The sequence below is a fragment of the Cupriavidus necator A5-1 genome (assembly GCF_000744095.1).
GTDB lineage: Bacteria > Pseudomonadota > Gammaproteobacteria > Burkholderiales > Burkholderiaceae > Cupriavidus > Cupriavidus necator_A.
In genome coordinates this window covers 2,390,695-2,448,365 of sequence record NZ_JQLI01000008.1, presented here as the reverse complement: position 1 = coordinate 2,448,365, position 57,671 = coordinate 2,390,695, and the positions used below count along the sequence as shown (strand labels likewise).

Sequence of the window (57,671 nt, the reverse complement as noted above, 5' to 3'; positions counted from 1 at the left end):
ATACCTTTCCAGCGTTGCAGCGTTCCTGGCCTCGCTGCGATAGAGTTCGGCACCTTCCAGCAGCACTCGCCTGATGCCGTAGAACTGCGGGCTGTGCGGGTCTTCCGGAGTTTCGCACTTGGCGTGGTGCTTGCGATGGATCGCCACCCACTCCCTGGTCACCATGCCGGTGGTCAGCCACAGCCAGAAGCGCAGGAAGTGGCTGACAATGGGATGCAGATCAAGGGCGCGGTGGGCCTGGTGACGGTGCAGGAAGATGGTGACCGACGCGATGGTGATGTGGGTCAAGCCCAGCGTCACAAGTGCGTAACCCCACCAGGGGAGACTAAGCAGGCCAAGGTGCATCGCCGGCTCCTTCGCAAGATCAGAGTGCGTAAAAAAACAGATATGCCCAATAGCAAGGCGTGTCGGTACGCTGGTGGACACGCGCGACTACGCCGCAAGGCTGAAAAAGATCACGGCACTTGATTCCGGCGCGGCAAAGGCACGTAACGACATTGCGACGCCTTAGCGTCTACCGCGCCGTCCAGCGCGCGGAGTGGTCGAAACCCGCTTTGAATCAAGAAAACGGCGCATACTGGGGTTGGCACCACCGTGCGAACACCTGTAGTCAAGGAGCTGTAGTCAAGGAACTGTAGTCAAGGAGCGCCCGACACCACTGGATCGTAGGAGTACACCATGGCACTGAATTTCCCCAATCCCAGCCGTAGCTACGATGCGGCGCGGCACTGTGTATGTTTCTGGGGCTACGACAACGCCCGCGAAGTCGCATTCCAGGTTTCTGACAATATCCTTTTTTCCCTGAGTCAGGAGATGGCTTTCGAAGAGGCTTCCCTTCTGGCCACATTCGACCTCCATCGCGAACGGATATTGCTGCTGGCACAGGATATATACACGCCGGGCGCGCGCAATACCTACACCATTTCGTAGTGGCGGCGGCTGGCAGGCAGAACGGCGTGCCAGGTGCCCCAACCTTTGCACTTCAAGGCGCCGACAGATCAGGCAGCAAGCGATCGAACTCTCGCTTCACGACGGCGTAACACTCGCATACTCGTTCTTCCAAGCCAATCCGGTCGAGTACAGCAATATGCCCATGGCTGTAGCGGATCAGGCCCGCGGCCTGGAGCTTCAAGGCGGCCTCGGTCACGCCGGAGCGCCGCACCCCCAGCATGTTGGCAATGAGTTCCTGCGTCATCGTCAACTCGTTGGAGGGCAGCCGGTCGATGCTCAGCAGCAGCCATCGGCATAGTTGCTGGTCGATGGAGTGATGGCGATTGCATACAGCGGTTTGCGCCATCTGCGTAATGAGCGCCTGCGTATAGCGGAGCAACAGGCGCTGCAGAGATCCGCCCCGTACGAACTCCTGCTTCAGGATCGTTGCGCTCAGGCGGTATCCATGCCCGGCGCTTTGCACGATGGCGCGGCTCGGGGTCGTTTCGCCCCCCATGAAGATCGCAATCCCAACCATCCCCTCATTGCCCACGATTGCGATCTCGGCGGACGCGCCGTCTTCCATCACGTACAGCAGCGAAATGATCGAATTGGTCGGGAAGTAGACGTAGCCTTGTTGATCTCCTGACTCATACACCACATGGCCCAGCGGTAGCTCCACCAGCGTCAGGTGGGGTGCGAGGCGCTCCCAGTCGACGGCTGGCAGCGCGGCGAGAAGGTGATTGGACTTCGGATCGTGCGTGACACTCATGACTGCATCTCACCGGTCAGACAGCTTGATATCAGTGAAGTCGACCTTGCCCAGGTCTGGAGTCTGACCACGGGACGGTAGAGGATCACTTGCCTTTCCAAATATAGGTCGGCCGGTCGACTAGGCAAATGCCGGGAAAGCGTGCGCCGAAGTCACGCGCACGTCATCGGATTCGCACGCTCGGGTTCCGCCCTGCCCGCTCGGGAAATCTGACTGCAATGGAATAAATGCCCCGATCCGTACGCCTGCGGACGGCATTCCTCCGCACCCTGGCTCATATTTCACAGCGGTGCGCCTCCTTCAAGCGTCGTGAAATAAGGCCGTGGCTGACGAAAGTTCCCGCGGCAACAATGGTGCCACGGCGTTTTTTTGCTTCCCGAACCGAGGAATGTCCCGTCCATGAACCTGAACCTCTCATTCCTGCTGCACGCATCTGGCGCGCCCTCCGTGCTGCCACCATGGGACAGCATGGCGCCGGTACGAGAGGAGTTGTTCGGCATCGAACGGCTGGAGCAGCACGCGCAAAGCCTCGCCGCCGCCCAGCCGGTGACCGCATCGCCGCCACGCGTGCCATCCCTGCGCAGCCGGCTCAGCGACAATGCGACTGTCCTGCTGGCCGCCTATCGGGCGAGCGCTGCCGAGGTGGAAGGCGGCGCCGAGGTGGCGCCGGCGGCGGAATGGCTACTCGACAACTATCACATCGTCGAGGAGCAGATCCGCGAGATCCGGGACGACCTGTCCCCCGGCTACTATCGCCAGTTGCCCAAGCTCGCCGACGGGCCATTCGCTGGCTATCCGCGCGTTTTCGGGGTGGCCTGGGCCTTTGTCGCCCACACTGACAGCTACCTCGACCCCGACATCCTGCGCCGCTTTATCGCCGCCTATCAGCGCGTCCAGCCGCTGACGATCGGTGAGTTGTGGGCGGTTGCGATCACGCTGCGCATTGTCCTGGTCGAGAACCTGCGCAGGCTCACCGGGCAGATCACCGCCGGCCGGGTTGCCCGCGCCGATGCGGATGCGCTGGCCGTGCGGCTGCTGGCCACAGGGGGCGCCCGCACGGCACTCGAAACCGATATTGCCGCACGCCCCGCTGCGCCGCTGTCCGAGTTGTTCGCCGCGCAACTCGCCAGGCGCCTGCGCGACCAGGACCCGAGAACCATGCCGGCACTGGGCTGGCTTGAGAAGCGCCTCGGGCTGCAGGGCACTTCGGTCGATGAGGTGGTGCTGCACGCGCAGCAGCGGCAAGGCGCCTCCAACGTGACGGTGCGCAACATCATCACGAGCATGCGGCTGATGTCCGATATCGACTGGGCCGAGTGGTTCGAGAGCGTCAGCCTGGTCGACGCGCGGCTGCGCGCGGGCAGCGCCTTTGCCGGGATGGATTTCCCGACCCGCAACCTGTACCGCAACGCAATCGAGGAACTCGCGCGCGGTGCCTCGTGCCCGGAACTCAGGGTTGCCGATCTGGCGCTCAGCGCCACGCCAATGCCGGCGTCCTCAGCGGGTGAGGTGGACGATAGGGTCGACGCGACCGAGGCCGGTCACCAAGCCGATCCGGGCTATCACCTGATCGGCCCCGGCCGCTGCGCGCTCGAACGAGCCATCGGGTTTCGCGCCCCGCCCCGCCTGTGGATCAGCCGCTTCAGCAAGCAACTGGGCATCGGCGGCTACGTCGGCGCACTCCTGCTCGCCACGGCCGGCCTGCTGGCGTTCGCGCTATGGATCTTGCCGGCTGCCAGCCTGGCGCCCGGCTGGCTTGTCCTGCTGGGCCTGATCTGGATCGTACCGGCCAGCGAGGTCGCTGCAACGCTGGTCAACCGCGCGCTTGCCGGGCGACTGGGTGCGACGATCCTGCCCGGCCTGGAGCTCAAGGCGGGCGTTCCGCCCTCCCTGCGCACGCTGGTGGTCGTGCCAACCCTGCTGACCGGCGAGGCCGACCTGAGCGAGCAGATCGAGCGGCTGGAGGTGCATCACCTCGCCGGCGCAGGCGGCGACCTGAGCTTTGCCTTGCTGACCGATGGCGTCGACGCGGACCAGGAGGTGCTGCCTGCCGACGCCCACCTGCTTGCCGTCGCCAGCGCGGCGATCGCCCGGCTGAACCAACGCCATGGCCCGGGTCCGGCCGGCGACCGCTTTCTGCTGCTTCACCGCCGGCGCCTCTTCAATGCCGCGCAAGGCCGGTGGATGGGATGGGAGCGCAAACGCGGCAAGCTGCTCGAGCTGAACCGGCTGCTGCGCGGCGCGACCGACACGAGCTACGTCGCCGTCGATGGTCAGGCGCCGCAGGTGCCGGCCGGCGTGCGCTACGTCATCACGCTCGACGCCGACACGCGGCTGCCACGCGACGCCGCGCTGCGGCTGATCGGCAAGATGGCCCATCCGCTGAACCGGCCACGGTTCGATGCGGCCCGGCAGCGCGTCGTGGGCGGCTACGGCATTCTCCAGCCGCGTGTCACGCCTTCGCTGCCGATCGGCCGTGAGGGGTCGCTCTTCCAGCGGATTTTCTCCGGGCCGGGCGGCATCGACCCCTACGCGGCGGCCGCCTCCGACGTCTACCAGGATCTCTTTGGCGAGGGATCTTTTACGGGCAAGGGCATCTATGATGTCGATGCTTTTGAAGCCGCGCTCAGCGGCCGGGTCCCGGAGAACGCGCTGCTCAGCCATGACCTGTTCGAAGGGGTGTTCGCCCGTGCCGGGCTGGCCTCCGACGTCGAGGTGGTGGAGGAGTTTCCTCCGCGCTACGACGTGGCGGCCAGGCGACAGCATCGGTGGACGCGCGGCGACTGGCAACTGCTAGGCTGGATCTTCGGGCACCACAAAGGCATACACGCGGTACCGGCCATCGGCCGCTGGAAGATGCTGGACAACCTGCGCCGCTCGCTGCTCGCGCCCTTGTTGCTCCTGAGTCTGGTGCTGTGCTGGTTCTTGCCCTGGCCCGCGGCGCCGCTGGCGACTGTCCTGCCGCTGGCTGCCATTGCCATTCCGGCCGTCCTGCCGGGCATCTTGTCCGGTCTGCGGCACCGCAGCGGCATGCGCCTGCGCAACCATGTGCAGGCGCTGCTCGCAGACCTGCGGCTAGCCGCCACCCAGACCTTGCTGGGGCTGGCCTTCGTGCCCGACCAGGCCTGGCGCACGGGTGACGCCATCGCCAGGACGCTGGCGCGGCTGGTTTACACGCATCGCCATCTGCTCGACTGGACCACGGCCGCGCAGTCCGCCACGCGCCCGCGGCTGGACCTGGCCGGCTTTTACCGGCTGATGGCCGGCGGCACGCTGCTCGCGCTGTCGATGGCCGCCGCCGGCGTGGGGCTGCTGCCATCGTCTTTGCCGCTCGTGCTGCCCTTCGCCCTGCTATGGCTGACGGCGCCAGCCCTTGCCCTGTGGACCAGCCGTGCGCCGGCCGTTGCGCGCCGGCTCGCCCTGCCGGCGGCCGACGCGCTTGCGCTGCGCCTCACCGCGCGCCGCACCTGGCGCTTCTTCGAGACCTTCGTCACGCCGGCGGACAACATGCTGCCGCCCGACAACTTCCAGGAGACGCCCAGGCCCGTAGTGGCGCACCGGACCTCTCCGACCAATATCGGGCTCTACCTGCTGTCGGCCATCGCCGCGCGCGACTTCGGCTGGGCCGGGACCACCGAAACGGTCGAGCGCATGGAAGCGGCGTTCGCAGCGATGCGCAAGCTGCCGCGCTACCGGGGCCACTTCCACAACTGGTATGAGACGCTGGGCCTGCAGGCGCTGCATCCCGCTTATGTTTCGTCGGTCGACAGCGGCAACCTCGCCGCGCACCTGATCGTGGTCGCCAACGCTTGCGAAGAATGGACGACCTCCCCTGCGCCAGATCCCTGCCACGGACTGGCGGACACTGCGCGTCTGGCAAGCGAGGCCCTGGCTGCACTGCCCCTCGCACACAGCGCCTCGGGACGGCAACTCGGCGGACTACTGGCCGAGATTGACACCATGCTCGCTGGCTCACTCGACATGGCGGCAGGGACGCGGGCACCGGCGCTCTGGGGACTTACGGAGAAGGTTGTCACGCTGGCGCATGACATCGAGCCCGCCGCCGCCGATGACACTGTTGCCGACCTGGCCTTCTGGGCCAGCGCGCTGCAGCGCACCGTCACCGAGCATGAGCGCGACCAGCTGCAGCAGGCTGAAGCGCCGCAGGCGTTGGCCGCCAGGCTGACGGCGCTCGCCCACACTGCGCGCGAACTGGCGCTGGCGATGGACTTTGCCTTCCTGCTCGATCCGGCGCGCAAGCTGCTGTCGATCGGCTATTCGCTTGCCGACAACCGGCCCGATGTCAGTTGCTACGACCTGCTCGCCTCCGAAGCGCGGCTCGCCAGCCTGTTCGCCATTGCCAAGGGCGATGTGTCGACCCCGCACTGGTTCCGGCTGGGACGCATGGCGACACCACTTGGCAAGGGCTCGGCACTGATTTCGTGGTCGGGCTCGATGTTCGAGTACCTGATGCCGTCGCTGGTGATGCGCGCCCCCGCGGGCAGCCTGCTCGAGCAGACCGCGCGCCTGGTGGTTGCGCGTCAGCAGGGCTATGGGCAGTCGCTGGGGATTCCCTGGGGCGTATCCGAATCGGCGTACAACGCCCGCGACAGGGAGTTCACCTACCAGTACTCGAACTTCGGCGTCCCCGGCCTGGGGCTCAAGCGGGGCCTGTCCGAGAACGCGGTGATCGCCCCCTATGCCACTGGGCTGGCGGCCATGGTCGATCCGCAGGCCGCACGCGACAACTACCGGCGCCTGGCCGAACTCGGCGCCCTTGGACGCTACGGGTTCTACGAGGCGCTGGACTACACACGCGCACGCCTGGCCGAGGGCGAGACGGTCGCCATCGTGCGCAGCTTCATGGCGCACCACCAGGGCATGACCATCGTTGCCATCGCCAACGCCCTCGACGACGGCCGCATGCGCGGGCGCTTCCATCGCGAGCCGATGATCCAGGCCTGCGAACTGCTGCTGCAGGAACGCATGCCGCGCAACGTCGCCGTGGCGCACCCCCGCGCCGAGGAAGTGAAGGTCTCGGCGGCCGCGGTACAGCCGCAGGACGCTGCGGTGCGGCGGTTCACGGCGCCGGCAACTGCCAACCCCGTCACCCATCTGCTGTCCAACGGACGCTATACCGTGATGCTGACCACCACGGGAATGGGCTACAGCCGCTGGCGGGACCTGGCCGTGACACGGTGGCGGGAAGATGCAACCCGCGACGATTCGGGCTCCTTCATCTTCCTGCGCGATACGCAAAGCGGCACCACCTGGTCTGCCAGCGCGCAGATGGCGGCCGATGGCGAGCGCGCCGGCGAAGTGGTGTTCGCCGAAGATTGCGCCGAGTTCGTCCGGCACGACGGCAGCCTGACAACTATCCTGGAAGTCCTGGTTTCCGGCGAGGACGACGGCGAGGTCCGCCGCGTATCGCTGGTCAACAACGGGCGCCGCCCACGCGAGATCGAGCTCACTTCCTATGCCGAAGTCGTGCTTGCCGCGCGCGCGTCCTACGACGCGCATCCGGCCTTCTCCAGGATGTTCATCCAGACCGCACACCTGCCCGAGTCCGGCGCGCTGACCGCGACACGCCGCCTGCGCTCGCCCGAGGAGCCGCCGGTGTGGGCTGCCCATTTCAGCGTGGTGGAAGGCGACCTTGTCGCCGATCCCCAGTACGAGTCAGACCGCGCGCGCTTCCTGAAAGACGGCCGCACGCCCGCCGCGTGCGCAGTCGTCTCAGCCGGACTGCCGCTCTCGAACACGGTCGGTACGGTCCTCGACCCGATCTTCTCGCTCAGGCAGCGCGTGCGGATTGCGCCCGGGGGCAGCGCGCGGGTGGCCTTCTGGACCGTCGTTGCGTCGTCGCGCGCCGGTCTGCTGGACCTGATCGACAAGCACCAGGACCGCAACGCCTTCGACCGGGCCAAGACCCTGGCCTGGACGCAAGCCCAGGTCGAGCTTCGCCACCTTGACGTCGACGCGGCCGAAGCGGCCGACTTCCAGCGCCTCGCGGCCCCGCTGCTCTACGCCGATGCCCGCTTCAGGGCACCGCCCGACGCCATCCTGCGCGGCGCGGGTCCGCAGTCGGGACTGTGGCCGCTGGCGATTTCCGGCGACTTGCCGGTTGTCCTCCTGCGCATCGACGAGATCGAGGACATCGTCCAGGTGCGCCAGTTGCTGCGCGCCCACGAATACTGGCGCATGAAGGGGCTTGGCGTCGATCTGGTCATCGTCAACGAGCGCGCCTCGTCCTATATCCAGGACCTGCAGATGGCGATCGAAACCACGGTTCGCAGCAGCCATTCGCAAAGCCAGACGGGCGAGGAAGCGGTGCGCGGATCGGTCTATACCTTGCGTGCCGACATGATGACTCCCGAAGCCCGCGCCCTGCTCCAGTCGGTCGCGCGCGTCGCGCTGATTGCCCGACGCGGTTCCATCGCGGACCAGCTCGCCCGCCTGCCCGGCGTGGCGGCCCCGCTTGCCGTACCGGCGCGGCGCCGCCAGCGCGCACCGCCGTCACTGCCCTCGGTGCCGGCGCAGCCCGGGCTCGAGTTCTTCAACGGCCTGGGTGGCTTCGATCAGGACGGCAGGGAATATGTCGTGGTGCAGAACGCGGAGCGGTCGACCCCTGCCCCATGGATCAATGTGATCGCGAATCCCGGCTTTGGCTTCCACGCGTCGGCCAGCGGCAGCGGCTGCACCTGGGCGGAGAACAGCCGCGACAACCAGTTGACGCCCTGGTCCAATGACGCTGTCGCGGACCCGTGCGGCGAGGCAATCTATATCCGCGACGAGGACAGTCTCCAGATCTGGAGTGCCACCGCGCTGCCGATCCGGGACCAAGGCACCTACACCGCACGCCATGGCCACGGCTACAGTTGCTTCGCGCATGAGGCCGACGGGATCGCGCTGTCGCTGCTGCAGTACGTTGCGCTGGACGATCCGATCAAGATTTCGCGCCTGACGCTGCGCAATCTCTCCGGCACCCCGCGCCGGCTTTCCGTGACGGCCTATACGGAATGGGTGCTTGGCACCTCCCGGGGGGCTTCGGCGCCATTTATCACGACGGCGCCGGACCAGGCCACCGGCGCCATCCTGGTCCGCAACCCGTGGAGCACGGCGTTTGCGGGTCGCGTGGCTTTTGCCGATCTGGGCGGCAGGCAGTCTGCCTGGACCGCCGATCGTACCGAGTTCCTCGGCCGGAATGGCGGCACGGACGCGCCCGCAGTGCTGCTCGGCAAGGCACCCTTGTCCGGCACGACCGGGGCCGGCCTCGACCCCTGCACGGCCTTGCAGTGCAAGGTCGAGCTGCCACCCGGCGAAACCGTCGAAGTGGTGTCGTTCATCGGACAATGCGCTTCCGCCGACGAGGCCAGCGCGCTGATTGCGCGCTATCGCCAGGCAGATCTCGACGCCACACTGGCGACCGTGACCCGGCACTGGCAGCGCCTGCTTGGCGCGGTACAGGTCAGCACACCGGACCGCGCCATGGACATCATGCTCAACGGCTGGCTTCTCTATCAGACGCTAGCCTGCCGCATCTGGGCGCGCGCGGCCTTCTACCAGGCAAGCGGGGCCTATGGATTCCGCGACCAGTTGCAGGACCATATGGCGCTCACCCTTGCCAGTCCCGACGCCACGCGGCGGCATCTGCTGCGCGCCGCCGGGCGGCAGTTTGTCGAAGGCGACGTCCAGCACTGGTGGTTGCCGCATTCCGGGCAAGGCGTGCGAACCAGGATTTCCGACGACCGCGTGTGGCTGGCGTTCGCTACCGCCAGCTATATCGCCAGCTCGGATGACACCGACGTGCTGGACGAGATGGTGCCGTTCCTGGAAGGCCAGCTGCTGGGCCCCACCGAGGCCGACGCCTTCTTCCAGCCAATGGTCTCGGATGTATCGGCCTCGCTGTTTGAACACTGCGCGCGCGGGATCGACGGCTGCATCGCGCATACCGGCGAGCACGGGCTGCCGCTGATCGGCGGCGGCGACTGGAACGATGGCATGAACCTCGTCGGCGCCGGCGGCAAGGGCGAAAGCGTCTGGCTGGGCTGGCTGCTGGCAAGCACCCTCGCCATGTTTGCACCGTTGGCGCAGACCCGCGATGCCGGGCGCGCCAACCGCTGGCGCGCGCATGCGGCCTTGCTGCGCGACGCGCTGGAGCGAGCGGCCTGGGACGGCGACTGGTATTGCCGCGCGACCTTCGACAACGGCACCTGGCTCGGCTCGAAAGAGCGCGAGGAATGCCGTATCGACGCCATCGCGCAGTCATGGGCCGTGCTGTCGGGCGCGGCCGATCCCACCCGTGCCCGTGCCGCGATGGCGTCGGTGGAAAAGTACCTGGTGCGCCGCGCAGACGGGCTGGCATTGCTGTTCACCCCACCCTTCGACAAAGGCGCCCTCGACCCTGGCTACATCAAGGGCTATCCGCCCGGCCTGCGCGAGAACGGCGGGCAATACAGCCATGCCGCGATGTGGGCAGTCCTCGCATTTGCCAGGCTGGGCGCGGCCGACAAGGCCGTCGAACTGTTCTCCCTGCTCAACCCCATCAACCAGGCGCTGACACCTGTAGCGGTCGAGCGCTACAAGGTCGAGCCCTATGTGGTGGCAGGCGACGTGTACTCGGTGGAGCCCCACATCGGCCGCGGCGGCTGGACCTGGTACACGGGTGCCGCGGGATTGATGTATCGCGCCGGGGTGGAGGGTATCCTGGGGATCCGGATCGAGGGAGGCCGGCTGGTCGTTGCCCCTTGTATTCCTGCCTCGTGGCCAGGCTTCAAGGCCACAGTGAACGTGGCGTCTACCCGCTATGAGATCAACGTGGAAACGTCATTGCACCGCGCCAGCGGTGTCTCGCAGGCGATCCTTGACGGCGTCAGCATCCCCTGTAAGGACGGCCAGGCCAGCGTCCCGCTTGATGGGGGCGAGCACACGCTGCTGGTCCTGGTCTAGCCCCCCCGTATCCGGGCAATCAATCCGTACCGGCGCCCCGTCACGCGTACGGCACCGGACTGACGCGAGATCCCATCCGAACTACGCTCTGAGCAGGACACACCAATGACGAGGAATACATCATGAACAAGGATCAAGTGAAGGGCCGGATCACTGAGGCCGCCGGGAAAGTCAGGGAAGCCTTTGGCAAGATGACTGGAAACAGGCAAACGCAAGTGGCGGGAACCCTGAAGAAGGATATTGGCAAGACGCAGGCAGCGTATGGCGACGTCAAGGCGGATATCGAGAAGGCGGAATAAAACGATACGGAGAGAGAGCGAGCACCCGAGCCGGCGCAGCGCCGGCGGGATGGGAAAGGCGACCAGTCGGCTGGCCGCCTTCTCCCGCTTCGGCTTTCGCTCGTTACATGCCGGCGGCAGGAGACACCCATGCTGGACACGACGCTGAATCAATTCCCTCCCATGGAGCAGGAGGCTTTCCGCGAGACCTGCCTGCGCAATGGCGTTGCACCCGACGGATTTACCGTGACCGCAGTTGAAGACGCGGCAGGCGGCCGCACCGTCTCGGTAGGCTTCGGGAGGGAAATCCGCCAATACAACGGAAACCTGGGGGCGCAATGGACTGTCGATTTCGAGGACGACCTGAGATCGCGCGTCTTCGGCTGATGCTGTTGCCGAGGCAGGTAGCACGGCATTCCTCACGGACAGAAATCCTTATCGCCGCGCGCAGCATGGTCCCCTGCATCGGCACGCTTTTCGCTGCCTCCGTACGCTGTCGTACCGCATTCCCACACGCTTTGGCGTACGCTGAATTATTTGCAGAAGCCTGCAGCCGCTGGCAGGAAGACCGCCGGAGCACGCCAATCTCATGGAGTCATCGTGACCATCATCACCAGCGCCGGTCCTCTCATATCGCTGATCGCTGGCATCCTGATTCTTGTCATGCCGCGGCTGCTCAACTACATCGTCGCCATTTACCTTATCGTTATCGGCCTGTTGGGACTGTTTGGCGGACATCTGCGCTGAGCGGCCGCGGTGGCCTGCCTCGTTCCGGATGTCCTTCAGGAGACAATTCCGCAGTCCGGATTTTCTCCCCGTGGCGCCCTCATCTCCGTATAAGGCCGCCCGGTTTAGTCCTCGCCGCCCCCAATAAAAACTGACGTTGCGGTACGGATCCACCTTCTGGGCATCTGTACGCCCGGCCAGTCGAGATACATCATGCGCACCCTGCTCTGTCTTCGCTTCAAGAATGCCGATTCCGCCCGGAAGGGCTGGGAAAAACTGCTTCCCCTTCTGCGCGCGCCGGCCTATGTGACCGGCCCCTGGTTCCTTGGCCGGAGCCTGCGGCCGGTCGAGGGCTTTCCGGGCGCCGACACCACGCACACCACCTTCCGGCATGAAGGTTCGATCGCCGGCTATGCCGCCTTTGCGATACTTGGCCTGGTGCTGGCAGGCTATTACGGCGACCATTCCGCCCCCCTGAGTGGCCTTTTCACCTATGGCCTTGGCTTCGTGGCCTTCGGCGTTTGCGGCTGGCTCCTTGGTGCGTTGTTCGGCGCCACGTTTGCTCGACAGCGGCTGGCGCGGGCGGCTGCGCTCTTGTCGCAGGGCGAACTCATCATGATCGTCGGATGCAAATCCTCCGAGAAGGAAGCGATCAAGACACTGCTATACGATCTGGGCGGGGTCGGCATTGACGAGTACGGCGACTTCTTGCCGCATCTGCGCTTTGGCAAAGGACATGCGATAGCCGGTCACCAACCAGTCTCGCTTATATCCCGTTAGTTGATCACGTGTGCCATGGGATTCCGGCAGGACCAAAGCGAGTACTTCGCTTTGTAAAGTACCGGCTTACGGTCAATTCCCACACGAATGATAAAGGCGTAAATCGCCTGTTCCGGGAACAGTCTTCCCAAGAGTTCCCGGACAGCCATCTAATTACGCACCGTCGGTGAATCCGTCGCGGTTGGTGATTCGCGCCCCATCGGAAAACACATCTCGCCTGTCCGTGACCGCAGCGCCATCGGTGTAGACGTCAAACTTTGTAGCTTTCCCTCCATCGGTATACGGGTCACGCGGCCCCATCGTTCCGGCATAAGCCCCCGCGGCGACAAGTGCGGTACCCAAGACAGCAGACAATATGAGTTTCTTCAGCATCGTTCCACCTCCTATTAGGTGGTTTTTTTTCCCCGGCAAGTTTGAGTTCAAGTATAGGTTGGCTTGGATGGCGTTTTTGCATTGCACAAATTTATATTTGGAACGCTCGGCCCGATGCTAGCGCCAGCTTTACAAACGTGCCGATAACGAGCCATTGGCCTCAGTTTGAAACTGCCTCAAGCGAATCAGGTCCGCCGACGCCCCCATATGGGGGTATCCGGCGCATCACATCCGAATGAAAATTGAAAGGTCGTGAGTTGACCCCCTCTCGGCATTTCCCGTAGCCCGCCTTGTGCGGGCTTTTTTTGTCGGACGGCACCCGATAGCGCGCTCCAGGCGCCTAAGCTTTTTTACGTGCGTACGTACCCCATTCCCCAGGGACCATCATGGCCACGCCAAGCCACGCGAAGACGTCGAATTCATCGCGGATGGCGGAAAGCTCGACCGGGCGATTCTCGTCTTGCAAGGTGGCGGCGCGCTGGGTGCGTACCAGGCAACTGCGCAGGTTTCGTCGAAGCCGGCTTGATGCCTGACTGGATTGCACGTGTATCGTGCTCACGCCCGTTCCCATTCCGATCCAGACGCCGGGTTTCGCCGGCCAGAAGGAGAGTGCGCCATGAGCAACGAAGCAGAGAAGAACCGGCTCGACGAAGCGCAGGCGGGCCGTGCGGCCTGGAAAAAATGGGGGCCCTACCTCAGCGAGCGGCAATGGGGGACGGTGCGCGAGGACTACAGCGACAACGGCGACGCCTGGAACTACTTCACCCATGACCAGGCCCGCTCGCGCGCCTACCGGTGGGGCGAGGACGGCCTCGGCGGTATCAGCGACGACCACCAGGTATTGTGCTTCGCCCTAGCCCTGTGGAATGGGCGCGATCCGATCCTGAAGGAGCGCGCCTTTGGTCTGGCCAACGGCGAAGGCAATCATGGCGAGGACGTGAAAGAGTACTACTTCTATCTCGATTCCACGCCGACGCACTCGTACATGAAGTATTTGTACAAGTATCCGCAGACCGCCTATCCATACAATGACCTCGTCCAGACCAACCGCGGCCGCGGCAAGCATGAGGCCGAGTACGAGTTGCTGGACACCGGCGTGTTTGACGGCAACCGGTATTTTGACGTCTTTGTCGAATACGCTAAGGCGGCGCCTGAAGACGTGCTGGTGCGAATCGGTGTCTTCAACCGCGGCCCGGACGCGGCGCCGCTGCACGTGTTGCCGACCCTGTGGTTCCGCAATACGTGGTCGCAGCCGGGGGGCGGATCGAAGCCGCTCCTCGAACGCGTCGATTCCCCCGGGCAAGCGGCGGTCCGCGCCCGTCACAGCGACCCGTTGTTTCTGGAATCGCTGGGCGAGTATTACCTCTACTGCGACGCCGACGTGCCGCTGCTCTTCACCGAGAATGAAACCAACAACACCCGGCTGTTCGGCACGGGCAACGCGTCGCCCTACGCGAAGGACGGTATCCACAACTTCATCGTGCACGGCGATGCCGCGGCGGTGAACCCCGCGCAGCAGGGAACCAAGGCGGCGCCCCAGTATCAGCTCAACCTCGGCGGTGGGGAGTCGCAAGTCGTGCGGTTACGGTTGACGACCCGGGCGCCGGGCGCGGCATCCGCGCCCTTCAATGATTTCGACGCCGTGTTCGCCGCCAGGCTGGAGGAGGCCGATGCCTTCTACGCGTCGATGACACCGCTCGCGATTCGCGACAACCCAGACCGGGTGAGCGTCATGCGCCAGGCGCTGGCCGGCATGCTCTGGACCAAGCAGTACTTCTACTATGACCTCGGCGTCTGGCTCGACGAGCACGGCGCGGGTGGCCGGTTGCCGAAACTGGAGCGCAGGCGGGTACGCAACAGCGAATGGGCGCACATGTTCAACGACGACATCATCTCGATGCCGGACAAATGGGAGTATCCCTGGTACGCCGCGTGGGACCTGGCGTTTCACATGATTCCGCTGAGCATGGTCGACCCCGACTTCGCCAAGCAACAGCTCGACCTGATGCTGCGCAACGACTATCTGCACCCCAATGGCCAGCTCCCCGCTTACGAGTGGAACTTCGGCGATGTCAATCCGCCCGTGCATGCCTGGGCGACGATGCAGCTCTACGTCCTCGACAAGGAGCGTCACGGTGGCAGGGGCGACATCGAGTTCCTCAAGTACGCCTTCTCCAAACTGCTGGTCAACTTCACCTGGTGGGTCAACCGCAAGGACCGCACGGGTGCCAATGTCTTCGAGGGCGGCTTTCTCGGGCTCGACAATATCGGCGTGTTCGACCGCTCGTCGCCGCTGCCCACGGGCGGTTACCTGGACCAGGCCGACGGTACCGCGTGGATGGTGTTCTTCAGCCAGCAGATGCTGCGCATCGCGGTTGAGCTTGCGTTGCAGGAGCCGCTCTACGAGGAGTTCGTCGAGAAATTCTTCCAGCACACGGTGTTCATTGCCGGCGCGCTGGACAGCGTCGGCGAGCGGAAAGACGAAATGTGGGATGAAGAGGATGGCTTCTTCTACGATGTGCTGCGTTTCCCGGACGGCAGCGCCACGCGCCTCAAGGTCCGCTCCATCGTCGGGCTGCTGCCACTGGCCGCGGTGGCGGTGTTCGAAGAAGATATCCTCGCCAGGCTGCCGAAGTTCCGCGAGCGTGCCAGGCTGTTCCTGGGGCGCCACCCCGAGCTCGCCGCCAACATGCATCTGCCCCAGCAGCCCGGCATAGCCAACCGGCGCATGCTGTCAATCGTTGGCGAGCAGAAGCTGCGTCGTATTCTGGCGCGCATGCTGGACGAAGATGAGTTCTTCGGCCCGCATGGCATCCGCGCGCTGTCGCGCTTCCACCTCGAGCACCCTTACGTCTTTCGCCACGCGGGCCAGGAGTATCGCGTGGCCTACGTGCCGGGCGATTCCGACAGTGGCATGTTCGGCGGCAATTCCAACTGGCGCGGGCCGGTGTGGATGCCGATCAATTACCTGCTCTACACCTCGCTGATACGCCTGTATGCCTATTTCGGCGAGGACTTCAAGGTCGAGTGTCCGACCGGGTCTGGCCAGATGATGACGCTGCTCGAAGTGGCGCAGGAATTGGGCGAGCGCCTGAGCCGGATCTTCCTGCGCGACGGAGACGGCCGCAGGCCCATATATGGCGCGGCGCACAAGTTCCGCGACGACCCGCACTGGCGCGACCTGGTGCTGTTCTACGAGTATTTCCACGGCGACACCGGTGCCGGGATCGGCGCGAGCCACCAGACCGGCTGGACCGGCTGCGTCGCGCGCATCATCCAGGCGAATGCCGTGCTGTCCAAGGACATCCTGCTCACGCCGGGCGCGGAGGTGGGGGTCTTGCGCGCGCTGAGATCCGCTCACAAGGGCCCGGAGTCTGCAATCCCCGGCAATTCTGTCAATCCCGAGAAGGCCAGCCAGGGGGGGTGACGGCTGTGCTGACACCTCGCTATCCGGCGCTTTACCAGCTCAACACGCGGGTCCGGTTGACCGAGCTGTCGCTATCGCTCGGCCATGCGGCCACGCTGGATGACATCGCCGACACCGAACTGGACCATCTGGTGGTGATGGGTTTCGACTGGCTCTGGTTGCTGAGCGTCTGGCAGACGGGACCTGCCGCGCAGCGCATCTCGCGCAGCAACGCAGCGTGGCGGCGCGAGTTCGAGCAAACGCTGCCCGACCTGCGCGAGGACGATATCGCTGGTTCCGGCTTTGCAATCACGCGTTACAGCGTGCACAGCGACCTCGGTGGCGACGAAGCGCTGGCGCGCCTGCGCACGCGCGCGCGACAGCGCGGTCTGCGCCTGATGCTCGATTTCGTGCCGAACCACATGGCCCCGGATCATGCGTGGACCGACGAGCACCCGGACTATTTCGTCCATGGCAGCGAGGAGGATCTGGTGCGTTCGCCCCGCAACTATTGCCGCGTGGCAACGAAGAACGGACCGCTGCTGCTTGCCTACGGCAGGGATCCATACTTCGACGGCTGGCCCGACACGCTGCAGCTCAACTACGGCAATCCGCAATTGCAGCAAGCGATGATTGGGGAACTAGAGCGCATTGCTGACCAGTGCGACGGCGTGCGCTGCGACATGGCCATGCTCGTATTGCCCGAGGTGTTCGAGCGCACCTGGGGCATCCGGCCCGACCTGTTCTGGCCGAAGGCGACGGGGACGGTGCGGCGCCAGCATCCCGGCTTCCTGTTCATGGCTGAAGTCTACTGGGATATGGAATGGACGCTGCAGCAGCAGGGCTTCGACTACACCTATGACAAGCGCTTGTACGACCGCTTGCGCGAACAGCGCGCCCGCCCCGTGCGCGAGCATCTGGGCGCGGACATGGCCTATCAGGACAAGCTGGCGCGCTTTCTGGAGAATCACGACGAGCCGCGCGCCGCATCAACCTTTGCACCCGAAGTCCATGCGGCTGCCGCGGTGCTGACCTTCCTCTCGCCGGGCTTGCGGTTCTTCCACCAGGGACAGCTCGCGGGCCGGCGCACACGTATCTCACCGCATCTGGTCCGCGCTCCGGACGAAGCGGTGGACGGAGCGCTCGCGCAATTCTATGCCCGGTTGCTTGCCGTGTTGCGCCAACCGCTGCTTCGCGATGGCAATTGGTCCTTGCTGGAATGCGTTCCGGTCTGGGGCGAGAACAAAACATCGGACAACTTCATTGCGTTCCGTTGGGTACGGGCTCCTCACGAGTGGATGTTCGTGGCCGTGAACTACTCGCCGCAGCAGAGCCAATGCTTCATGCGAACGCCCTTCACGGAACTGGGGGGGCGGACCGTACGGCTCCAGGACCGGCTCGGCCCGGCTGTCTATGATCGACCGGGCGATGACCTGCGCGCCCGTGGCCTTTTCCTGGACATGCCACCCTGGGGCTTTCATGTTTTTGACGTGCAGGGGATTGATTGACAGGGACTGTCGGCCGCTCATGCTGGCTCAGGTTTCGAATTATTTTTTCTAATGGGATTGTGAGATATCGTCGCTGTAAAAAAGCCCGCACGCGCCCTACCATGCTCAAAACCAAAGAGCGAACGCTGCAGCGGTTCCATGCGCTGGTCTGGCCGGGCGACGATGAGAATTCCCAATAGATCGCCTGTACCGCGGGTGTCTCGCCTCCATGCTTTCGTCATGATGGTAGGAGACACCATGCTATTTCTCGTCATCAGTACCCCCCGTCCGGAGCGTCCTTCCACGCTGGTCGACTCGCGCAGCCACTACTGGGAATGGATGCGTCCCCTGCTCGATGCCGGACTGGCCCGCTCGGTGCATGCGCGGGTCGGGCGCGGCGCCGTCGCGCTGTTCGACGTCGACTCGAACACCACCCTGCACCGCTTGATGAACGAATGGGCGGACATCATTCCGGCCCATTTCGACGTCTATCCCTTGCTGGACGAGGAGTCGGCGAAGGCCTTCCTGGCGACCCAGGATCGGGGGCGGCCATGATGCCGCCACGCCGGCGCAGCCTGCCTGGGCCAGGCCGGGCGGTGCTGGCCCTGGCCATCGCGGCTTGTGCCTTCGGCGTGCGTGCCGAGTCCTTTCCCAGCAAGCCAGTGCGCATGATCGTGGCCTTCCCCGCCGGGGGCGGCACGGATATCGTGGCGCGCCTGATCGCGGAGCGGCTGACCAACCTTTGGGGCCAGCAGGTCATCGTCGACAACCGCGGCGGTGCCGGCGGCGTGATCGGTACCGAGATGGCGGCCCGGGCGACGCCTGATGGCTACACGATCTTCCTGGCGACGCTCGGCAATCTATCGATCAATCCGCACTTGTATGCAATGAACGTGGATCCGCTCAAGGATTTCGCGCCGATCTCGAATGTGGTGCAGGTGAATTTCGTGCTGGTGGCAAACCCCGGCTTGCCCGCGAAGAACGTGAAGGAGTTGATCGCGCTGGCCAGGAACAAGCCTGACCAGATCACCTTTTCCTCCTCAGGCGTGGGTGGCGCGCCGCATCTGGCCGGCGAACTCTTCAACGACATGGCCGGCGTAAAGCTGGCGCACATTCCTTACAAGGGCAGCGGCCCCAGCTTCAACGACCTGCTCGGCAAACAGGTGTCGGTGACCTTCGACAGCCTGGTCCAGGCTCTGCCGTACGTAAAGGCTGGCAAGCTGCATGCGCTGGGGGTGTTGGCCGCCAGGCGCTCCCCTTTGCTGCCCGACGTCCCTACGTTGTCCGAGGCCGGGGTGCCAGGATACGACTTCGCCAACTGGTTCGGTCTGGTTGCGCCGGACGGCACGCCACCCGAGCGGATCCGGAAATTGAGCGCCGATGTGCACCAGGTGCTCGACCAGCCAGCCGTGCGCAAGCAATTGGCCAGCATGGGCGCGGTTCCCGCCGCCACCACGCCGGAGCAGTTCGGTGAACTGATCCAGGCCGAAAGCCGCAAATGGGGCAAGATCATCAAGGAGCAAGACATACGGGCACCTTAGCCCGCGCCAGCAGCCAGTTACGGAAGCAAGCGATCTTGCCGTCGTCGGCGCGCGCCGCGGGGCAGACCAGGTGGTAGCCGCGCGGGCGCCGCAACACCAGCGGATGCGGCGCCACCAGCCTGCCCTGCGCCAGGTCGTTCTCCAGGTAGCGGAGTTGGCCGAGCGCTACCCCCAGGCCTTCGGTGGCGCATTGATAGATGACGCTGAGATCCTCGTAGTACATGTCGCCCACCGCCAGACCCCGTTCCGCGCCGGCCGCGCGGATCCAGTCGGGCCAGTGTTGCGGCCGCCGATTGGAGTGCAGCAGCGGCAGTTCCAGCAGCGCCTCGGTGGTGCACGGACTGGGTAGCCGGGCGGCGAGTTCGGGCGCCATGATGGGCGTGAGTTCGTCGCTGAACAGCAGGTCGTTGCGCAGCCCTTCCCAGGGCCCATCGCCGTAGACGATGCCCACATCGGCATTGTCGCGCTTGAAGTCCACGCCTTCGACGCTGGAGGTCAGCTTCACGTTGATGTCAGGATGGTCGGACTGGAAGGCGGGCAGCAGCGGAATGAGCCAGCGCACGAACAGCGTGGTGTGTCCGCGCACGGTAAGTACCTGCTTGGCGCCCGTGGAGACCAGCTCCTGGGTGGCCCGCACGATCTCCGCAAACGCGCCACCGAGCGCCGCGGCATAGAGTTCGCCTCCCCGGGTCAGGCGCAGGCGCCGCGAGCCCCGTTCGAACAGCTCGAAACCGAGCCAGCTTTCCAGTGCCTTGATCTGGTGGCTGACCGCGCCCTGCGTGATGTGCAGTTCCTGCGCGGCGCTGGTGAAGCTGAGGTGCCGCGCCGCGCTTTCGAACACGCGCAGCGGATTGAGGGGAGGAAGTTGCGGGTTCATGACAGGTTTGTGCAGGGATGTCCGGCGATGCCGGAAAAGGCAGAGGCATTAGCTTTATCGATGCGATGGTGAAATTTTCTCGATGGCCTTCAAAGCGAAGACTCCATATCATCGTTGCAAACATGGCACTGGCGCACGTTCCAGGGAAGCGCAGCCGAGGTTGCAATTATTAGTTTTTATTATGCCAGCATAGGGGCGTACGGATGAATATGCGATATGGGACCAATTTTCCCTCGTTGAAGGATGAGGTGGACGAAGGGGAATGGCAGGCGCGGAAAGAACTGGCGGCGTGCTATCGGCTGATGGACCGCCACGGCATGACCGACATGATCTACAACCACATCACGGCACGGATCCCCGGCCGGGAAGGCAAGCTGCTGATCAATCTGTACGGGCTGCTGTACAAGGAGATCACGGCATCCAACCTGGTCGAGATCGACTTCGACGGCACCGTGTGCCGCAAGCCGGACACCGACTACGGCATCAACAAGTCCGGCTACGTGATCCACGGCTGTATCCACCGCGCGCGTCCTGACGTGCATTGCGTCATCCATACGCATACGCGCGCCGGCATGGCGGTGTCGGCCATGCGCTGCGGCCTGCTGCCCATTACGCAGACCGCCTCGCGGTTCCACGGTCATCTCGGCTATCACGAGTTCGAAGGGCCCGCGGTGGACCTGGCCGAGCAGGCGCGGCTCGTGGCCGATCTGGGTCCGCACAATGCCATGATCCTGCGTAACCACGGCCTGCTCGTGTGCGGGGGCTCGGTGCCGCAGGCATTCAACCTGATGTATCAGCTGGAAATGGCGTGCCGAGCCCAGGTAGACGCGATGGCGGCCGGCCTGGACCAGGTGATGGTGCCCGCCGACGAGATCCTGGACGGCGCGGCACACCTCTACCAGCCCGGCACGCGCCGGCCTTACGGCGAACTCGAGTGGCACGCCATGCTGCGCTTGCTGGACGCCGAGCCGGGCGGCTATCCGTCCTATGCAAGCTGACGCATTCGCCGCCCTCCCCTTGCCAATTCCGGAGACTTTCTCATGACTGATGTCGTCGCCAGGCCCACCGCGGGCATATGCGATTGCCACGTGCACGTGATCGGCCCTGCGTCAGCCTACCGCTTCGACGCCGCACGCACGTATACGCCCGCGGATGCGCCGCTCGACGCCCTGTTCGCGCTGCACCGCAGCCTGGGAATCGACCGTACCGTCATCGTCCAGCCCAGTCTGTACGGTGCGGACAATGCTTGCCTGCTGGACGCGCTGGCGCAGCTCGGCGGCGCGGGCCGCGGCGTGGCGGTCATCGACGAGACCACGTCCGGCGATGTCCTGACCGCCATGCACCGCGCGGGTGTGCGCGGTGTGCGCGTCAACCTGGAGACTGCCGGCGAGCATGATGCCGAGGTGGCGCGGCGCAGGTTGATGAGCGCGGCGACGCGCGTGGCGCCGCTGGGGTGGCATGTGCAAACCTACACCAGCCTCGCCACCTTGTCGGCGCTTTCCGACGTATTGTCCGACTTGCCCGCGACGCTGGTCATCGATCATTTCGGCCGCGCGCAGGCAGAGCTGGGGCCGTCGCAAGCCGGCTTCGACACCTTGCTCGCGGCGGTCGCGTCCGGGCGCGCATACGTGAAGCTGTCGGCCGCCTACCGCATCTCGCGGGCGCCCGACTACGCCGATGTGGCCGCGCTCGCGCGTGCCCTGATCGACGCCAATCCCGATCGCGTGCTGTGGGGCACCGACTGGCCGCACCCCGGGTCGGCCGCAGGCCGACCGCTGTCCGTCGCCGGCATCACGCCGTTTCGGGACGAGGACAACGCACGGGCGCTGCTGCGCTGCCTCGAATGGGCCGGGACCACGGAGCGCGCCCACAAGCTCCTGGTGGACAACCCGGCGCGGCTATATGGATTCTGAAGTTTGACCGCGGATGCATCAGACCTCCCGGATATGCGCGAAGCAGCGCTATCGCGCAACACGATAAGCAGGAGACAAAGATCATGAACAAAATCCCCCGCGTGCTGGCGGCCCTGGCCGTCGGCGTCGCCTCTGCGGCCAGCCCGGCCCAGGCGAGCGAGCCCTATCCGGCCAAACCAATACGCATCGTGGTACCCCTGGCACCGGGCGGTACCGTCGACCTGGTTTCCCGACTGATTGCCAAGGGCCTGTCCGAAGACCTGGGGCAGCCGGTCCTTGTAGAAAACAAGCCCAGCGCCAGCGGCCTGATCGGCACGCGCGAGGTCGCGCACGCCCAGCCCGACGGCTACACCCTGCTGGCGGTCGCCAATACCTTCGCATCGGCTCCGGCCTTCGTGCCGGATGCGCGCTACGACCCGATCAAGGACTTCACGCCGGTGACGCAGATCTGCCAGATCCCCATGGTGCTGGTCGCGCATCCTTCCGTGCCCCAGCGCACCGTCAAGCAGCTGATCGACTGGGCCAGGGCCCATCCCGGCCAAGTCTCGTTCGCATCGTCCGGCATCGGTTCCACCGGCTATATCGCGGCCGAGCTTTTCAGTCGGCAGGCGGGTATCAAGATGCTGAGCGTTTCGTACAAGGGCAATGGGCAGGCGCTGATGGACGTGGTGGGCGGTCAGGTGATGACGATGTTCGACCAGGTCAGCACGTCGGGGCGGTACGTGCAGGCGAAAAAGCTGCGCGCGCTGGCGGTCACGACGCCCACGCGCTCTGCCCTGCTCCCCGATGTCCCGACGGTTGCAGAGTCCGGCCTGCCGGGGTTTGAGGATGCGACCTTCAACGCGATCCTGGCGCCGGCCGGCACGCCTGCGCCGATCGTGGCCCGCCTGCACGCAGCCATCGCCAAGGTGCTGGCGCGACCAGCGGTGCGCGATCAATTGGCGGCGCAGGGCATCGAGGTCAAGCCGAGCGAGTCGCCGCAGGCCTTCGGCGACTACCTGCGAGCAGCGGTCAACAAGTATCGCGCAATCGCTCAGGCCGAGCCCGCCGGAGGCTGACCGCTGCGGGGCGCGGAGCAATGATTCCTGCGGTTCGAAGCGGCGTCACGACGTCCAGTCCTGCACCGGGTTGCAGGCCAGGTAACGCACCGGCTGCGCAATGCCCAGTCGCAGGCGGGCCGCTTCGATCGGTTCATGCAGCAACTTTTCATAATCCTCACCGAGCAGCCACGCCGCGCGTCGGCCTAGCCGGTAGCCCTCCAGTACCGCCCGCGCGAAGCCCAGGCTGCGGGATACGCGCAGGCTTTTCATGGAGGCCGATACTGCGATAAAGGCCCACCCCTTGCCGCCGGTTTGCGCATAGCTGAATGCCACCAGCGCGGCTTCGCCCAGGCTCTCGTCAGCCCGGTACCCGGTGAGTACATGCCAGATATCGTGGATGTCGCGCGTACGCCGGCCGAACCACATATAGGCGTCTTCGACGATCGGTTCCTGATTGAGGTTCGATATCTCGGCCAGCCCGTCTGCGCTGTAGCCGGTCTTTTCGAGGAACTCGCGGTAGGCCGCACCCACCGTTCCCGGCGCGAAGCGGGACACATAGTCCGGATCGGCGAAACGCTCTGCCAGTTCAATGCGCTGATACACCATGCGCCGGCCGTCCGGCGTGCTCAGCAGCCGGCTGAAATTTCGCGGCATGGACGGGCCGTTGAGCGCTCGCATGATGCGGAACACCTGCTCCGTGTCATTGCTGTCTGCCAGCAGTTTGCGAATCGCCTTGAACGCTGTCAGCACATCCTGCTTGTACGGACTAGAACCGATTGAAGTCGCCATGGGGTGGGCTCCGGTAACAAACTTGCGGGGGTCAGGCGGATGCGAGCTCGGACGCCTGTGGCGCGGCGTTTCGCACGAATTTGACGCAGGTGTCGACGGCGGTCACTGGCAGCATATGCCCGCCAGTCACCAAGGTCAGCTTTGCATCCTTGACCTTGGCGACAAGCGCTTCGCCATTCGCCGCAAAGTCCAGGATGCGGTCTTCGCGTCCAAAGAGCACGCTGACCGGCACGCGCAGCGTGCCATAGTGCGCCAACAGCGGCGGCAGACTGTGCGCAACGCCAATGAAGTCTTCCGAGGCTGCAATGAAATGGCTGGGCCGCAGGGCCAGCATCCCGCCGGCGCGCGTCGAATAGTCATCTGGCACGGGATCGGGACCGAAGACGATATCCATCACCTGTTCACGGCGCCGCATCGAGAGCGGCACCGCCACGGTCCAGGCAATCAGCCGGCGCAACCAGGCCGCCCGGACCATCATTGCCTTGAATACCGGCGATGGCGCTTTGGGCGGATGCGTCAGCGGGGCGATCAGCGCCAGGCCGCCCACGCGCTCGGGGTGGTAGGTAGCCAGGGCCAGCGCAATCGCGCCGCCGAGCGAGTGTCCCACCACCAGCGGCCGATCCAGCCCGAGTGTGTCGATCAGCGCGGCGAGTGCACTGGCCTGGGCGGGAAGGTCCGCGGCAGCGCCCGCCTCGCGCGTGGAATACCCTGCGCCGGGGCGGTCCACGGCGATCACACGGAAATCACGCGCCAGCGGTTCGACCATGCCATACCCGAAATGGCCAAGCTGGCCGGCCAAGCCATGCACCAGCAGCACCGCCGGCCCCTGGCCACGCTCCACCACGTGCAGCCGCGCGCCGGGCACAGCGACGAAGCGGCCCGTGGGGGGCATCGCGGCTTCGATGCGCCTTGTGGTGCGCCAGGTGTACAGCAAGCACAGGATGCCGCCGACAAGCAATACGGCGAGCAACCCTGCTATGACGGCGAGTCCGATGGTCATGGCTGCACCTCGCTACTTACCCCAGCCGGCTGCGCACTGTTATCCCGCTGATTGCGCCGGGTGTCGTCCTGCTTGATCGCCGGCGCCTGCGCGACCGGCAGCGGCGTGTCGAACTGCAGCACGCCATCGGCGATGCGACCGTGCCGGATCGTGAGCATGTCTTTCAGGTAGTTCTGATGCACGCGCCACGGCTTGCGGTGGCCCTGCTTCGGCAGCACGCTGGCCGCGCGCTGCACGTAGCCCGAGGTGAAATCCAGGAACGGCACGGGATGCACGTCGGCAGCCCGGCGCGGCATGGCGATGCGGTGCTTGTGACGGTCCATGTAACGCAGCAGCCGGCAGACGTATTCGGCCGTGAGGTCCGCCTTGAGCGTCCATGACGCATTGGTGTAGCCGAAGGCCAGCACCAGATTGGGCACATCGCTGAGCATCATGCCCTTGTAGGCCATCGATTCGGCCGGCCGGCGCGGTTGGCCGTCCACGCTGAGCGCGATGTCGCCGAGCATGTTCAGCTTCAGCCCGGTGGCGACCACGACGATGTCCGCGGGCAGCATCTTGCCGCTGCGCAGCACGATGCCCTCGGCGTTGAAGCGCTCGATCATGTCGGTGACGATCGCCGCGCGCCCGTCGCGGATTTCGCGGAACAGGTCGCCGTCCGGCACCAGGCACAGGCGCTGGTCCCAGGGCTTATAGCTGGGCGTGAAATGGGTATCCACGTCGAAGCCAGGTGCCAGCTGCGCGGCGGCCATCGCGATCAGCCGCTGCTTGACCCGCTCGGGGCGCCGGCGCGCCAACTGGAAGAACGACATGCCGAGCAGCACGTTCTTCCAACGCGTCGCCGCGTAGGCCAGCTTTTCGGGCAAGACGCGTCGCAACTTGTTGGCGATGGCGTCTTCGCCGGGGCGCGTGACGATAAAGGTGGGCGAGCGCTGCAGCATGGTCACGTGGGCCGCGCTTTTCGCCATGGCAGGGACCAGCGTCACCGCCGTGGCGCCGCTGCCGATCACAACCACGCGCTTGCCGGTGTAGTCGAGCGATTCGTCCCAGAACTGCGGATGTACCATGCGGCCCCTGAAGGTTTCCTCGCCGGGAAACGTGGGGCGGTGGCCTTCGGCATAGCTGTAATAGCCGGCGCAAACGTACAGGAAGCGGGCTCGCAGGCGCACGCGCTCGCCGTCCTGGGTGCGCTCCGCTTCCACGGTCCAGCAGGCGCTGCCGCTATCCCAGGCGGCGGTGAGCACCTTGTGGCCGAAGCGTATGTGTGACGTGATGCCGGCTTCCTCGGCCGTCTGGCGGATATAGGCAAGGATCGAGGGTCCGTCGGCGATGGCCTTGGCCCCCTGCCACGGCTTGAAACGGTAGCCGAGCGTGTACATGTCAGAATCCGAGCGGATGCCCGGGTAGCGGAACAGGTCCCAGGTGCCGCCCATCGCCTGGCGGGCTTCGAGGATGACGTAGCGCTTGCCGGCGCAGCGTTCCTGCAGGTGGCGCGCGGCACCGATCCCGGACAGGCCGGCGCCTACGATCAAGACATCAAGGACTGCGTCATCGGAACGGGGGGCGGTCATGATGGGAATCCGGACGAGTGCGGATGAGCGGCGTTTCTGACAAGATAGGTTGTCAAAATCCATCTGGCAATAGGGAATGTCATAATGGCCACCATGACGACCGAGCTTTCTCCCGCTCGCCGCTATCGCGGTGCCGAAGCCGAAGAACGACGCGCCCAGCGCCGCAGCCAGCTGATTGCCGCGGCGGTCCAGGTCTACGGCGAGCGTGGCTACCAGAACGCCACGGTCAAGGCCGTGTGCGAGGCGGCCGGACTCACTGAGCGCTATTTCTATGAGTCGTTTGCCAATAGCGAGGCGCTTTTGCTGGCGTCGTACGAAACCGTGACGCGCAAGTTGCTGCACACCCTGGCGCGGGCCGGCGAGGAGAACGGCGGAAGTGGGGAACAGCGCGCTTCGGCGATGCTACGCGCCTACTTTGGTGCGCTGCAATGCGAGCCTCGCGCGGCGAGGGTCTTCCTGGTCGAAATCCGCGGCGTCAGCAAGCTTGTCGATGAAGCGCTGGCCATTTCGCTTAGCGAGTTTGGTGCACTGCTGGCGCGCACGTTATTGCCTGGTGGACGGGAGGGCCGGGGACTTGATCCGATGCTGATCGCCGGCGTGGCCGGCGGGATCGTCCATGTTGCGCTGTACTGGATTCGTAACGGTTATGCGCCCGATGTCGACACCGTGGCTCGTACCGCGTTGCAACTGGCGCTTGTGCTGGTGTGCCAGCCGGCTTAAGGCCCGCGCCTTCGCAGGAAGCGCGGGGCATTGCCAGACATGCTGCTATTTCGCGTGCAGGATGACGGTCCCCTCGGAAATCGTCGGCGCGCTCGCGCCGGTTCCGGCAGCGTTCGCGGCGATCCAGTCCTTCGCCTTCTTGACGCTCTCATCCACGCCCGCCTTGTCATTGCAGGTCGTGACAGAAAAGCCGCCATCGGCGGTCCGCGCAAGCGTGTAGCTGACAAAACCCTGGACCGAACGCATCAGGGATTCGATTTCCGAGGTCCGTTTTTCCAGCAGATCAAACAGCTCCCTGGCGCCGCTTCCGGAATAGGCTCTGATAACAGTGTGCATGGTCGGTTCCTTCCTTGGATGGGCCCCGGAATTCGCGCAGCCGCGCGGAGTAAGGCGTGATGGCACCAGTCTAGTTACGATGCGGGAAAAGTGCACCGACTGCGGGCCCGAAACTCACCAGGCAATATCTGGCGCGGACTGGCCAGGCACTGGTTTCAGGCACAGAATCCAAATGCAATCAAATCAGGGAGACTCGCCATGCCCGGTCACCGTCCGTTCTACACAGGCGTGCTCGCCATCTGTGGCGCGATCGCCACGCCTGTTGCGCTGGCACAGGCAGGGTCCTATCCCACCAAACCGGTCACGATTGTGGTGCCCAACCCACCGGGCGGCGTGGTCGATACTTCGGCGCGTCTGGTGTCCGACTCGCTTGCGCGCCAACTCGGTCAGGCTGTTGTCATTGATAACCGGGCCGGCGGCAGCGGCAACATCGCCTACCAACTGGTCGCGCGCGCGCCGAAGGACGGATACACGCTGCTGGCCTCATATTCGGCCTATCACGTGGGCAATCCGTCGATGTTCGCCAAACTACCGTGGAACCAGAAAGACCTGGTGCCAGTGGCACTAATCGCCGTCGCGACCAACGTGATCACGGCCAACCCTGCCCTGCCGGCGAACAACCTGAAGGAATTCATCGCCTACCTCAAGCAGAATCCGGGAAAGGTGAACTACGCATCCCAGGGCAACGGTTCCCTGTCGCACGTCGGGACCGAACTGTTTACCCAGGTCACGCAGACCAAGATGACACACGTGCCATACAAGGGGTCCGGGCCGGCAATCCAGGACGTGCTGGCCGGGCAGGTGCAGGTGTTCATCACCACGCCGCCCTCGGTGATCGGCCACGTCCAGACCGGCAAGCTCAAGGCGCTCGCCGTCACCAGCAAAACGCGCCACCCCATGCTGCCTGCGGTGCCGACCACCGCCGAGGCAGGACTGCCTGGTTTCGAACTGGAAGCATGGGTTGGCCTGTTCGCGCCTGCCGGCACGCCGCCCGAGGTCATCGCCAAGCTGTCAGAGAACGTGAAGAAGGTGCTGGAGCAACCAGAGACAAAAAAGCGCGCCGACACCGTCGGCATCGAAGCCCGTTACATGGATCCCGCTGGTCTGGGGGCACTGGTCAAGAAGGATACCGAGTACTGGGGCAAGATCATCAAGGCCAGGAACATCACGGCCGACTGATCGGAGTACGTCCATTCCTTAGCGCCGGATTCACTTGCGCGTCAGGCTGGTCCGGCGGCTGCCGTGGGCGTATCGGCCTTGCCGGCCTGGTCGTGCCAGCCGCCGCCCAGGGCCTTGTACAGGTTGACTTCACTGGTCAGCTGCTCGAGCCGCGCCTGGATCAGCAGTTGCTGCGCGTTGTACAGCGAGCGCTGCGCGTCCAGCACGGCGAGGTAGCTGTCGACACCCGTGCGGTAGCGCCGGTCGGCCAGGCCATAGGCGTCCTGGGCGGCTTCCACGAAGCGGATCTGGGCCTCGAGCTGGCTGGTGTAGGTGCCCCGTGCCGCCAGCCCATCGGCCACCTCGCGGAAGGCGGTCTGCACCGTACGCTCGTACTGGGCGACGTTCACGTCCTTCTGGATGGTGGCAAAGTCCAGGCTGGCCCGCAGGCTGCCGGCGGTAAACAGCGGCAGGTTGATCCGCGGCTGGAACAGCCACGTGCCAGAGCCGGCCCCGAACAGGCCCGAAAGCTGGTTGCTGGCGGTGCCCGCCGATGCGGTCAGGCTGATACTGGGGAAGAACGCCGCACGCGCGGCGCCGATATCGGCGTTGGCGGAGCGCAGCCGGTGCTCGGCCGCGAGCACGTCCGGACGGATCTGCAGCAGGTCGGAGGGCAGCCCGGCCGGCACATCGGCAAACAGCTTCTGCGCCAGCGGCAGGCCTTCCGGCAGGTCCGCTGGCAGGGACGTGCCGACCAGCAGCACCAGGGCATTCTCATCCTGGGCAACCAGCCGGGTGTAGCGCGCAAGGCTCGCGCGGGCGGTTTCCACGGCGGTCTGCGCCTGGCGCAGGTCCAGCCGGGAAGCGATCCCTTCCTCGTAGCTGCGCCGGGTCAGGCCATAGCTGCGCTCGTAATTGGCCAGCGTTTCGTGGGTGAGCTGCAGCAGGGCTTCATCGGCGCGCTGGGTCAGGTAGGCGCTGGCAACGCTCGCCACCAGCGAAATCTGCGCGCTGCGGCGTGCCTCGTCGCTGGCGAAATACTGTTCGAGCGCGGATTCGCTAAGGCTGCGCAGGCGGCCGAACAGGTCGATCTCCCACGCCGTGGTGCCCACCGACACGCCGTACTGGCTGCCGATCATCCGCTGTCCGGTGGAGGACAGGTCGGCGGGAATGCGCTGGCGCGTGCCCAGTGCGGCCGCGCCGACGGCGGGAAACAGGTCGGCGCGCTGGATGCGGTACTGTGCACCGAACGCCTCCACGTTGAGGGCGGCCACGCGCAGGTCACGGTTGTTCTGCAGCGCCAGTTCGACCAGACGGCGCAGGCGCGCATCGGCGAAGAATTCGCGCCAGCCCAGCTCGATCGCGGGCACCTGGCCGGCTTCGGCGGCGGCATCGGCAGGCAGGTAGGCCGGGCCCTGCGGGTAGGCTGCCTCCACCGGCGAGGCCGGCCGCTCGTACCTGGGGATCAGGCTGCAGCCGGCCAGCATGGCCATGGCGGCAGCGCAGAGCAAGGTCTTCTTCATTCCAGCGCCTCTTTTTCCAGGGAGGCCACATGCGGCCCCGGCGGCTCCGGCCTGCGCTTGCGCCCGAACATGGAGGTGACGACGACAAAAAACAGCGGCACCCAGAAGATCGCCAGCACCGTGGCAGTGATCATGCCGCCGATCACGCCGGTGCCAATGGCGTGCTGGCTGCCGGCACCGGCGCCGGTCGACACGGCCAGCGGGAACACGCCGAGCATGAAGGCCAGCGAGGTCATCACGATGGGGCGCAGGCGCATGCGGCACGCCTCCACGGCGGCCTCGACCAGGTTCTTGCCCTGTTCGTACTGGCTCCTGGCGAACTCCACGATCAGGATGGCGTTCTTGGCGGACAGGCCGATGGTGGTCAACAGGCCCACCTGGAAGAACACGTCATTGGACAAGCCACGCCCCAGCGTGGCGAGCAGTGCGCCGATCACCCCGAGTGGGACCACCAGCATCACCGAGAACGGGATCGACCAGCTCTCGTAGAGCGCGGCCAGGCACAGGAACACCACCAGCAGCGAGAGCGCATAGAGCGCCGGCGCCTGCGAGCCCGACAGCCGTTCCTCATAGGACAGGCCGGTCCAGGCATAGCCTACGCCCGGCGGCATCTGCCGCATGATCTCCTCGATCGCCTTCATGGCCTCGCCGGAGCTGCGCCCGGGCGCGGGCTCTCCCAGCAACTCCACCGCCGCGACGCCGTTGTAGCGCTGCAGCTTGGGCGAGCCATAGGCCCACTTGCCATCGGCAAAGGCGGAGAACGGCACCATCTCGCCCTTGTCGTTGCGTATGAACCATTTGTCGATATCGTCCGGATTCATCCTGGAATCCGGGCGGCCCTGCACGTAGACGCGCTTGACCCGGCCGCGGTCGATGAAGTCGTTGACATAGCTGGAACCCCACGCGATGGATACCGTGCTGTTGATGTCTGCCAGCGAAACGCCAAGCGCGCGGGCCTTTTCATCGTCGATCACCAGCTGGTACTGCGGCTGGTCATTCAGGCCATTGGGGCGCACGCGCTGCAGCACCGGGCTTTGCGAGGCCAGCGCCAGGAACTTGTCACGCGCGTTCATCAGCGCCACGTGACCAATGCCGGCCTGGTCCTGCAGGTAGAGGTCAAAGCCGATGGCATTGCCCAGTTCCTGCACCGCGGGCGGGGCGAACGCGAACGACATCGAATCGCGGAAGCTCATGAACTTGCGCTGCGCGCGCGCGGCCAGGTCGAACACGCTGGTGCCTTCCCCGCTGCGCTGCTCCCATGGCTTGAGCAGAATGAAGGCCAGACCCGAGTTCTGGCCGCGGCCGGCAAAGTTGAAGCCGTTGACGGTGAACAGCGAGTTCACCACGCCGCCCTCCTCCTTCAGCATGTACTCTCGCATCTGGTCGAGTACCTTCTGCGTGCGCTCGGCCGTGGCGCCGGCCGGCGTCTGCACCTGGGCGTACAGCACGCCCTGGTCTTCTTCCGGCAGGAACGATGTGGGGATGCGCGTGAACAGGAAGCCCATCACCACCAGGATGGCCACGTAGATCAGCAGGAACGGCAGGCGGCGCTTCAGGATGCCCGATACGCTGCGCTCGTAGCTTTGGACGGTCGAGTTGAACTTGCGGTTGAACCAGCCGAAGAAGCCGCCCTTGTTCTCGCCATGGTCGCCCTTTTCGATGGGCTGGAGCATGGTGGCGCACAGGGCCGGCGTCAGTATCAGCGCGACCAGCACCGACAGCACCATGGACGAGACAATGGTGATGGAGAACTGCCGGTAGATCACGCCGGTCGAGCCGCCGAAGAACGCCATCGGCAGGAACACCGCCGAGAGCACCATGGCAATGCCCACCAGCGCGCCCTGGATCTGGCCCATGGAGCGCCGCGCGGCCTCCTTGGGCGGCAGGCCTTCCTCGGCCATCACGCGTTCTACGTTCTCCACCACGACGATGGCGTCATCCACCAGCAGCCCGATGGCCAGCACCATGCCGAACATGGTCAGCGTGTTGATGGTGTAGCCGAACGCCGCCAGCACGCCGAAGGTGCCCAGCAGCACCACCGGCACGGCAATGGTGGGGATCAGCGTGGCGCGGACGTTCTGCAGGAACAGGTACATCACCAGGAACACCAGCACGATGGCTTCCATCAGCGTCTTCACCACTTCGTGGATGGAGCCCGCGATCACCGGCGAGGTGTCATACGGGAAGACCACCTTCATCCCGGGCGGGAAGAAAGGCTCCAGCCCGTCCAGCGTCTTGCGGATGGCGCGCACGGTTTCCAGCGCGTTGGCCCCCGCGGCCAGCCGCACGGCAATGCCCGAGGCCGCCTGGCCGTTGTATTGCGCGTTGATGTTGTAGTCCTGCCCGCCCAGGCCCACCTCGGCGACGTCCTTCAGGCGCACCTGGGAGCCGTCGGGGTTGACCTTGAGCAGGATGTTGCCGAACTGCTCGCTGGTCTGCAGCCGGGTCTTGCCGATCACGCTGGCATTGAGTTGCTGGCCCCGCACCGCCGGCAGGCCGCCCAACTGGCCGGAGGCCACCTGGACGTTCTGCGCCCTGATGGCGCTGCTCACGTCCAGCGGCGTGAGCTGGTAGCTGTTGAGCCGGGCCGGGTCGATCCATACCCGCATCGCATACTGCGCGCCGAACACCTGGAAGTCGCCCACGCCGTAGGTGCGCGAAAGCGGGTCCTGGAGATTCGAGACGATGTAGTTCGACAGGTCTTCCCGCGTGACCTTCGGGTCAGTGGAAATCAGGCCCACGATGACCAGGAAGTTGCGCACCGACTTGGTCACGCGGATGCCTTGCTGCTGCACTTCCTGCGGCAGCAGGGGCTGCGCCAGTGCCAGCTTGTTCTGCACCTGCACCTGGGCAATATCCGGATTGGTGCCCTGCTCGAAGGTCACCGTGATCGTCATGCTGCCGTCGGCGTTGCTTTCCGAGGAGATGTAGCGCAGGCCGTCCAGGCCGTTGAGCTGCTGCTCGATCACCTGCACCACGGTATCCTGCACCGTCTCGGCGGAGGCGCCGGGGTAGTTGACCGAGATGGCGATGGTGGGCGGCGCGATGGCCGGATACTGGCTGATGGGCAGCGCGCGGATCGACAGCACCCCGGCCAGCATGATGACCAGGGCGATCACCCACGCGAAGATGGGCCGATCGATAAAGAAATTGGACATGGATACTCCCTCGCCCTGGCAGTGTGCTCAGGGCTTGGCCGCGGACGGGGCGGACGCGGCGGCCACCGGGGCGCCTGCGCCGTTACCGGCCTGGGCTACGCGCACTTTCGCCCCGGGCCGCACGAACTGCAGGCCCTCCACGATGACGCGATCGCCGGCTCCGAGGCCCTCGGAAACCAGCCACTTGTCGCCAACGACGCGGTCGGTGCGGATCTGCCGCAGTTCCACCTCGTCCCTGGCATTGACCACCAGCGCCGTGGCCTGGCCCTTGAGGTCGCGCGTCACACCCTGCTGGGGCACGAGCAGGGCATTGGTCTTCACGCCTTCACGCAGGCGGGCATGGACGAACATGCCCGGCAACAGCTCATGGCGCGGGTTGGGAAACACCGCGCGCAGCGTCACCGAGCCGGTGCCCTGGTCCACGGCCACTTCAGAGAACTCCAGGCGGCCGGTTTCGGGATAGCGGGTACCGTCTTCCAGCACCAGGCTGACCTGGGCCGCGTTGACGCCGGCGCTTTGCAGCGCACCATTGGCCAGTTCGCGCCGCAGCCGCAGCAGGGAGGCAGAGGGCTGCGTCACGTCGACGTAGATCGGGTCAAGCTGCTGCACCACTGACAGCGCGGTAGCCTGGCCGTTGGTGACCAGCGCACCTTCCGTCACATTCGAGCGCCCGATGCGCCCGGAAATCGGCGACAGCACCTTGGTATAGCGCAGGTTGATCTCGGCGCGATCCACCGCAGCCTGCGCCTGCAGCCAGGCGGCCCTGGCCTCGTCATACTGCTGCTTGCTGACCGCCTCGTCACCGACCAGGCGCCCATACCGCTCTGCCAGCAGGCGGGTGGATTCCAGCGTCGCCCTGGCGCTCTTGTAGGTGGCTTCGTAGGTGGATGGGTCGATCTGATAGAGCTGCTGGCCCTGCGTGACGTCGCTGCCCTCCTTGAACAGGCGGCGCAGGATGATGCCGTCCACCTGCGGCCTGACTTCGGCAATGCGGAACGCCGTGGTGCGCCCCGGCAACTCGGTATCCAGCGTCAGCTGCTCGGTCTTGAGCGTGACCACGCTCACTTGCGGTGGCGGCGGGGCTGCGGCCTCCTTCTTGCTACCGCATCCGGCAAGCGTTGACATGGCGATGGCCAGCGTGACCGGAACCCAGGCGCTGCAGCCGCGTGATCGTTGCATTGCGATTTCCTGCGTAAGAATCAAGGCCGAGTCAAAATGTCACCGGCAAGCCGGTTGACCTGTGCCAGAGCGGAACAGCGGCATGAAGCAAGGGCCATGCCCGCCGTTGCACCAGCGCCAGTTGCAGAAGACGTAGCCGAGAAAGTCTATCCCGACTCGAAGAAATGGTTCGGCCGATTATCGGCTACCCATATTTCAAAAACTTTCAAACACCCACGACGGCTGTCAGGGGCTCCCAGCAACGCCTCGCCAGCACCACCGTGGAGCCTTCGTAAAAGGAGAACCGCATGCGTCGCCTGACCGCCATGGAGTTTCATCCCGAACTGCTTGAGCTCTACGACGGTTACGTGCATGGCCGGCTCAGCCGGCGCGACTTTCTCGACCGCGCAGCGAAATTCGCCGTTGGCAGCCTGACCGCGACCGCTATCCTCGCTTCACTGAGCCCCGACTATGCGCTGGCCCAGCAAATCGCGTTCACGGATCCGGACATCCTTGCCGAGTACATCCGCTATCCCTCTCCGAACGGCCATGGAGAGGTGCGCGGCTATATGGTGCGCCCCACCAGGACGACCAGGCCGGTGCCCGGTGTGGTCGTCGTGCACGAGAACCGGGGCCTCAATCCCTATATCGAGGACATCGCGCGACGTCTGGCCAAGGCCGGTTTCGTCGCGCTGGCACCGGACGGCCTGAGCTCGGTCGGCGGCTATCCTGGCAATGACGACAGGGGCCGCGTGCTGCAGCAGCAAGTCAACCCGCAGAAGCTCATGGACGATTTCTTTGCAGCCATTGAATACCTTCGGGCCGGCAACCTGACCACAGGCAAAGTCGGCATCACCGGCTTCTGCTACGGCGGTGGGGTCTGCAATGCCGCGGCGGTGGCCTACCCGGAACTGGCTGCGGCGGTGCCGTTCTACGGCCGCCAGGCCAGGCCCGAGGACGTTCCACGCATCAAGGCACCGTTGCTATTGCACTTTGCCGAGACCGATCCGAACGTCAATGCCACCTGGCCTGCCTACGAGGCGGCGCTGAAAGCCAACGGCAAGGCCTACGAGGCCCACATCTACCGAGGCACCCACCACGGTTTTCACAATGACTCCACGCCACGCTACGACGAGGCAGCCGCCAGGCTGGCGTGGGACCGGACTATCGCCTGGTTCCGGCGCTACCTGGCCTGAAAAGAGAAGTGCCGCAACACCGGGGGCTACTCCTCCACGTAGCCAGCTTCAGGGACCGAGCCCTGAGAGTGGGCTCAATCGAGGGTGATCTTGCCCGCCTTCACGATCTGCCCATAGCGGGTGATGTCACGATCGATCAGCTTGCGGAACTCCTCTGAGGTGCTTCCCACCGGCACGAAGCCCAGGTCAGTCAGCTTCTTCGCAACGTCCGGGCTGCGGGTTGCCGCGGCGATTTCCCTGGCCATGCGATCGACGACCGGAGCCGGCGTGCCGGCGGGTGCCAGCAGGCCCGTCCACGAGCTCATGACAAAGCCCGGGAAACCCGACTCTTCCATGGTCGGGATGTTCGGTTCACCCGGCCAGCGCTTGGCCGACGCCACGGCGAGCACGTTGATCTTGCCAGACTTCACGTGTGGCATCGGCACCAGCAACGGATCGAACGCCACGGATACCTCGCCCGATATCAGCGCCGGCAGAATCGGGGCGCTGCCGTTGTACGGAATGTGGGTCATCTTGACTTTGGACTCCATCGCCAGGCGCTCACCGGTCAGGTGCGCGGAGCTGCCAACACCGCTCGAGCCGAAGGTCAGCGTGTCGGGGTGCTTCTTGCCGTATGCGACCAGTTCACCAACCGTCTTGACCGGCAACTTCTTGCTGGCGAACAGGAACAACGGCAGCTCCGCCATCTCGGCCACCGGTACCAGGTCCGACGGCTTGTAGCTGAGCTTCGAGTACAGCGACATGTTCGCGCTGTAGGCGGCCAGCACCGACACGAAGGTATAGCCATCCGGCGCCGAGCGCGCCGCGATGCCCACCCCCAGCGTGCTGTTCGCACCGGGCTTGTTCTCGATGATGATGGGCTGCCCCAGGCTCTGCGCGACCTTCTCGAACACAACGCGCGAAACTGTGTCGGTCGAGCCGCCGGGCGTATAGGGGACGATGACCTTGATCGGTTTGGTCGGCCAGGTATCGGCGGCCGTGGCGGCCGTGGCGGCCGTGTGCCCGACAGCCAGGCCAGCGATGGCGACAGCCATCAGTCGTACGGTGCGCGATGCGCGAATGTTGATGCTCAAACTACGTCTCCTGCTCTTGGTTTCTGTGTCCGCCCGCGCCTGACGGAAATTCCGTATCGGCATAAACGGTAGGTTGATTATGCCGGAGCCACATATTCACCGCCCTGAGCCAACCCTGGAAAACAGCTGTCCTGACAATGCAGTGTGCGATAACCGCTCCAGCCCTTGCGGAGAGACGGGTACGTGGCACAGATCGTTGGCTATGGGGCGCCCCGATCCTCGGCGCCGGTGGCATGCCCGTCGCGGCGATCTCGATCCGCATTCCGCTGTTCCGGCGCAGCGGAACACCATCTTTGACAGCCCCTGTCATTCCTCGGAGGGTGAGTTGCCGGCTTGAACGAAAAGGCTGTTGACGCGGCCTCTTCGTTCAAGCCCTGGAGAGCTTGGGTCTGAATAATTTACGGACCGACACATCCTCTCCTGGAGCCCACATGTACCGCTTCGCAGACCGCATCCACAGCGCGATCAACACTGAAATCCAGCGTTCAAGGGCCGCCGAATCGCGCGGCGAATTCCATACCGCCTTCAGTCACCTGGAGCGAGCGCATGTGCTCGGACAGCGGTCAACCGTCCAGCATGTGCGCATGCACTGGCTGATGCTGCGCTTCGCGCTGCGCAACCGTTGGGCCTCGGAAGTCGCAGGGCAGATGTGGCGAGTGGCGGCGGCAGCGGTCTTCACGTCCTTCGGCTTGCTGCCCTCGGGCAACTCAGGTGGCGCCAACGTGAGCGGCTTCCAGCCCTTGGCCATCTCCGCCGACCTGCAGCGTGTCATCGACACCGCCGAGTGAAAGGCCCCCTTCATGCACGCCTCCATCAAGACCCTGTCCGCCCTGGCGATGTTCTCCATGCTTTTTGCCACCTCCGGCTGCAGCACCCCTCCGCAGAATCTCGACCTGTCCCTCGACAAGTCCACCGAAGGCGGGCGCTACAGAATCGCCGTCATCTCCCCGACTCCCGCTCCTGCTGTCAATCAATTGCACACCTGGAAGGTCAAGCTGGCCACGCTTGGGGGCAAGCCCGTGAAGGGAGCACAGTTCGCCGTTGGCGGCGGCATGCCGCAGCACGGTCACGGCTACCCGACTCAACCGCGCGTGACGCGGGAGATCGAAGATGGCACCTATCTTCTCGAGGGCATGAAGTTCAGCATGAGCGGCTGGTGGGAGCTCAAGCTCGGCATCCGGGCGGAGCCCGGTCCTGATCAGGTGACCTTCAACATCGTCATCGACCCTAAGTCCCAGCGCCAGTGATGAAGACCAACATCAAATTTGGGACGACGCTCATTGGCGCGCTACTGGCGCTGCCCATCGCGGTGCGGGTGTTGGCGTCTCAACCGTCAGCGCCTCTGCGTGACGCGTGGTCGCAGGTCGACCTGCAGACGCTGGCCGCGATGCAACTGAACCAGGCGGGGCCGCGGCCAGCCGACCCCTCGAATGCCTATGAGGGTCGCATCAAGGCGGCCAATTTAGGCAGGGCGCTTTTCAACGACACCCGCTTAAGTCGCAATGGCCGCGTGTCGTGCGCAAGCTGCCACTCCCCAATCGGGCAGTTCGAGGACGGCAAACCTCTGGGCCAGGGACTGGGGACGGGCAGGCGCAGGACGATGCCCGTGATGGGTGCCTCCCACGCGCCATTCCTCTTCTGGGACGGCCGCAAGGACAGCCTGTGGTCGCAGGCATTGGGTCCCATGGAGGACGCCGCAGAGCACGGCGGCAACCGGGTGCGGTTGGTGCGCGTCATCCAAGAGCACTACTCTGCACAGTACAAGGACGTCTTCGGTCCGCTTCACGCCGTGAAGGCACTTCCGGCCGACGCCTCGCCGCTGGGCACTCAGAGCGAACAGGCCGCGTGGGCTGCGTTGCCGGCCGAGACGCGGGACCAGGTCAATCGCGTCTTCGCCAACATGGGAAAAGCTATCGCTGCCTACGAAAGCCGAGTGCAGTACGGCCCCTCGCGGTTCGATCAATACGTTCAGTCCACGCTCGCCGGCGATGGTCATGGCCAGGATGCGCTCACCGGCCAGGAGGTTCGGGGTTTGCGACTGTACCTGACCAAGGGACAGTGCATCACCTGCCACAACGGCCCGATGCTCACCGACCAGGCGTTCCACAACACGGGCATCCCGCCATTGAATCCGAAGAATCCCGATCGTGGACGTGCCGATGCCATCCGGAAGCTCTTGGCTGACGAGTTCAATTGCCTGGGACCTTACAGTGACGCCAAGCCCGAACAGTGTGCAGAACTGAACTTCCTGGCGACGGACGACCCTGGCTACCTCGGAGCGTTTCGCACGCCGAGCCTGCGAAACGTTGCTGTCCGCGCGCCATACATGCATGCAGGCCAGTTCCCGACGCTGCAGGACGCGATCCGGCACTACGTCCAGGCGCCAAAGGCCGTGCTTGGCCAAAGCGAACTGGCGCGACCCGGCGGGAAACAGGTGCGGCGGCAGACCATCCAGCTGTCGCCGCAAGATATCGACGACCTGGTGGCCTTTCTTGGCGCCCTGACCGGTCCTGTCGCTCAGCCCAGGTAGTGGGACGGCACGCGCAGCCGCTCGCTCAGCGGTCCCTTCATCTGCATGGCCGAGGGAGCCAGTCCGAACATTGTGCGGCAGGTGCGAGACAGATGAGCGGAGTCTGCAAAGCCGGCTGCGTGGGCGGCACTGGCCAAGCTGTCGCCCTGCATGAGGAATTCCCATACTCGCAGCAGCCGGCGCCACAGTTGGTAGGTTCGCAATGGCATCCCGGTCTCCTCGACGAAGATGTGGCGGAATCTGCTTGGCGACAGGTGCACCACGCCAGCCACCTCCTCGAGGGTCAGTGTGTCGCCGGAACGCGCGCGGATGTAGTCGATGGCCTGCAGGACCCGGGGGTCGGACGGAACGTGAGGGACAGTCCTGGAAAGCGAGCTCACCAATTCCTGAGCGGCGCTCTGCACTGCGCCGGTAGTCCCGGTCACTCGCCATGCCCGCTCAAGCTTGCCGACAAGGGAGCCCAGCTCATCTCCACCAAGGAACTCGATCTGCCCTCCCAGCCTTGCGGACAGAGCACGTCCTTCCGGTGTCTCCGGCTCGATGAACACCACTGCGCTCCAGTCGCAAGAAGCGACGTCGATACTGTGCACAGCGCGGGAGGGGACAAGCGCGCCATCACAAGGCGCCCATTGTCCGCGACGGCCCGACTGCACCTGAAGGCCTGAAGGCGCCCCGATGACAAGCTGAATGGCGTAGTGCGCGTGTGGAGCGACCAGCCCGCCCCCACGGCCAATGAAAAGGCCACCCCCCGTCCAGGCAATGAAGTCCCCCTCGTATCGCGTTTGCTTTCCGCTCATGGCGCCGCTCCTGCTGAACGGATTCTTTCAGGGCGCGCAACCGCTTCCCGATACTCGGCCGGCAAGAACCGCGTCACGCCCGGTGCCGCCGAGCGGTCGTCCGGGGCGGCGATTTGCGCGCGGCCGCCGGCGCGGTTGCGGCCGCGCGCGCCGCTCAGGTCGATGGGAATCAGAAGGCGATCCAGCGGGACGAGATCTGACATGAGGATTGCCTGATGGCGTGGAGCGCAGGGATTTGGCTAGTCTATCGACATTAGAACAGGTCCTCGCGATTGACTGCAGTCATTGGTGCCACGGTTACCCAGCGCGTTCGATACAACTCAGTAAGACGCAGGAGCCAGTCGGCGCATTTCAATTCACCAGACGCGCTGTCCGCCCTTCTCAGTGGTGCATGCCGCCACCGTGAAAACCACCATGCGAGCCACCCCCACCGTGGAACCCCCGGTGCAAGCCGCCATGGAAGCCGCCGCGAACAATCACCCCCTGCCTGCGGAAGAACACATGGTGCATGTGGTGGACGTGATGGAAGCGGTCAACCAGGATCACACTGGCGCCAAAGCCCACGCCGACTGGAGCCCAGTACCAGGGATCGTAATAGTAGGCGGGGGCCGCATAGGTGACCACCCCGCTCGCTCCGTCGACCAACTGCCAGGTCCCGTCCGGCTGCAGGCAGGCCACACCCGAGATCTCCTGCAGCACGCCGCCAATCTCGGCCTGTCCAACCACTTGCTGGCAGGGCGCCGACTCCAATTCCTCGGCCGGCGCCGCCGCGCCAAAGCTGAGGCCTGCGAACACGGCCGCCGCGGCCGCCAAACCCTTGCCCATGATTATCACCCCGACCTCAATGTCCCGACGTATGCCCTCACGGATCTCATGGCACATCGGTTTGCCTGCCGGCCCGCGTCCGCTACCCACAGCCACGCCAGTCCTGCATGAAGTAAACGGATCAGAGCCACGTTTTATTCCACACAGCGGTGACGCCGCGCCTCACTGCCATGCTTGCGGATTGCCGCCCAGGCTGCTGCAGACGTCCATCGCGATCTCGCGCAGGCGCGGCTCGCTGCGCGGGCCCGAGAGCGCGTAACCGGCACCCGCGCTGGCCCAATAGAACGTGCTCCGGTCGTCCTGGCGCAACAAACGGAAAGTGGTGCGCCGCGGCGCTGCCCCGGTGATATACAGCGTGAGGCGCCCGCCCGCCTGGTTTTGATACATCAACTGTGCCGCCGGACCGGCTGCGCCGGGCAACAGCCGCCCACCAATCAGCGTGTAGCCGTATTCGTCCAGCGCTGGAATCGTCAGTGTGCGCGCCAGCCGGCGCGACAGCCAAGCCACCAGGTGCGCCTGGTCGGTGGCAGCCACTTCTACCGGGTGACCCTGCTCCGGCGCATAGACCGCGTAGGCAAGGTCAGCATGGCGGGCGAGATCCCAGGGATCGGACCCGCGCGACGACAGCCAGGCGCCGCCGGTGCCTAGCAACATCCCCGCGCCGACCCAGGCCAGCGCGGCCACCGCACGCCACCACCACGCGCGGCGCGGCATCACCACCACATAGTGCACTTCCGTCGGCAACGGAAACAGCGACCTGAGTGCGGCGCTCTGACGCCGGTAATCCTCTACACGTGCGGCGGCCTGTACATCTTGCGCCAGCGCGGCCACGACCTCGACCTGCTCGTGCGGCGCAAGCTCGCCATCGACCAGCGCCGAGAGCCGCTTCAGCTCCGAGTCTGTCGCCGGCGCGGTGGAACTTCGATTGTCAGTCATGGCCTCTGCCTCACGACTTGGAAAACCCTGGAATGTTTCCAGCGTCGCCGCCGAGCAGCCCGCGCAGGTGCTCGCGCGCGCGCGACAGGCGCGACATTACCGTCCCTACCGGCACCTGCAGGATTGCGGCGGCTTCGCGGTAGCTCAATTGCTCCAGTGCCACCAGCAGCAGCACGTCGCGCTGCTCCAGCGGCAGGCGGTACAGCGCGCGCTGCACATCGAGCAGCAGCAGCCCGTCGACCTCCCCGGCCGGGGCTTCCAGCCGCTGCCACACAGGGTCCTCGGCATCAAGCGCAAGCTCGTGGCGCTTGCGCAACTGGTCGACATAGAGGTGGCGCAATATGGTCATCAACCAGGCGCGCGTATTGCTGTGGGCGCGCAGCAGCGAGGTGCGCGCGAGCGCGCGCTCGAGCGTGTCCTGCACCAGGTCATCCGCCCATGCGGCATCGCCCGTCAACGCGCGCGCGTAACGGCGCAGCTGCGGCAGGCAGGCGGCGAAATCGTCGCGCAAGCTCACCGGGATGGACACGCCTCGGGCCAGCGGGCAGGACGGATTAGTAGCTGCCGCGATACATTCCGCTGCCCGTATTCCGGCTACTGCCACTGCGGGATTGGGACGAACTGCCCGACGGATCCGTGCCACTGTCGGTGGAGCACGCCGCCACCGCCATCATGGCAAGCAGCAGGCCAGAAATCAGATGGAGCATTTTCATTTCGGTCTCCAGGAGGCAGGCCGCGGGGCAGCACTCTCCACGTCGAGAACGCCGCGCCGGGGCAGCGCGATGTTGCTGCTGCCGGAAGCCTGTCAACTGGGTAAACGCGCCGCGGCAGCGCTTTATTCCGCGGTTATGGAGTTTTTTTTGATGCCGTGCCACTCAGCACCGGCTGATTGGGACATTGCCGGCCGTCGGTTGCAGATAGGCCGTCGAGCGCGCCGCGTATGGAAGGTGATATTGCCTTCCACCTTCGAGACAATCCGGTGGATATGGCCGTTCAAGACAGTGACCGGACCGAAGCGCTTCAGATGGCTCATTGCCTCGCCGGCGTCGCCGGTGCCCCAACCCCACGGTTGGTAGATCGTCCACATTGGCATGTGCGCGAAGACGACGATCGGCGTGCTGGATGAGCAATCCTTCAGATCGGCCTTCAGCCAGGCGAGTTGGTCGTCGCCCAAGGCATGTCATGGCTACAGCACGGGGCCCTGCACGTGCTGTCGGGGTCTTCCCCGAACCAGTACTCATGCTTTGCCTCTCAGTGCCTGCACCGGCTTCACGTTGTCCGGCATGCCGCACAGGAACCCACGACAGCGGATACCGTGCGGCCGCGGCAAGACAGCAGCATTTCAGGCGTGAGCGCCGTCGGTGAACGGATCGCGCGGGTCCGTAACCTTCTCGCCGTCCGTGAAGACTTCAGATTTGCCTGTCTTCGCGCCGTTGGTGAACGGGTCGCCAGGCCCGGCAACGTGGGTATTGCAGTCGGCGCAGGTACTGTCGGTGCGACCAGCGAAGGCATAGGATTGGCTTGCGAAGGAGGTTAGCGCAGCGGCAACCAGCGGAATCAGGAATTTCATGACAATCTCCAGATGCGGTAAGTCCAGGGTCCGAGGCACAGAGCGTGTCGCCACGGAGGCTGTGCCTAGGTGCTGCACGACGCTCTGTCTCCGTGGCGATCCAGGATTCCCTCGGAACAGGTGCGCCGTGCATCAGTAAAACGCTGGCGGCGCGCGGTTTATTCCTGCTCGCCTTGCGTGGCCCGGAGCGCTTGTACAAAGGCATGCAGGTGCGCGGGCTCCGCATCGGTGATGGCCCAGAAGTTCATGCCGTCCTGGTGCCAGCGGGCAATCGCGTATCCGTCAGTGGAATAGCTTGCCGCTGCCGATGCGCCGTTCGTCGCCGGCAGGATGTAGAGATCGATTGGATGCTTCTGGTAGCGGTAGATCAGTACGCCAACGGTGCGGCGGTCGATATAGTCCACCCGGCCGCCAGCCAGCGGAAAGCCCTTCGCCGCAAGGTCGGTGACCGGCGGCGCATAGTCGAGCCGCCCGTTGAACCACGGCTTGACTGTGTGCTGATCGGTAGATACCACATCGATCGGATGCTGCGACAGCAGTGCGCGCACGTGGCTCGATACGATCGCCTGCCCCAGTGCATCGGCCTGCGGCGGTCGCACCAGGATGAGCGCGCCGAACACCAGCGCCGAGGCTGCCACCCCGGCAAGACCGCCGCCTGCCCACGCCAGCGCGCCGCCGGAGGAAAGTGTGGGCCAGGTGAAGCGGGCCATGCGGCGCCGCGGTTCGCGCGGCAGTCCGGCCAGCACACGCGCAGGCAGATGCGCCGGCGCGCGGTGATAGAGCGATCCGTCGTGCAGCATGCCGTGCAGCGAGTATTCCATCGCATCATCATTCATGATTCGCTCCCGTCGAATGACCCCGCACCGGTACCTGGCGGAGTGCGATGCCGCCAATGCCATCGCGCACCCTCGCCTGCTCGGCGTGCACCGCCGCGCAGAGCAGGTGACGTGCGCGCGCCAGGCGCGACATCACGGTGCCGATCGGAATGTCGGCAACCAGGGCGATATCGCGATAGCTCATGTCTTCGAGCTCGCGCAGGACAAGCACTTCGCGATAGACGACCGGCAACCGTTCGAGCGCGCGGTGGACCAGTTCCACATCGTCGTGGCGCACCGCTAGCGTTTCGGGATTGCTGCCGATGTCGTCAATCCACCCCGGCAATCGCTCGTCGCCATGCAGCGTTTCGTCGTAGGGCGTGCCATCAGCAGCATCGCGCCGCCTGCGCCATTCGCTGAACCAGGTGTTCCTGACGATGGCCAGCAACCACGCGCGCGCATTGTCGCCGTGAAAGCCATCAAAGAACCGGAATGCACGCAGGTAGGCATCCTGCACGATATCGTCCGCATCGCTTGGGCTGCCGCTCAGCCAGCGCGCCAGGTTATAGGCCGCGTCCAGATGCGGCAACGCCACTTGCGCGAAGCGGCTGGACTTGTCGGTTGCGATCACGGTGCTCTCCTGTCCCTGGCCTATGTAAAACCGCCTGACACCGCGACTTATTCCCGGCATCGCGAAATTTTTTCGGAGTTCGTTCCGGGAATAAATCTCGGCGCCAGGCGGTATACGGGGCGGCGGAGTACGAGGTCAGGACGAACCCAGGGCGCGCGCGGGCATTATTTATGAGTCCATCAGGAAATCCGGAATCACCTGGGTAAGGCGCAGGACGCCGGCAGGATCGAAGTAGAAATTCATCGTCGCGTACTCCAGGCCGTCTTGTGCGAACCGGTAGCCCCAGACCTCGCGGTGCATGCGCGGAAAACGACTTATCTCTGCAGGCTTCCCGAAGCGAGTCAGGACATCGCGCGTGGTCCATTCGCCGATCCGGGCCTGGCCGAACTCCTCCGCGCTCAGCATCTGCCGGACGCTGACGACCCGCCCGTCGGGACCGATGTCGGCGGCCCATCTGGTCTCGCCCGGCGCGGGATAGAGCCAGCGCCGGGAGCCATCGGGAAATTGATAGATCTCGCGCGGCGCACCCAGCAAGGCCTGAAGCTCTGTCTCGCTGGCGCCAGGCGCCACAGCTTGCCATGCCGGGCTCGCGCAGCCAGCTGCCAGGGCAACTGCAGCAAGCATGAGAAGCCGGCTTGCAAGGCACGGGCGTGGCAGCCGGGCGGGCTTCATCGGAAGATGGGGAATCATGATGGGTCTCCGTCAGAAATTATGGAGAGAGCTGCCAGCCGGGCAGCACCGGACGTGATGCCGAGGGTTCGCCTTGATGCAATGCCTTGCAGAGCCTGACAGCACCCAGCAGCGCCGATCGGGGATGGGCAAGCCAGGCCTGTACCTGTTTGCTGCGGCTCTCGCCACACAGGCACCATGCACTGAAATGCTCGCAATTGTTGGTCAGCAGGCGGTAGCGGTGTTCATTCAATCGGGAGCGTGCCCGCCGCACGACTTCGTGGCTCGGGTAGACAGGCGCCGGGCTGGCGTCGATCCAGACCTGCCGGCCGGCCGCGAACTCCGCGAGGTCCACCTCCTCCACCAGCCCGGGATGCCGGCTGTGAAGGTAGCCGGCGTAATGCACGACCTTGCCGCCGCCGACGTAGATGCCGTGGTGGCAATAGCCACAGCGCAGGGTGACAAGGTGGGCACCGGGTACCGGCTCAACGCCCGTCGGCGGCTCCGTGCCTGCCGGCGCAGCGCTGGCGTCGTTCCATCCCCGCGCCTTGCCTGCCGCGATCTGCCCGAGCGCCATTGCCCGCTCCGTCGCTTACATGCCCGCCTTGCGATTCAACCAGAATAGAGGTCGCATTGCGCCGGCGTGAGGCACGACGTGGTTGTGGCCGGGTCCAGTGGCGCGCATCCGCCCATTGCCAGGGCGAGGTACATGGCGCAAAGCACGAGTGTGGTTCTTGCGAATGGCATGATGGTCTCCTGTGTGGCCGCGATGTACGGCACGCGGCATCGCAGGAGGGATGGCGGAACAGCGCCACCCGGGTGAACCGCGTCTTCCCGCGCCGCGACGCACCCGCTGCGGCGCTGCCATCCAGTTCATGGAGATTCTGCCCCGGGGCGTCCGCCACTGCGTGCCGGCACCTGTATAACTGCAACTCGATGGAAGTTATTCGAGCGAACTCGGCCTATGTCGGAACCTGGAGGTTCCCTTCAGGCAAAAAGGCCGGAAGCGTAGCGATGAACGTTCGAGCCCGCGCCAGGCAGTGGCTCCATTACGGCGGTGATTTGCTGGCGTTCATTACACCAGAAGATCTGGTGGCGCCAACAAGGCCATGACAAAGGACGAGAAGGTGCGGGAGTTCAATGACGCGAAGCGGAACTTCCGCGAAGCCCAAGCGCGCCTGCCTGGGCGTTCGGACTACGAGAGAAGATCGAGCTCATCAAAGAGCAGCTCCCCCTCATGCGGGAAATCGGGCGCGACAGGGATCGTTGACTAGTTCATCCACTCCCGACCATGAATGAGCAGAGAAAGGCGCTTTGTCATCTCATAGGCAAGGGCTGGCCAGCCACCGCTGCCTGGTATCGTCCGCCGTGGCAGCTTCAGCCAGGTCCAGACCTGGACCTTCGAGCGGGACGGCACGCGCAAATCCATCCAGGTGACACCGGCGCTGGTGACTGACGACCGCGAGGCCTGCTGACTGGAGCAATCGCCGGAGCCGGCCTGATCTACTGACCGCCTTCGATCCCGCGTTGATTGCCTCCGACGCGCTGGCGCCGCCGGCCTGGCCTCCTGCAGATGCCGGCGCCGGACGCGCTGCCTCCTGATTGGCTCGCCTACAATTACTCAGGCTGCACGATTTGACCCGGACCCATGCATTGCCGCGCAGCAGCTATCGCGAATGCGCAGGCAGTCCGTTCAGTCGCGCTTGCGGCAGGCCAGCGGTGCACCATGGCCGGGTCACGGCGGGTCACGGACGACGGTGCGGCAAAGGAGCATGATCGATGCGCTCGCCAGCGAGGGACGCCACGCGCCTGAGACGCCTTGCGACAGGGGTCGTGGCCGTGATCGTCGCGCTGATCGCCGTCGGGCGCGTCACCGGCCTCATTGTTGACTGGCTGTGGTTTGGCTCGGTTGGCTACGCCGGGGTTTTCCGCACGATATTCTTCACCCAGGCGCTTCTGTTCGTTGCCATATTCGCCGTTTCGGCAGGCGTGCTCTGGGTATCGGGCTGGCTGGCGCACCGCTGCGCGAGGCAGGCGCAGGCCTGGACGCCGGAGGTCCTGGGCAAACCGGTCGGCGAGATGGCGACGCGCCTCCCCTGGCGCGCCGCCATTGCCGGCGCCGCTGTCCTCGTAGGGCTGCTGATGGCCGTGGGTGAGCTGTCGAGCTGGGACATTGCGCTGCGCTATATCTATCAGGTGCCTTTCGGCAAGACCGATCCGATCTTCGGCAAGGACATCGGTTTCTACGTCTTCTCGCTGCCGGCGTATCTTGCACTCAGGAACTGGCTGCTCCTGCTGCTGTGCTGCAGCGCAGTGGTTGCCGGGGTGGTCTACGGGTTGCGCGGCGACATCGCGCTGATCCAGTCGCCGCGCGGGCTTTCACCGGCGGCCGCTACCCATGGTTCGGCATTGCTCGGCTTGTTCTTCGCGCTGCAGGCGTGGTCCTACTGGCTCGACCGCTTCCTTCTGCTCTACGGCGACAACGGCGTCGTGGTCGGCGCGAGCTATACCGACGTCCATGTCGGGCTGCCGGTCCTGTGGCTGCAATTCGGCCTGAGTGTCGCGGCTGCCGCCGCTTCATGGGCCAATATGCGCTGGCGGGACTATCGGGTGCCTGCGGCCGCGGCACTCCTGGTAGTCGGCAGCGCAATCCTGCTCGGCACGATCTGGCCGGCACTGTTCCAGCGTTTCTATGTCAAGCCGAACGAGCTGCAACTGGAGACGCCATATCTGGAACACAATATTGCGCTGACGCGGGAGGCCTATGGCGTGACGCAGATCGAGGCAAAGTCGTTTCCGGTCGAACAGAGCCTGAATCTCGCCTCGCTCCAGGCCAATCGCCCGACCATCGACAACATCCGCCTGTGGGACCTGCAGCCGCTGCGCGATACCTATGCGCAGTTGCAGGAGATCAGGACCTATTACAAGTTCCTCGCGACGGACATCGACCGCTACCGGCTCGATGCAGGTTACCAGCAGGTCATGCTGTCGGCGCGGGAGCTGGAGCCGGCACTGATTCCGGCCAATGCCCAGACCTGGGTGAACCTGCATCTGTTGTTCACCCATGGCAATGGCATCGTGATGTCGCCGGTCACCGAGAAATCCGCCGAAGGCCTGCCCTCGCTCTATCTGCATGACATTCCCCCGCTCTCCAACGGCGGCCCGGTCATCCAGGAGCCGCGCCTCTACTTCGGTGAAGGCGGCAAAGGCTATGTCATCGTCAAAGGCAGCGTGCCAGAGTTCGACTACCCCAAGGGCAAGGACAACGTCTATACGGCCTACCGCGGGCGCGACGGCATCGAAATCGGCGGCATGGCGCGCCGGGCCCTGTTCGCCTGGCAGCTCGACGATCCCAATATCCTGCTGAGCGGCTACATCACGCAGGAAAGCCGCATCCTGCTCCATCGCAACATCCAGGACCGCGTGCGCACGATTGCCCCGTTCCTCATTCTCGACCGTGACCCCTATGTTGTCGCGAGCGATGGGCGCCTCTACTGGATCCAGGACGCCTACACTACCAGCCGCTGGTTCCCTTATTCGCAGCCGGGCACCGGCAACGGCGACAACTACATCCGCAACGCCGTCAAGGTAGTGATCGATGCGTACAACGGCACGGTCGACTTCTACATCAGCGACCCGGCCGATCCGATCCTGCAGGTGTACCAGCGCATCTTCCCGGGCATGTTCAGGCCGCTGGGCGCCATGCCGCAGGACCTGCAGCGGCATATCCGCTACCCTGAAGACCTTTTCCTGGTCCAGGCGCAGATCTACCGTGCCTACCACATGGAAGCGGCGGAAGTCTTCTACAACCGCGAGGATCTCTGGGAGTTCCCACGCCAGCTGTCAGGCATGAGCGCAGGGAACATGCCCGCCGGGCGGATGATGCCCTACTACATGATCCTGCGGCTGCCAGAGGAACCGCGCGCCGAGTTCGTCCTGATGCTGCCGATGGTGCCCAGCCAGCGCGAGAACATGATCGCCTGGCTGGCGGCGCGCTCCGATCCCCCCAACTACGGCAAGCTCGTCGCCTACACCTTCCCCAAGGAAAAGCTGGTCTACGGACCATTCCAGATCGAGGCGCGCATCCAGCAGAATACCGAGATTTCGCAGCAGATTTCCCTGTGGAACCAGATGGGCTCGCGCGTCATCCGCGGCCATCTCCAGGTCGTGCCCATCGAGAACTCCATCCTCTATGTCTCCCCGCTCTACCTGCGCGCGGAGTCCGGCCAGTTGCCCGAACTCAAGCGGGTGATCGCCGCCTATGGCGATCGCGTGGTCATGGAGGAAACCCTGGGCGCAGCCCTTGCGGCACTCTTCAAGGAATCCGCCCCGGCGGCGCTACCGGCGCAGGGCGCAGCGAACGCCCGCGCCCGCGAGGCACTCGCGCACTATAACCGTGCCATCGAGCGCTTGAAGGCGGGGGACTGGAGCGGCTTCGGCGCGGAACTCGATGCCTTGCGGCCGCTGCTTGAGGCGCTCGGGGCCGGGGGTGCCGATGAGCGGAAGTGAGCGGAAGTGAGCGGCCTGTTTAAGGTCCGTCTGCAGACAGTTGGACCTGCGGGATTCTCTCCGGCAACTATTTCTTCCTCCGGGTTTTTTGCGCGGGTCGGCCGTAGGAGGCGACCAACAGATCGTGGAACGCTTGTGCGGCTGGAGCCAGCGGTCGGCCACGAAGCTTGGTGATCCCTATGGTACGAACAATCTCGGGCTCGACCAGCGGGACGCTGACCAGGCCGGCCGGATGGTTGGCGGGCACTGCGTAGGCAGGCACGGCACCTATGCCGATGCCCGCTTCGATCAGGCTCACCAGCGCCGGTACATGACGGACTTCGCAGGTCCATGCCGGACGCGCTGCGATGGCCGACAAGCCCTGATCGATCAGCATGCGATTGCCACTGCCCGGCGCAAGCGTCACGCATTCATACTCCGCCAGTTCGGTCCAGGTAGCCTGACGCCTCTGCGCCAGAGGATGCTCCGGCCGGCACGCCAGCACGAATGGCTCCTCAAGCAGCGGCTCGAACTCCAGATCTGGCTCCTGCGTTCCCAGGTAGCTGATGCCAAAGTCCGCCTCCGAGCGCCCCACGGCCAGCAATATCTCGGAGGCGGTCTCGTCCAGCAAGCGAACGTGGATTCGGGGGTACGCCTGGTGGAATTTCCTGACGACGTCCGCCAGGAAGTTACCGATGGCGGAAGGAACGCAGGCCACGGAAACCTGTCCGCGAAGGCGGTCTGACAAGTCCGTCATGCCGAGCAACGCGCTCTCAAGCTCGTTCAGGACGTGCCGGGCCTTGGGGATAAAGTTCCGGCCCATGGCGTTGAGCTCCACCTTGCGGGTCGTACGCTCAAGCAGGCGAAACCCCAGCGCTTGCTCCAGCTTGTCTACCCTGCGTGAAAGGGCCGGCTGGGAAATATGCAGCGTCGACGAGGCCGCGCGGAAGCTGCCAAGGTCTGCGACGGTCACAAATGCGCGTAAGTCCGCGAGATCAAAATTCATTCGATTTCGGCATCAATCGATAGGATATTTGCACTTTACAGCAAATTCCGTCCGTCCGATCATTGCCGCTCAGCCAGGCGTGCTGCCCGCCGGAATACCCGCGCTGCCACGCTACCCGTGGCAACGAACCATGGCTGGCACGCAACCAAAATAACGGAGACACACGCATGTCCATTTCGATTCGCGGTGCGATGGCCACGCTCGCCGTGCTGGCCGCATTCACGCTGCCGGCGGGAGCCGAGCCCGCCTATCCTTCCCGGCCGATTACGCTGGTCGTCCCGTTCGCGGCAGGCGGCGGCACCGACAGCATCGCGCGTGACATCGCAAAGAACATGTCGGATCGCCTTCACCAGCCGGTGGTCATCGATAACCGTGGCGGCGCTGGCGGTGCGCTGGGTGCCGACATCGTGGCCAAGGCCAGACCGGACGGCTACACGCTGCTGTTCGCCACGTCGACCTTCGCCACCAACGCTGCCGTCGAAGCCAAACTCCCGTATGACCCGGTCAGGTCCTTCACCCCGGTCGCCATGATCGGCCGCGGGCCGCTACTGGTCGTGACCTCGAAACAACTCGGCGTGCAGAATGTGGCGCAGTTGATTTCGGCTGCGAAGGCACGACCCGATGGCCTGAATTTCTGCTCGGCCGGCAACGGCAGCATCAACCATCTCGCGGGCGAAATGTTCCGCCAGAAGGCTGGCCTGACGATGACGCATGTGCCCTTCAAGGGCAGTGGTCCGGCCACGGTCGAATTGCTGGCCGGGCGCATCGATCTTTTCTTCGCCACCGTGCCAACCATCCTCTCCTACGTACGGGCTGGCAAGGTGTCAGTGCTGGCGGTCACCAGCGCGAAGCGCTCGCCGCTATTCCCCAATGTGCCGACTATTGCCGAGGCAGGTGTCCCGGGTCTCGACATCACCACCTGGTGGGGCGTGCTCGCGCCAGCCCAAACACCGGCACCCGTCATCGACGCACTCAATCGCGCGATCAATGAAGCCGCCGCTGCCGATCCGGTCAAGGCGCGACTGGTGCAGGAAGGGGCCGATTCCGTCCGGCTCACGCCGGCCGCCTTCGGCCAGGCGTTGAACCAGGAACTCGCGCTGTGGCGCGGCGTGGCAAGCCACCCGGGCATGCAATGGCAGTGACGAGGCTCCCCGCTTCGGTTCGATCAAGGAGACATGGATTGGAAACCGCCACCACAGACGCGCGGGCATTCAGGGACCGCAGACAATTCCTGCACACTGGCGTTGCCGCCGCAGCCTGCGGCATCCTCGGCAGCGCGTGGGCAAGCAAGGACTATCCGGCAAAACCCATCACCGTCATCGTGCCCTATGCCCCGGGCGGGCAAGGCGATGTCTTTGCCCGGCTGATCGGTGAACGACTCTCTCGTGCCCTGGGGCAACCGGTGGTTGTCGACAACCGGCCCGGCGCAAGCGGGGCACTGGGCAGCCGGCTCGTGGCCAGGGCGCGGGGCGACGGCTATACGCTCTTGCTGGGGCAAACCGGCGAGATCGCCATCAACGGCTCCGCCATGAAAGCGCCCGGCTATGACACGCTGAAGGACTTCCGGGCCGTAGCGCTGGTCGGCAACGCCCCGCTGGTGCTGGCCGCCCCCGCCAGCGCGCCTTTCAACAGCCTCGGCGAGTTGCTGCAGATGGCGCGCAGCAAACCGGGCAGCGTGTCCTACGCGTCGTCCGGCACGGCCACGCCGGGCCACCTGGCAGCGGCCGCCCTGGCCATCGGAACCCGGACCGAGATGGTCCACATTCCGTACAAGGGCGCCGGACAGGCGATCACGGACCTGATGGGCGGGCAGGTGCAGTTCTTCTTTTCCAGCGCCTCCGCCATCATGCCTCACCTCAAGGGCGGCAAGATCAAGCCGCTGGCCGTATCCACGCCCCGCCGGGTGCCAGCGCTGCCCCAAGTGCCTACGGTCGCGGAACTGGCCGTGCCGGGCTTCGATTTCAGTCTCTGGGGTGGCTACTTTGCGCCACGCGAAACGCCCGAGGCCATCGTCACGCTGCTCAATGCCGAGATCAACAAGATCCTTGCCGAGCCTGCCGTCCGCACCCGCTTCGAGGCGGACGGCAGCGCCGTCGAGCCGGTCACGCCAGCGCGATTCGATGCATTCGTGCGCGCAGAGCGCCAGAAGTTCGCGCAACTCGTCAAGGCAGCGGGTGCTTACGTTGAATGACCGTGTCCCCGCATATCGCTTTGCTCTCTCCTCTCGCACAATCAAGGACCAAACATGAAAATCGTCGTGCTTCCCGGTGATGGCATCGGCCCCGAAACGATGGCTGCCACGCTCGAGGTGCTGCGAGCCGTATCGTCGCGCTTCCGGCTCGACCTTGAATTCGACCTGGACGTAGCCGGCCATGAGAGCCTGCGCCGCCACGGAGCCACCGTGACGCCGGCCTTGCTGCAGAAAGTGAAGTCCGCCGATGGCCTGATGCTCGGACCGATGGCCACCTATGACTTCAAGGATGAAGCCAAGGGCGAGATCAATCCCTCGAAATTCTTCCGTAAGGAACTGGACCTGTACGCCAACATCAGGCCATCCCGCACCTATCCGGGCCTGCAGCACCGGGCCGGCGAGTTCGACCTCGTCGTCGTGCGCGAGAATACCGAGGGTTTCTATGCCGACCGCAATATCGAGTCCGGCGGCAGCGAGATGCTGATCACGCCGGATGTTGTCGTCTCGTTGCGCCGCATTACGCGCCAATGCTGCGAGCGCATTGCGCGCTCAGCGTTCGAGCTGGCCATGACGCGCCGCAGGCATGTCAGCATCGTGCACAAGGCCAATGTGCTGAAGATCGGCGATGGCATGTTCATCGACATCTGCCACCAGGTGGCGCGCGACTTCCCGGAAGTACAGGTCGACGACTTCATTGTCGACGCAATGATGGCACACGTGGTGCGCGCCCCGCAGCGATTCGACGTCATCGTCACGACCAACATGTTTGGCGACATCCTGTCCGACCTGACCGCTGAATTGTCCGGCAGCCTGGGCCTGGGCGGCTCGCTGAACGCCGGCAAGGACCATGCAATGGGCCAGGCGGCACACGGATCGGCGCCGGACATTGCCGGCCAGGACATTGCCAATCCCTTCTCGCTGATCGTGTCCGCCGGACAACTGCTCGGCTGGCATGGCCAGCGCAGGAACCTGCCTGCCTTCCTGGCTGCAGCGCGCGCCATCGACGAAGCGATGATCGCCGCGATCCAGGCGGGCGAGGCCACGCGCGACGTCGGTGGCCGCCTGGGCACCGCTGAAACGGGCCGCGCCTTTGCCCGACGCCTGCTGGAAGGGTAACGACATGCGCGACGTTCCTAAGCTACCGGCAGGCGCCTGGGACTGCCACACCCACGTCATCGGCGCGCGCACCGACTATCCCATGGTCGCGGAGCGGCACTATACGCCAGGACCGGCATCGAATGAGGACCTGCTTGCACACCTGTCGCGGCATGGCCTGCAACGCGTAGTGATCGTGCAGCCCAGCGTCTATGGCACGGACAACCGATGTATGCTCGACAGCCTCGACCGACTGCAAGGCGCGGGCCGCGGCGTGGCCGTGCTGGATGAGGACGTGGACAACGAGACCTTGCGCGACATGCGCGCACGCGGCGTGCGCGGGCTGCGCCTCAACCTGGAAAGCAGCGGCCTGCGCGACGCCGGCACCGCGCAGGCGGCGCTCGCACGCTGGGCCGACCGCATCGCCATGTTCGGCTGGCACCTGCAGCTCTATGCCGAACTGGATGTCATCCTGGCCATGGCTGACCAACTCGCGGAACTGCCAGTTCCGGTCGTGCTGGACCATTTCGCCATGGTGCCAACCACACTGGCCCATGACGACGCGCGCGCGATCGCCTTGCTGACGGCGCTGCGCTCCGGCAACGTCTACATCAAACTCTCCGCGCCGTACCGGCTCGCGTCTGCAGGCATGCCGCCGAACGACGCAGCCAGCGCGTGGGCTGCGATGTTCCTGCGGACTGCGCCACGACACGTGCTGTGGGGCAGCGACTGGCCCCACACCGCACGGGATCCGGGCAAGGCACGGCATGACGTCTCCGCCTACCGGGCGCTACCAGAGGGAGCGCTCGCGCGCTCCATCCGGAACTGGCTTCCCACGCAGGAGCTCAGGCAGCAGGTCCTGGTGGAAAACCCGGCCCGCCTCTACGCGCCATGATGAGGAAGCTGTGAAGAGAGGTCGTGGCGCGGCCGCCGCGCCCCTGCTCCAGGCGGGATGTGGCCGCCCTGTCCAGGGGCTACTCCTCCACGTAGCCCTTGCGCAGTTTCTCCGCCACCAGCTTGTCCATCTCGCGCCGGGCCCGCTCGGCGCTGTCGAACGCCTTCACGCTGGTTTGTCCTGCGCTGCCGATGCGGCCGTAGGTGACGGAGAGCTCCGTCCCGCGCACGCTGGCACGCCAGAACTTGCGCGACGTGCCCTGCTCGAAGCGCAGCGCACGCACCAGCTCCGCTTGCGCAGCCGATGCCGTCGCCGCGTCCGTCCGGGCTTCCGTTGATGCCTCAGCCGTTGACGCCGCGCCCTGCACCGCCGCCGGCTTCGTCAACGGCGCCGGCATCCCGACCTCCACGTCCAGCGCGCGATCCTCGCCATCGGCCAGCATGGCCTCGATGCGGGCCAGCACCGCCTCCCGATCGTCGAGCCAATCCTTGCCGGGGATGTCCAGCACCCGCCAGCCGAAGCTGCGCAGGATGCCGGGGCGGAACACATAGCGCTCGGCGGTGTCCGTCACCGCCTCGGACGGCGTATCGAGCAGGATCGCCAGCGCGTAGCCTTGTCCCGACGGATCGGCGATGGCCAGGTCGCAGCGGAACTGCGAGCGGCCGACGTTGGCGTGCACCTGGTGGCCGCGCGCACGCAGCGCCTGGGCCAGTGCGTCACGGATGCTGTCCGGCGTGGCCTCGCGCGTGAAGGCGTCGCGCGCGCCCGGGGTCAGCGCCCCGAGCACCGACTGGGCACGCTCGAACTGGCCGCGCGCGCTGGCCTGCGCGAACTGCAGGAATGCGCGCAGCGCGGCCGCGCCGTCGTTGTGGACGTTGGTGATCGCCTCGGCCTGGATCGTCGATACCACCGCCATCCGATGACGCGCGCGGCTGAAGATCACGTTCAGGCGCTTCTCGCCGCCGCGCTGGTTGATCGGGCCGAAGTTCATCAGCATCTTGCCGTCCGGCCCGGGCGCGTAGCAGATGCTCAGGATGATCACGTCGCGCTCGTCGCCCTGGACGTTCTCCAGGTTCTTGACGAACAGCCCGTTGAACTGGTCGTCGTCCTCGCGCACGTACTCGCGCTCCAGGCGCATCGCGAAGTCCGCGTCCTCGGCGGCCAGCGCTTCGAGCGCCGACTCGATGGCGCCCTGCTGTGCCTCGGAAAACGCCACGATGCCCAGGCTCAGCCCGGTCTCGCGCCGCAGCAGTTCGCGCACGGTCCGGGCGATGTAGCTCGCCTCCGGCGCATTGCGGCGCTCCGCGTAGACGCCGTCGGCCAGCCGGTGGAAGCTGAGCGGCCGCGCCAGCAGCGCGTCCGCGCCCGCGATGCCGGCATCCTGCTGGTCCGAGCGCATCGGCTCGGCCTCGTCCTCGGCCTGTTCCAGCACGCGGTCGGGAATGGTGACGAGGCGCCCGTCGTAGAAGGCGGCGTTGGAAAAGCTGATCAGCGACTCGTGACGGCTGCGGTAGTGCCACGCCAGCAGCGTGGCGGGCAGGTTGCGCGCGGCCTGGTTCAGCAGGCTGTCCGAATCGAGGTTGATCGCGATGCGCTCGCCCTCCTCTTCCACGACGATCTCGTCGTCGCCCTCGGCGCCGCCGGCCGTGAAGAAGCTCGTCGGGGGCAGCTGCATCTCGTCGCCGACCACCACCACCTGGCGTGCGCGGCTCAGCGCCGGCACGGACTCCTCGGTCGGAATCTGGCTGGCCTCGTCGAAGATCACCACGTCGAACAGGTCCGGCGACAGAGGCAGCGTGTCGGACACCGACAGCGGACTCATCAGCCAGATTGGCTTCAGATCGTTGATAACGATGCCGGTCTCGTCGTCGGAGAGATCGCGAATCGAGCGGTGGCGCATGCTCTTGCCGAACTCGTGCTCCAGTTCACGGCGGCCCGTTGCGTATTGTTTCTTGAAGGCCTTGCCGCCGGCGTCGAGCATCGTGGCCGACAGCGATGACACGCGCACGTGCTCGGCGAACTGCTTGTGCCGCGTGGCGCGCACCACCTGGGCGTTCAGCGCGAGCAGCTCGCGCTGCCCCTGCGCCACGGCGCGCGCGGCCTGCGCCAGCGCCGCGCCGCCGACGCGCGCCAGCACCGGGTTCTCGCGCGCGAGACGGCGCAGCGCCTCGTCGGCCACCAGCGCCTCCAGCTGCGCCGGTGCGTGATCGAGCCACTGCAGCGTGGCGGCGCAGGCGGGGTCGCCCGCATGCACCGCGCGCAAGAGCGGCAACAGGTCGGGCAGGTCGTCCAGCGCCTCGCGCAGGTCGCGCAGCAGTTCGGCGATGTCGCCGAGGCGCGCGTCGGGTGCCAGCATCAGCCCGTCGCGCACACGCTGCGCGAGCTTCTCCAGCGCCTCGCGCCCACTGGCCTCGGCGCGCGCCGCCGCGACCGGATCGACGGCCTGGCGCAGATGCGCGACCAGCTCGCGCGGGCC

49 protein-coding genes and 1 pseudogene (2 of these 50 only partly in view) are annotated in these 57,671 nt (G+C 65.3%); 24 read left to right on the top strand and 26 right to left on the bottom strand.

Annotated features, from left to right (window positions below):
* Window positions 1–345, bottom strand: the start of a protein-coding gene (locus tag K307_RS35345; RefSeq protein ID WP_042885704.1) for a fatty acid desaturase. The gene continues 834 nt to the left of window position 1, outside the view; 345 of the gene's 1,179 nt are visible here — the first part of the coding sequence; the start codon lies at window positions 343–345; its stop codon lies off the left edge, out of view.
* A gap of 333 nt (window positions 346–678) precedes the next feature.
* On the opposite strand from K307_RS35345, the gene K307_RS35340 reads away from it, so the two are divergent.
* Window positions 679–930 (top strand): DUF1488 domain-containing protein, encoded by a 252-nt coding sequence (locus K307_RS35340; protein ID WP_042885703.1) that lies wholly within the window; start codon window positions 679–681, stop codon window positions 928–930.
* A gap of 52 nt (window positions 931–982) precedes the next feature.
* Here K307_RS35340 and K307_RS35335 read toward each other — a convergent pair whose 3' ends face one another.
* Complete coding sequence (locus K307_RS35335) at window positions 983–1,702, bottom strand: Crp/Fnr family transcriptional regulator (protein WP_042885702.1); 720 nt, start codon at window positions 1,700–1,702, stop codon at window positions 983–985.
* Between the two features lie 399 nt (window positions 1,703–2,101).
* Here K307_RS35335 and K307_RS35330 point away from each other — a divergent pair, with 399 nt between their 5' ends.
* The 5 genes from K307_RS35330 to K307_RS35315 all read left to right on the top strand — a co-directional run bounded on the left by K307_RS35330 (window position 2,102) and on the right by K307_RS35315 (window position 12,432).
* A complete protein-coding gene (locus tag K307_RS35330) occupies window positions 2,102–10,648 on the top strand; it encodes a GH36-type glycosyl hydrolase domain-containing protein (protein ID WP_042885700.1) in 8,547 nt (2,848 codons plus the stop codon).
* Between the two features lie 122 nt (window positions 10,649–10,770).
* Entirely contained in the window at window positions 10,771–10,947 is a 177-nt protein-coding gene (locus tag K307_RS35325; RefSeq protein WP_042885699.1) for a CsbD family protein, read from the top strand.
* A 129-nt stretch (window positions 10,948–11,076) separates the two neighbouring features.
* Complete coding sequence (locus K307_RS35320) at window positions 11,077–11,313, top strand: hypothetical protein (RefSeq protein ID WP_042885697.1); 237 nt, start codon at window positions 11,077–11,079, stop codon at window positions 11,311–11,313.
* A gap of 213 nt (window positions 11,314–11,526) precedes the next feature.
* Complete coding sequence (locus tag K307_RS46855) at window positions 11,527–11,673, top strand: DUF3096 domain-containing protein (RefSeq protein WP_080745335.1); 147 nt, start codon at window positions 11,527–11,529, stop codon at window positions 11,671–11,673.
* Window positions 11,674–11,865: 192 nt separating this feature from the next.
* Window positions 11,866–12,432 (top strand): hypothetical protein, encoded by a 567-nt coding sequence (locus tag K307_RS35315; RefSeq protein ID WP_042885696.1) that lies wholly within the window; start codon window positions 11,866–11,868, stop codon window positions 12,430–12,432.
* 153 nt (window positions 12,433–12,585) lie between these two features.
* Here the strand turns inward: K307_RS35315 and K307_RS35310 are convergent, their stop codons facing one another.
* Window positions 12,586–12,804, bottom strand: coding sequence for a hypothetical protein (locus tag K307_RS35310; RefSeq protein WP_042885695.1), 219 nt, complete (start codon window positions 12,802–12,804; stop codon window positions 12,586–12,588).
* Between the two features lie 616 nt (window positions 12,805–13,420).
* Here K307_RS35310 and K307_RS35305 point away from each other — a divergent pair.
* From K307_RS35305 to K307_RS35290, 4 genes are all read left to right on the top strand, one after another.
* On the top strand, window positions 13,421–16,231 hold the full coding sequence (locus K307_RS35305; RefSeq protein ID WP_230626282.1) for an MGH1-like glycoside hydrolase domain-containing protein: 2,811 nt from the start codon (window positions 13,421–13,423) through the stop codon (window positions 16,229–16,231).
* A 5-nt stretch (window positions 16,232–16,236) separates the two neighbouring features.
* Window positions 16,237–17,718, top strand: a complete 1,482-nt coding sequence (locus K307_RS35300) for an alpha-amylase family glycosyl hydrolase (RefSeq protein ID WP_042887812.1) — start codon at window positions 16,237–16,239, stop codon at window positions 17,716–17,718.
* Window positions 17,719–17,955: 237 nt separating this feature from the next.
* Window positions 17,956–18,252 carry a DUF3303 domain-containing protein gene (locus K307_RS35295; RefSeq protein WP_042885693.1) on the top strand — a complete coding sequence of 99 codons (297 nt, stop codon included), beginning with the start codon at window positions 17,956–17,958 and terminating at the stop codon, window positions 18,250–18,252.
* Window positions 18,249–19,238, top strand: coding sequence for a Bug family tripartite tricarboxylate transporter substrate binding protein (locus tag K307_RS35290; protein WP_230626280.1), 990 nt, complete (start codon window positions 18,249–18,251; stop codon window positions 19,236–19,238). Before K307_RS35295 ends, K307_RS35290 begins: the two co-directional genes overlap by 4 nt.
* On the opposite strand, the gene gcvA is transcribed toward K307_RS35290, so the two are convergent.
* Window positions 19,210–20,115, bottom strand: a complete 906-nt coding sequence (gene gcvA / locus K307_RS35285; protein ID WP_042885691.1) for a transcriptional regulator GcvA — start codon at window positions 20,113–20,115, stop codon at window positions 19,210–19,212. The two genes, K307_RS35290 and gcvA, sit on opposite strands and share 29 nt — an antisense overlap.
* Window positions 20,116–20,318: 203 nt before the next feature.
* Between gcvA and K307_RS35280 the strand changes: the two genes are divergently transcribed.
* The 3 genes from K307_RS35280 to K307_RS35270 all read left to right on the top strand — a co-directional run bounded on the left by K307_RS35280 (window position 20,319) and on the right by K307_RS35270 (window position 23,086).
* Window positions 20,319–21,113, top strand: a complete 795-nt coding sequence (locus K307_RS35280; RefSeq protein WP_230626278.1) for a class II aldolase/adducin family protein — start codon at window positions 20,319–20,321, stop codon at window positions 21,111–21,113.
* Window positions 21,114–21,155: 42 nt separating this feature from the next.
* On the top strand, window positions 21,156–22,028 hold the full coding sequence (locus K307_RS35275) for an amidohydrolase family protein (RefSeq protein WP_042885689.1): 873 nt from the start codon (window positions 21,156–21,158) through the stop codon (window positions 22,026–22,028).
* 83 nt (window positions 22,029–22,111) lie between these two features.
* Window positions 22,112–23,086, top strand: coding sequence for a tripartite tricarboxylate transporter substrate binding protein (locus tag K307_RS35270; RefSeq protein WP_042885688.1), 975 nt, complete (start codon window positions 22,112–22,114; stop codon window positions 23,084–23,086).
* 45 nt (window positions 23,087–23,131) lie between these two features.
* On the opposite strand, the gene K307_RS35265 is transcribed toward K307_RS35270, so the two are convergent.
* From K307_RS35265 to K307_RS35255, 3 genes are read right to left on the bottom strand one after another with little or no spacing between them, the layout of a single operon-like run.
* Window positions 23,132–23,857 (bottom strand): Coq4 family protein, encoded by a 726-nt coding sequence (locus K307_RS35265; RefSeq protein ID WP_042885687.1) that lies wholly within the window; start codon window positions 23,855–23,857, stop codon window positions 23,132–23,134.
* 31 nt (window positions 23,858–23,888) lie between these two features.
* The gene (locus K307_RS35260; protein WP_042885686.1) at window positions 23,889–24,857 is read right to left on the bottom strand and encodes an alpha/beta fold hydrolase; all 969 of its coding nucleotides are present in this window, start codon (window positions 24,855–24,857) and stop codon (window positions 23,889–23,891) included.
* Window positions 24,854–26,425, bottom strand: a complete 1,572-nt coding sequence (locus K307_RS35255) for a flavin-containing monooxygenase (protein ID WP_042885685.1) — start codon at window positions 26,423–26,425, stop codon at window positions 24,854–24,856. Before K307_RS35255 ends, K307_RS35260 begins: the two co-directional genes overlap by 4 nt.
* Window positions 26,426–26,509: 84 nt before the next feature.
* Here K307_RS35255 and K307_RS35250 point away from each other — a divergent pair, with 84 nt between their 5' ends.
* Window positions 26,510–27,145 (top strand): TetR/AcrR family transcriptional regulator, encoded by a 636-nt coding sequence (locus K307_RS35250; RefSeq protein WP_042885683.1) that lies wholly within the window; start codon window positions 26,510–26,512, stop codon window positions 27,143–27,145.
* Between the two features lie 45 nt (window positions 27,146–27,190).
* Here K307_RS35250 and K307_RS35245 read toward each other — a convergent pair whose 3' ends face one another.
* Window positions 27,191–27,481: a hypothetical protein gene (locus tag K307_RS35245; RefSeq protein WP_042885681.1), complete on the bottom strand. Its 291-nt coding sequence runs from the start codon at window positions 27,479–27,481 to the stop codon at window positions 27,191–27,193.
* A 198-nt stretch (window positions 27,482–27,679) separates the two neighbouring features.
* Here K307_RS35245 and K307_RS35240 point away from each other — a divergent pair, with 198 nt between their 5' ends.
* Window positions 27,680–28,660: a Bug family tripartite tricarboxylate transporter substrate binding protein gene (locus tag K307_RS35240; RefSeq protein ID WP_080745333.1), complete on the top strand. Its 981-nt coding sequence runs from the start codon at window positions 27,680–27,682 to the stop codon at window positions 28,658–28,660.
* Window positions 28,661–28,701: 41 nt separating this feature from the next.
* Here K307_RS35240 and adeC read toward each other — a convergent pair whose 3' ends face one another.
* From adeC to K307_RS35225, 3 genes are read right to left on the bottom strand one after another with little or no spacing between them, the layout of a single operon-like run.
* Complete coding sequence (gene adeC / locus K307_RS35235; protein WP_042885679.1) at window positions 28,702–30,162, bottom strand: AdeC/AdeK/OprM family multidrug efflux complex outer membrane factor; 1,461 nt, start codon at window positions 30,160–30,162, stop codon at window positions 28,702–28,704.
* Window positions 30,159–33,320: an efflux RND transporter permease subunit gene (locus K307_RS35230; RefSeq protein ID WP_042885678.1), complete on the bottom strand. Its 3,162-nt coding sequence runs from the start codon at window positions 33,318–33,320 to the stop codon at window positions 30,159–30,161. The genes adeC and K307_RS35230 overlap by 4 nt, the downstream gene beginning before the upstream one ends.
* Before the next feature lie 27 nt (window positions 33,321–33,347).
* Complete coding sequence (locus tag K307_RS35225; protein WP_042885676.1) at window positions 33,348–34,499, bottom strand: efflux RND transporter periplasmic adaptor subunit; 1,152 nt, start codon at window positions 34,497–34,499, stop codon at window positions 33,348–33,350.
* Between the two features lie 287 nt (window positions 34,500–34,786).
* Between K307_RS35225 and yghX the strand changes: the two genes are divergently transcribed.
* Complete coding sequence (yghX, locus tag K307_RS35220; RefSeq protein ID WP_042885675.1) at window positions 34,787–35,674, top strand: YghX family hydrolase; 888 nt, start codon at window positions 34,787–34,789, stop codon at window positions 35,672–35,674.
* A gap of 74 nt (window positions 35,675–35,748) precedes the next feature.
* Here yghX and K307_RS35215 read toward each other — a convergent pair whose 3' ends face one another.
* On the bottom strand, window positions 35,749–36,708 hold the full coding sequence (locus tag K307_RS35215; protein ID WP_230626386.1) for a Bug family tripartite tricarboxylate transporter substrate binding protein: 960 nt from the start codon (window positions 36,706–36,708) through the stop codon (window positions 35,749–35,751).
* Window positions 36,709–37,178: 470 nt separating this feature from the next.
* On the opposite strand from K307_RS35215, the gene K307_RS35210 reads away from it, so the two are divergent.
* From K307_RS35210 to K307_RS35200, 3 genes are read left to right on the top strand one after another with little or no spacing between them, the layout of a single operon-like run.
* Window positions 37,179–37,535, top strand: a complete 357-nt coding sequence (locus K307_RS35210) for a DUF3703 domain-containing protein (protein ID WP_042885673.1) — start codon at window positions 37,179–37,181, stop codon at window positions 37,533–37,535.
* Window positions 37,536–37,547: 12 nt separating this feature from the next.
* Window positions 37,548–37,994 (top strand): FixH family protein, encoded by a 447-nt coding sequence (locus K307_RS35205; protein WP_051975305.1) that lies wholly within the window; start codon window positions 37,548–37,550, stop codon window positions 37,992–37,994.
* Window positions 37,994–39,277 carry a cytochrome-c peroxidase gene (locus K307_RS35200; protein ID WP_042885672.1) on the top strand — a complete coding sequence of 428 codons (1,284 nt, stop codon included), beginning with the start codon at window positions 37,994–37,996 and terminating at the stop codon, window positions 39,275–39,277. Before K307_RS35205 ends, K307_RS35200 begins: the two co-directional genes overlap by 1 nt.
* Here the strand turns inward: K307_RS35200 and K307_RS35195 are convergent.
* The 12 genes and pseudogenes from K307_RS35195 to K307_RS35145 all read right to left on the bottom strand — a co-directional run bounded on the left by K307_RS35195 (window position 39,265) and on the right by K307_RS35145 (window position 46,097).
* A complete protein-coding gene (locus K307_RS35195) occupies window positions 39,265–39,825 on the bottom strand; it encodes a helix-turn-helix domain-containing protein (protein WP_230626276.1) in 561 nt (186 codons plus the stop codon). The genes K307_RS35200 and K307_RS35195 overlap by 13 nt on opposite strands.
* Before the next feature lie 245 nt (window positions 39,826–40,070).
* Window positions 40,071–40,277, bottom strand: a complete 207-nt coding sequence (locus K307_RS35190; protein WP_042885670.1) for a hypothetical protein — start codon at window positions 40,275–40,277, stop codon at window positions 40,071–40,073.
* A gap of 178 nt (window positions 40,278–40,455) precedes the next feature.
* Window positions 40,456–40,899 (bottom strand): hypothetical protein, encoded by a 444-nt coding sequence (locus K307_RS35185; RefSeq protein ID WP_042887805.1) that lies wholly within the window; start codon window positions 40,897–40,899, stop codon window positions 40,456–40,458.
* 162 nt (window positions 40,900–41,061) lie between these two features.
* Entirely contained in the window at window positions 41,062–41,835 is a 774-nt protein-coding gene (locus tag K307_RS35180) for an anti-sigma factor family protein (protein ID WP_042885669.1), read from the bottom strand.
* A gap of 10 nt (window positions 41,836–41,845) precedes the next feature.
* Window positions 41,846–42,352: a sigma-70 family RNA polymerase sigma factor gene (locus K307_RS35175; RefSeq protein WP_042885668.1), complete on the bottom strand. Its 507-nt coding sequence runs from the start codon at window positions 42,350–42,352 to the stop codon at window positions 41,846–41,848.
* 37 nt (window positions 42,353–42,389) lie between these two features.
* On the bottom strand, window positions 42,390–42,548 hold the full coding sequence (locus K307_RS48200) for a hypothetical protein (RefSeq protein ID WP_155301328.1): 159 nt from the start codon (window positions 42,546–42,548) through the stop codon (window positions 42,390–42,392).
* A 177-nt stretch (window positions 42,549–42,725) separates the two neighbouring features.
* Window positions 42,726–43,012: pseudogene (locus K307_RS35170) on the bottom strand (metallophosphoesterase family protein); the annotation flags it as partial.
* Window positions 43,013–43,177: 165 nt separating this feature from the next.
* A complete protein-coding gene (locus tag K307_RS35165; protein ID WP_042885666.1) occupies window positions 43,178–43,405 on the bottom strand; it encodes a hypothetical protein in 228 nt (75 codons plus the stop codon).
* 158 nt (window positions 43,406–43,563) lie between these two features.
* The gene (locus tag K307_RS35160) at window positions 43,564–44,241 is read right to left on the bottom strand and encodes an anti-sigma factor family protein (RefSeq protein ID WP_080745332.1); all 678 of its coding nucleotides are present in this window, start codon (window positions 44,239–44,241) and stop codon (window positions 43,564–43,566) included.
* Entirely contained in the window at window positions 44,234–44,851 is a 618-nt protein-coding gene (locus tag K307_RS35155) for an RNA polymerase sigma factor (RefSeq protein WP_051975304.1), read from the bottom strand. The genes K307_RS35160 and K307_RS35155 overlap by 8 nt, the downstream gene beginning before the upstream one ends.
* Window positions 44,852–45,019: 168 nt before the next feature.
* Window positions 45,020–45,541: a hypothetical protein gene (locus K307_RS35150; protein WP_042885665.1), complete on the bottom strand. Its 522-nt coding sequence runs from the start codon at window positions 45,539–45,541 to the stop codon at window positions 45,020–45,022.
* A gap of 19 nt (window positions 45,542–45,560) precedes the next feature.
* A complete protein-coding gene (locus tag K307_RS35145; RefSeq protein WP_051975303.1) occupies window positions 45,561–46,097 on the bottom strand; it encodes a lecithin retinol acyltransferase family protein in 537 nt (178 codons plus the stop codon).
* A gap of 1,202 nt (window positions 46,098–47,299) precedes the next feature.
* Here K307_RS35145 and K307_RS35140 point away from each other — a divergent pair.
* Window positions 47,300–50,029 carry a UPF0182 family protein gene (locus tag K307_RS35140; RefSeq protein WP_042885664.1) on the top strand — a complete coding sequence of 910 codons (2,730 nt, stop codon included), beginning with the start codon at window positions 47,300–47,302 and terminating at the stop codon, window positions 50,027–50,029.
* A 67-nt stretch (window positions 50,030–50,096) separates the two neighbouring features.
* Here the strand turns inward: K307_RS35140 and K307_RS35135 are convergent, their stop codons facing one another.
* Window positions 50,097–51,014, bottom strand: coding sequence for a LysR family transcriptional regulator (locus K307_RS35135; RefSeq protein WP_042885663.1), 918 nt, complete (start codon window positions 51,012–51,014; stop codon window positions 50,097–50,099).
* A 191-nt stretch (window positions 51,015–51,205) separates the two neighbouring features.
* On the opposite strand from K307_RS35135, the gene K307_RS35130 reads away from it, so the two are divergent.
* From K307_RS35130 to K307_RS35115, 4 genes are read left to right on the top strand one after another with little or no spacing between them, the layout of a single operon-like run.
* On the top strand, window positions 51,206–52,156 hold the full coding sequence (locus tag K307_RS35130; RefSeq protein WP_230626385.1) for a tripartite tricarboxylate transporter substrate binding protein: 951 nt from the start codon (window positions 51,206–51,208) through the stop codon (window positions 52,154–52,156).
* Window positions 52,157–52,194: 38 nt separating this feature from the next.
* Window positions 52,195–53,205, top strand: a complete 1,011-nt coding sequence (locus tag K307_RS35125; protein ID WP_051975302.1) for a Bug family tripartite tricarboxylate transporter substrate binding protein — start codon at window positions 52,195–52,197, stop codon at window positions 53,203–53,205.
* Between the two features lie 54 nt (window positions 53,206–53,259).
* The gene (locus K307_RS35120; RefSeq protein WP_042885661.1) at window positions 53,260–54,321 is read left to right on the top strand and encodes an isocitrate/isopropylmalate dehydrogenase family protein; all 1,062 of its coding nucleotides are present in this window, start codon (window positions 53,260–53,262) and stop codon (window positions 54,319–54,321) included.
* 4 nt (window positions 54,322–54,325) lie between these two features.
* Entirely contained in the window at window positions 54,326–55,195 is an 870-nt protein-coding gene (locus K307_RS35115; protein ID WP_042885659.1) for an amidohydrolase family protein, read from the top strand.
* A 79-nt stretch (window positions 55,196–55,274) separates the two neighbouring features.
* On the opposite strand, the gene K307_RS35110 is transcribed toward K307_RS35115, so the two are convergent.
* On the bottom strand, window positions 55,275–57,671 hold the 3' end of the coding sequence (locus K307_RS35110; RefSeq protein ID WP_051975301.1) for an AAA domain-containing protein. It continues 3,159 nt past the right edge of the window; 2,397 of the gene's 5,556 nt are visible here — the last part of the coding sequence; its start codon lies beyond the right edge, outside the window — the gene reads right to left on this strand; the stop codon is at window positions 55,275–55,277.

Excerpts from the sequence above, each read along its gene's own strand:
- K307_RS35320 (WP_042885697.1), top strand. The coding sequence starts at position 11,077 with ATGCTGGACACGACGCTGAATCAATTCCCTCCCATGGAGCAGGAGGCT.
- K307_RS35265 (WP_042885687.1), bottom strand. The coding sequence starts at position 23,857 with ATGGCGACTTCAATCGGTTCTAGTCCGTACAAGCAGGATGTGCTGACA.
- K307_RS35225 (WP_042885676.1), bottom strand. The coding sequence starts at position 34,499 with ATGCAACGATCACGCGGCTGCAGCGCCTGGGTTCCGGTCACGCTGGCC.
- K307_RS35135 (WP_042885663.1), bottom strand. The coding sequence starts at position 51,014 with ATGAATTTTGATCTCGCGGACTTACGCGCATTTGTGACCGTCGCAGAC.
- gcvA (WP_042885691.1), bottom strand. The coding sequence starts at position 20,115 with ATGAACCCGCAACTTCCTCCCCTCAATCCGCTGCGCGTGTTCGAAAGC.
- K307_RS35210 (WP_042885673.1), top strand. The coding sequence starts at position 37,179 with ATGTACCGCTTCGCAGACCGCATCCACAGCGCGATCAACACTGAAATC.
- yghX (WP_042885675.1), top strand. The coding sequence starts at position 34,787 with ATGCGTCGCCTGACCGCCATGGAGTTTCATCCCGAACTGCTTGAGCTC.
- K307_RS35310 (WP_042885695.1), bottom strand. The coding sequence starts at position 12,804 with ATGCTGAAGAAACTCATATTGTCTGCTGTCTTGGGTACCGCACTTGTC.
- K307_RS35295 (WP_042885693.1), top strand. The coding sequence starts at position 17,956 with ATGCTATTTCTCGTCATCAGTACCCCCCGTCCGGAGCGTCCTTCCACG.
- K307_RS35255 (WP_042885685.1), bottom strand. The coding sequence starts at position 26,425 with ATGACCGCCCCCCGTTCCGATGACGCAGTCCTTGATGTCTTGATCGTA.
- K307_RS35335 (WP_042885702.1), bottom strand. The coding sequence starts at position 1,702 with ATGAGTGTCACGCACGATCCGAAGTCCAATCACCTTCTCGCCGCGCTG.
- K307_RS48200 (WP_155301328.1), bottom strand. The coding sequence starts at position 42,548 with ATGAAAATGCTCCATCTGATTTCTGGCCTGCTGCTTGCCATGATGGCG.
- K307_RS35305 (WP_230626282.1), top strand. The coding sequence starts at position 13,421 with ATGAGCAACGAAGCAGAGAAGAACCGGCTCGACGAAGCGCAGGCGGGC.
- K307_RS35150 (WP_042885665.1), bottom strand. The coding sequence starts at position 45,541 with ATGATTCCCCATCTTCCGATGAAGCCCGCCCGGCTGCCACGCCCGTGC.
- K307_RS35325 (WP_042885699.1), top strand. The coding sequence starts at position 10,771 with ATGAACAAGGATCAAGTGAAGGGCCGGATCACTGAGGCCGCCGGGAAA.
- K307_RS35185 (WP_042887805.1), bottom strand. The coding sequence starts at position 40,899 with ATGGGCAAGGGTTTGGCGGCCGCGGCGGCCGTGTTCGCAGGCCTCAGC.
- K307_RS35180 (WP_042885669.1), bottom strand. The coding sequence starts at position 41,835 with ATGACTGACAATCGAAGTTCCACCGCGCCGGCGACAGACTCGGAGCTG.
- K307_RS35270 (WP_042885688.1), top strand. The coding sequence starts at position 22,112 with ATGAACAAAATCCCCCGCGTGCTGGCGGCCCTGGCCGTCGGCGTCGCC.
- K307_RS35205 (WP_051975305.1), top strand. The coding sequence starts at position 37,548 with ATGCACGCCTCCATCAAGACCCTGTCCGCCCTGGCGATGTTCTCCATG.
- K307_RS35240 (WP_080745333.1), top strand. The coding sequence starts at position 27,680 with ATGCCCGGTCACCGTCCGTTCTACACAGGCGTGCTCGCCATCTGTGGC.
- K307_RS35275 (WP_042885689.1), top strand. The coding sequence starts at position 21,156 with ATGACTGATGTCGTCGCCAGGCCCACCGCGGGCATATGCGATTGCCAC.
- K307_RS35280 (WP_230626278.1), top strand. The coding sequence starts at position 20,319 with ATGAATATGCGATATGGGACCAATTTTCCCTCGTTGAAGGATGAGGTG.
- K307_RS35330 (WP_042885700.1), top strand. The coding sequence starts at position 2,102 with ATGAACCTGAACCTCTCATTCCTGCTGCACGCATCTGGCGCGCCCTCC.
- K307_RS35340 (WP_042885703.1), top strand. The coding sequence starts at position 679 with ATGGCACTGAATTTCCCCAATCCCAGCCGTAGCTACGATGCGGCGCGG.
- K307_RS35165 (WP_042885666.1), bottom strand. The coding sequence starts at position 43,405 with ATGAAATTCCTGATTCCGCTGGTTGCCGCTGCGCTAACCTCCTTCGCA.
- K307_RS35145 (WP_051975303.1), bottom strand. The coding sequence starts at position 46,097 with ATGGCGCTCGGGCAGATCGCGGCAGGCAAGGCGCGGGGATGGAACGAC.
- K307_RS35215 (WP_230626386.1), bottom strand. The coding sequence starts at position 36,708 with ATGGCTGTCGCCATCGCTGGCCTGGCTGTCGGGCACACGGCCGCCACG.
- K307_RS35140 (WP_042885664.1), top strand. The coding sequence starts at position 47,300 with ATGCGCTCGCCAGCGAGGGACGCCACGCGCCTGAGACGCCTTGCGACA.
- K307_RS35160 (WP_080745332.1), bottom strand. The coding sequence starts at position 44,241 with ATGAATGATGATGCGATGGAATACTCGCTGCACGGCATGCTGCACGAC.
- K307_RS35250 (WP_042885683.1), top strand. The coding sequence starts at position 26,510 with ATGGCCACCATGACGACCGAGCTTTCTCCCGCTCGCCGCTATCGCGGT.
- K307_RS35260 (WP_042885686.1), bottom strand. The coding sequence starts at position 24,857 with ATGACCATCGGACTCGCCGTCATAGCAGGGTTGCTCGCCGTATTGCTT.
- K307_RS35245 (WP_042885681.1), bottom strand. The coding sequence starts at position 27,481 with ATGCACACTGTTATCAGAGCCTATTCCGGAAGCGGCGCCAGGGAGCTG.
- K307_RS35130 (WP_230626385.1), top strand. The coding sequence starts at position 51,206 with ATGGCCACGCTCGCCGTGCTGGCCGCATTCACGCTGCCGGCGGGAGCC.
- adeC (WP_042885679.1), bottom strand. The coding sequence starts at position 30,162 with ATGAAGAAGACCTTGCTCTGCGCTGCCGCCATGGCCATGCTGGCCGGC.
- K307_RS35115 (WP_042885659.1), top strand. The coding sequence starts at position 54,326 with ATGCGCGACGTTCCTAAGCTACCGGCAGGCGCCTGGGACTGCCACACC.
- K307_RS35315 (WP_042885696.1), top strand. The coding sequence starts at position 11,866 with ATGCGCACCCTGCTCTGTCTTCGCTTCAAGAATGCCGATTCCGCCCGG.
- K307_RS35120 (WP_042885661.1), top strand. The coding sequence starts at position 53,260 with ATGAAAATCGTCGTGCTTCCCGGTGATGGCATCGGCCCCGAAACGATG.
- K307_RS35230 (WP_042885678.1), bottom strand. The coding sequence starts at position 33,320 with ATGTCCAATTTCTTTATCGATCGGCCCATCTTCGCGTGGGTGATCGCC.
- K307_RS35190 (WP_042885670.1), bottom strand. The coding sequence starts at position 40,277 with ATGTCAGATCTCGTCCCGCTGGATCGCCTTCTGATTCCCATCGACCTG.
- K307_RS35290 (WP_230626280.1), top strand. The coding sequence starts at position 18,249 with ATGATGCCGCCACGCCGGCGCAGCCTGCCTGGGCCAGGCCGGGCGGTG.
- K307_RS35200 (WP_042885672.1), top strand. The coding sequence starts at position 37,994 with ATGAAGACCAACATCAAATTTGGGACGACGCTCATTGGCGCGCTACTG.